This window comes from Bordetella sp. H567, from assembly GCF_001704295.1.
Taxonomy (GTDB): Bacteria; Pseudomonadota; Gammaproteobacteria; order Burkholderiales; family Burkholderiaceae_B; genus Bordetella_C.
In genome coordinates, this window is record NZ_CP012334.1 from 4,795,269 (window position 1) to 4,851,699 (window position 56,431).

Here is a 56,431-nt window from a genome sequence, read left to right on the forward strand (position 1 = left end):
CTTGCATAGCCGACGCCAAAGCCGCGCTGCTTCATGAAGTCGCGGAATTCCTGTCCGTGATTGACGCGGTCCAGGGCTTGTTCCATCCGCTTGACCACCTCGTCAGGCAAGCCCTTGGGGCCGGCGATGCCGCGCCAGACGCCGATCTTCCAGTCCAGATTGACCGCCTCCTTCAGCGTGGGAACGTCGGGGTACAAGGGTTCGCGGTGGTCCGCCATCACGGCCAGCGGCCGCGCCTTGCCGGCATCGATCATCGAGCGAGCCTCGGGCAGCGAGGTGGGCACGATGTCGATCCCACCGGCCGCCAGCTCCAGCATGGCGGGCGCAGCCCCGTTGGACGGCACGAAGGGCACGGCATTGGGGTCCAGCCCCGCGGTCTTGAGCAGACCCGCCATGGCGATGTGCCAGATGCCGCCCTGCCCCGTACCGGAAGCCTTGAGTTTGCCGGGATGCGCCTTGATCGCATCCATCAACTCGCCCATGGTCTTGTAGGGCGAGGTCGCGCTGACGGACACCGCTGCGGGGTCGACGTTCATCAGCGCGAGGGGCGTGTAGTCCGCCGGCGTGAGGTTGGTCAGGCCCTGGTGCTTCATCATCGCGATCTCGACCGTCAGCATGCCCAGCGTGTAGCCATCAGGCTTGGCCTTGGCGATCGCCGAGTGCCCGACCACGCCGTTGCCGCCCGTGCGGTTGACCACGTTGACCGGCTGGCCCAGTTCCTTCTCCAGCAGCGAGGCGATGATGCGGGCCGTGGCATCGGTGCCGCCGCCCGCCCCCCACGCGACGATGAGGGTAATGGGGCGTTCCGGCCAGGCGGCATGGGCGGTGCCCAGGACCATGCTGGTGCACAGCGCCAGCGCCGCGCCAAGCAAACGGTGTCTCTTCATTGTCTCCTCCCTTTCTTTTCTGTTTTTACTGGGGGATATCCTAAGCCAGTTGCGCAACACGGATCAATTGGAAGTTGCCGTGGCGTCTCAGGGATTTCCCGCCATCCGCGGCATCATGAAGGATGGACGCAATCGGCGTGGCGGCCATCGCGCGCAAAGGCCGCGGAGTCGGGCCGCGACCGCGCCAAGGGCGGGAGCAGGTAAGATCGGGAAACGGCGAAGCGGCATGCTCGCGCGCCTTCCTTTTCTTTTTCTATCTCCTGGGTGGCTTTTGAAATTCGAAGCGGTGTTATTCGACTGCGATGGCGTGCTGGTGGACAGCGAGCGCATTTCCGCGGGCGTCTTGCGCGACATGCTGCAGGAACTGGGGCTGCCCATGTCCCACGACGACGTGCTGCGCCGGTTCGTCGGAAAGACGATGAAGGACGAGTTGCCGTGGATCAGCCAGGCGTCGGGACGCGCCATCGGCATGGAGTGGCTGGCGGAATTCTGGCGCCGCCGCAACGATGCGCTGCGCAGCCAGGTACAGGCCATTCCAAACGTTATCGATACGGTGAAGCTCCTTCACCAGCGTTTGAATGGCCGCATCGCCTGCGCATCCGGCGCCGATCGCGAGAAGCTGGAATTACAGCTGAACAAGACGGGCCTGATGCCCTACTTCCGGGGTCGGGCCTTCAGCGGCTACGAGATGGCGCATTCGAAGCCGAGTCCCGACGTATACCTGGCGGCGGCCGCGGCGCTGGAGACGGATCCCGCCGCATGTATCGTTATCGAGGACAGCGTAACGGGCGTGACCGCGGGCGTGGCCGCCGGCGCAACCGTCCTGGGCTACAGCCCCGGCGGCCCGTCGCACAGTCCGCCCGACGCCTTGCTCGCCAGCGGCGCCATTGCGGTATTCGCGGATATGGCGCGGCTTCCCGCCTTGCTCGGCTTGGATTACTGATTCCGGCTGGGTGGCTGCCGACGTCGCGCTTCCAAGGTTTGCGCCTATCCCAGCTTTCGCGAACGAGTCGTTTTTTTTCCGGCCTTATCGATATCCACCCCCGGCATGTTTGCCCGCAGCAGCGCCATCTGCTGCGGTGAAAACAGCTGGGTGCGCAGATTGACCAAGGCCTTGCCGAATTTCCCTTCGATCTGCGAGCCGAACGCGGACATCATCTCGGCCATGTAGATGTCATGCCGGATCAGGGTTTCGGCCATGCGCACGATGGCGGAATGGGTGGTGTAGGCGCCCGTCAGGGTCTCGCCCAGGTTGGCGGTCAGGGCGACACGGTAGTCGATGGCCAAGGTGAACAGATTGTCGGAACCGCCCACCCGGAAGCCATTGCCTTCGTGCAGATAGATCTGCGTATTCGCGCCGAAGCGTAGAAACTCCACGTCGTCCCCGAACACCACGAATATCAGCTTCACGCCGCGCCTGGCGGCCTTCTTCATCCTGGGCGCGTACTGCCGCAGGATGTCCGTCGAAGCCTTGATCCAGATTTGCTCCGAGGCCCCGTCGATCAGCTCATGGATTTTTTCCTGGATACGTTCCTGGCCCTCGATACTCCAGACGACATTCGGGTCTTCCGCCGAGACCAGGTTGTCCAGGCTTTGCTTCAGGCGGCCACAGGTGTCGTTGATGTCTCCCGAAATTTCTCCCAGCAGCACGGTAGGATCCACGGGCACATAGCGGGCGGGATTCTGGCTGACCGGCTGCACGGCGCGCTTCTTTGCCAAGCCCTCCAGCGCGCCGTAGGTGTTGGCCCGCGGCAAACCGCAGCGCTTGCTGATTTCATATGCGGTGGCCGGACTGGCTTGCAGAAGGCTGATATACGCGCTGGCTTCGTATTCGGAAAAGCCGAGACGCTGCAGCTCCTGGACCGGCCCAGCGCCGTTCCTGGGTTTCGCGACAGACTTCGCCGCTACGCTCTTTGCCATGTGACCCGCCCTTTTTTCGTTGATTGCCCCCGGGTAAACCCGGGCCGAAAAGTGTAATGCCGAAGCATGGGCACTGCCAGGTCAGGGGGACGTTGTCTCTCCCTTGACTGTTAGTAGTAGCTGTAGCTACTATCATCGGCAAGCAGGCGAGGAGACAACACAACACCATGAGCCACGAAACCGACATCCAGGAACTGCGGCAGCGACGCGACAAGGCCTATGCCATGGGCGGCGCGGACCGCCTTGCCAAACGGCGCGCGCAGGGCGTGCTCAACGCCCGGGAACGCCTGGACGTCCTGCTTGATCCGGACAGCTTTTTCGAGTCGGGCCTGCTGGCCACCTCGTTTCGCCCCGACGCACGCGAGAAGACGCCAGCCGACGGCAAGATCGCCGGCTTCGGCGCCATCGGTGGTCGCCCCGTGGCCGTGGTGTCCAACGACTTCACCGTCATGGGCGCGTCCAGTAGCGTGGTCAACGGCAAGAAGATCAAGCACGTGCGGCAGGTAGCCGCCGACTCGGGCATGCCGCTGGTCATGCTGGGCGAATCCGCCGGCGCGCGCATGCCCGACCGTATGGGTGCGGCAGGCCGCGCCATCCTGGGCCAGGACCCCCGCGAATACCTGCGCGACCGCCGCACGCCCTGGGTGTCCGCCTTGCTGGGCAGTTGTTATGGATCGTCCACCTGGTATGCCTGCCTGTCCGACTTCGTGGTCATGCGCAAGGGCGCGACCATGGCGGTGGCCAGCAGCCGCGTCACCGAACTGGCCATCAAGCAGACGGTGGATGCGGAGGAGCTGGGCGGCTGGAAGCTGCACACCGGTACGACAGGCATCGTGGACGTGGCGGTGGACAGCGACGAAGAAGCCTTGGAGGTCGTGAAGCGCTTCCTAAGCTACCTGCCCAGCCATAGCGGGGAGACTCCGCCCGTGGCGCCTGTGCCCGCGGGCTCGGACGAGGCCATGGCGGATATCCTCGATATCGTGCCGCACTCGCGTACCAAGACGTACGACAGCCGCGACGTCATACGCCGCCTGCTGGACCGCGACAGCATGTTCGAACTGAAGCCGCGCTTCGGCAAGTCGATGGTTACGTGCCTGGGCCGCGTTGCCGGCCAGACCGTGGGCGTACTGGCGAACAATCCCAAGTTCAAGGGCGGCGCCATCGACGTCGACGCCTGCGCCAAGGCCACCAGTTTCCTGGTGCTGTGCGATTCGTTCAACATCCCCATCATCTTCCTGGTGGACCAGCCTGGCTTCCTGATCGGCATCGACGGCGAGAAGCGCGGCGCGCCGGGCCGCATCATGAATTGGATGAATGCGCTGTCCTTGACCACGGTGCCGCGTTTCGTGGTGACCATGCGCAAGAACTACGGCCAGGCCTACCTGAACATGGGCGGTGGCCGCAATAGCGACGAGGCGGTGGCCTGGCCATGCGCCGATTTCGGGTTCATGGATCCCGGCACGGCGGTCAATGTTCTATACGGGCTGCGCCACGAAGACGCGCCGGAGGAATTCAAGCGCCGCGTCGACGAGATCAACCAGGACAACGCGCCCTGGGCCCTGGCCGGCTTGTACGAAGCCAAGGACGTGATCGATCCGCGCGACACGCGCACCTATCTGATGCGGCTGCTGGACATCTACACGCGCAGGCCCTCCAAGGGCATAGGCGCGCATCGCCTGGCCTGCTGGCCGACCAGCTATTGACCGCGTTGACCGCCCATCGGCCCGGAGCCACGCCATGCCATCGCCATCCGAGGCCGCGAGCCTCATCGAACAGGCCCGCCGCGACGGGCTGCCGTCCCTGGATGAACCGGGGGCGAAGCGGGTACTGTCCGCGTACGGGTTGCGCGTACCGCGATCGGCCGTCCTGAAACACCGCGACGACGCCGGGCCCGCACTCGAACGGCTTCACCCGCCCTTGGCGCTGAAGCTGGTATCGCCCGACGTTCTGCACAAATCCGATATGGGTGGCGTCAAGCTGGGCCTGCGGGAACGCGGCGACATCCTGGCCGGCATGGACGACATCGCGATGCGATGCGCGAATGCCGGATACCGCCTGGAAGGATTCCTGCTGGAAGAAATGGCGCCCGCGGGGCACGAGCTGGTGATAGGCGGATTTCGCGATCCTTCGTTCGGACAGGTCATCATGCTGGGACTGGGCGGCGTATTCGTGGAAATCCTGCGCGACATCGTATTCCGCATCTGCCCGATCACCGCATGGGACGCCCAGGACATGCTCGATGAACTCCAGGGCGCCGCGCTGCTGCGTGGGGCACGCGGCGGCGCCCGCGTGCCGGATGCGGTGATTACCGATGTACTGCTGGCCATCGGCGGGGAAGCCGGCCTGTTGACGCGATGCGCCGATAGCATTGCCGAACTCGACATCAACCCCTTGATCGTATCGGCGCAAGGCGCGGTCGCCGTCGATGCGCGCCTGATCCTCCGCACGGAGGGGGAAGCATCGTGATCTCCGGACCTCATCCCTCCTTCCCGTCCCACGATCATGCCGGCCTGCCCGCGGATCGCCTGCAATATGGCGACCCGTCCGACGGGTTCGATGCGCTGTTCCGCCCCGCCACCATCGCGGTGGCCGGCGTGTCGGCCAGGAACGCCGGACAAGGCAACAAGTTCATCCAGCGCCTGCGCGCGGCCGGCTACGCGGGAAAGATCTATCCGATCCATCCCACGGAACGCGAGCTCGAGGGCCTGCCCGCCTATCCCTCGCTGGCCGACACGCCGGAACCGATCGACTATGCCTTCATTGCCATTCCGGCGGATGCCGTGCCGCCTTTGCTGGCATCCGCGGCGCACCGGGTGCGCTATGCCCAGGTCATGTCCAGCGGCTTCGGCGAGGGCGGCCGCGGTGGCGGTTTGCGCGACGCATTGCTGGCGGCGGTACGCCAGGGCGGCATGCGCCTGCTCGGCCCCAATTGCATGGGCATCTACTCGCCGGCCGGGCGCGTCACCTTCACCGATGGGCAGATGGGCGGCGTCGGCACGGTCGGCGTGCTATCGCAAAGCGGCGGCCTGTCGATCGACATCGTGCGCAACGGCGAGTACCGCGGCTTGCGCTTCAGCGGCGTCGTATCGCTGGGCAACTGCCTGGATGTGGACCCCGGCGACCTGCTCCAGCACTACCTGGATGATGCCGGCACGCGCGTGATCGGCGCCTATATCGAAGAGATCCGCGACGGCCGCCGTTTTTTCGACCTGCTGCGGCGCGCCCAGGCGCGCAAGCCCGTCGTGCTGCTGAAGGGCGGGCGCACGGAACAAGGGCAGCGGGCGGCCGCCTCGCATACAGGATCGCTGGCCAGCAACGATCAAGTGTGGCGCGCATTGGCCGCGCAAACGGGCTCGATCCTGGCCGACACGATGGAAGACTTCATCGATGCGCTGGTGGCGCTGGAACATGAAGGCGAGCGCCCCGCCCCCTTCGATGGGCGTGTGCTGCTATTCGGCAATGGCGGTGGCGCCAGTGTGCTGGCCGCCGACGCGTTGGGGCGCGCGGGCGTGCAGGTGCCGCACCTGGAAGCCGGCACGATCGCCGCGTTACAGCAGATCGGCGTGCCGCCCGGAGCAGGCCTGGAAAACCCGCTGGATGTTCCCGCGAACATTCTCGAGCGCGACCACGGCGCGCTGGCGCGCCGCATCCTGGACACGGTGATCGAGGCAGAGCGGCCGGGAGCCGTTGTCGTCCACCTGAACCTGCCCGTCATCCTGGGGTACCGGCAAGGTGAATTGATGAACGAGCTGGTACACGCCGTGATCGATCTCAAAACCGCCCTGCCCGCGGGCGTCAGGCTATTCCTGGTGCTGCGTTCGCCGGGCCAACCGGACCTGGAGGCGCGGCGCAAGGCCTATGCGCACCTGGCCATGCAGGCCGGCGTACCGGTTTTTCTGGGCTTGCCGGCGGTCGCGCGGGCGTTGGCGGCCTTGCAGACGTATTGCAGGTTTCGGCAGGCGCATCCGCCTGCGGCCTTCCTGAATAGCGAGCGGCCAGTGTAAACACCGCTGTATACGGCGCCCTTGGGCCGACGAGGAGACACTAAGATGAGAAAACACATTCTTGGATTATTGGTTTGCCTGGCCGTGTTCCCGTTGCAGCGTGCCAACGCGCAAGCCGCAATCAACAAAGAAGTGCAGTTCATCGTGCCGGCCAGCGCCGGCGCGGCGCTGGATTTGGTGGCGCGCAAGTTGCAGGAACTGCTGCTCGCCAAGAAGCTGGTCAACGACATGATCGTGCTGAACAAGCCCGGCGCGTCCAGCCAGGTGGCGCTGAACGTGCTGGACCAGCATCCCGGCGATCCGCATTACCTGATGACCCTGGCCACGTCCATCGTCAACAACAACTACCTGGGCAACATAAAGGCCTCGTACAAGGACTACACACCCATCGCGATGCTTCTGGACGGCTATGTGGGGGTCCTGGTCCGCGCGGACTCCCCGTTCAAGACGGCGCAGGAGCTGGTGGCCCACCTGAAGAAAAACCCGGGCGACCTGAACATCGCGATCGCCGCGACCCTGGGCAACGACGTGCACGTCGGCGTGGCCAAGCCCCTGATGCGCGCCGGCGTCGATATCTCGCGCCTGACCTTCGTACCGTTCAAGTCTTCGGGCGAGTCCATTACCAATCTGATCGGCGGCAACGTCGACGTCGTGGGCGCGACCACGCCCACCATCATCCCGGCACTGCAGACCGGCAAGGTGCGTTTATTGGTCATCGGCTCGCCCGAGCGCCTGCACGGTGTGCTGCGCGATACGCCCACCTGGAAAGAACTGGGCATCGATGTGGTCACGTCATCGCCGCAGGGGGTATTGGCGCCGAAGGGCCTTACGCCCGCCCAGATCAAGTTCTGGGAATCGGCCCTGAGGCAGGTGTCGGAGACCAAGGACTGGCGCGACTTCCTGGAAAGGAATCAATGGGCGCCGCACTTCCTGGATGCCCAGGAAACGGCGGCGATGCTGGGCGCCGAAACGCAAAGCGTCCAGGAAGTGCTGGGCAAGCTGAAGGTGCGTAAGCCACAGGCCGGCAACTAGCCGGCCACCGCCGCAAGACTATCCGCGCGATAGGCAGGGAAGTCGGTGTAACCCACCTCGCCGCGCCGGGTGTAGTAAGTCGATCGGTCTGCTTCGGCCAAGGGCCAGCCGTGCGCGAGGCGCTCGGCAAGGTCCGGGTTGGCGATATACGGCCGGCCAAAGGCGATCAGGTCCACCAACCCCGTGTCCAGGGCGGCCTGCGCGCCCTCACGGCTGGTGAAGCCGCCACACCAGATGATGGATCCAGGAAACGCCGCGCGAACCTTGGCAAGCACGGCATGGTCTATGTGGTGCTCCTTGAACTCCGCACTCTCCATATTGGCCGAGGGCATGAGCTGGTAGACGAGGTGCATGTACGCGACGCCGCGCCGGCCGAGTTGCTCGGCGAGGTAGAGCAGTGTCTGCTCCGCCTGGGGATCCGCCGGTAAGGAGTTGAATGTCCCGAAGGGGGACAGGCGTACGCCCACCCGCCCCGGACCCAGCTCGCGCACCGCGGCATCAACGACTTCCAGCAGGAAGCGCGTACGATCTTCCATCCGGGCGCCTCCGTAGCGATCGGTCCGCGTGTTGAGTACCGAGTTCATGAACTGTTCGAACAGATAGCCGTTGGCCGCGTGGATTTCCACGCCATCGAAGCCGGCCTGCCGGGCGTGGGCGAAAGCCAGCGAAAATGTGCCAACCAGGGCAGAGACCTCATCGGTTTCGAGGCGCCTGGGCTTGCCCGCGCGTATGTAGCCCAACTTGCCATCGGCATCATGCGCGAACACGTCGGAATGCTCCGCCCTTTGTTCGGTGACGCCCCACGGTGCCTCGCCGTTCGGCATGAGGGACGAATGCGCCATCCTGCCGACATGCCAAATCTGCAGGAATATCGTGCCCTTGTTGCGGTGGACTTCATCGGTCACCAAACGCCAGCCCTGCCGCTGGACGTCGGCATAAATCCCAGGCGTCAGCGCGTAGCCTTTGCTGGACGGGGAAACGTCGGTCGCCTCCGCCACGATCAGGCCGGCGCTCGCCCGCTGTCCATAGTAGGTGGCCATCAGCGCGTTGGGTATATCGCCTTCGGAATTCCGCGTGCGGGTCATGGGGGCCATGACGATGCGGTTTTTCAGCGGCACAGTGCCGTCCAGGATGTGGGGCTCGAAGAGGTTTAACATGTATCTTCCTTCGGTCTATGACGATCGAAAGATACTTTTCCGGAATCCTCCACATCTACACACCGTTTGGTCAGTGGTGCCAAATGAAGATCATCAACAGATTGCCGGGCTTGCCGGTCGAACGCGCGCTGGCGGTCCTTTCCGGGCGCTGGAAGGCCGTTATCCTTTATGTGCTGCTGGACGGCGCGCAGCGTACCTGCGAGCTGGAGAGTCGCATCGCCGGCGTCTCGCAGAAGGTGCTGATCGACCAGCTTCGCGCGCTGGAGGAACACGGCTTGGTGAGCCGGCAGCCGCATCCCGGCGAACGCCAAGGCGTGGAATATGTGCTCACCCCGCTGGGCGAAAGCCTGCGGCCGATCCTGCAGTCCTTGATCGAATGGGGCGCCCATCACGCGAACGAACTTGGCGAGCGCGATCGGCTTCTGCCTTGCGAGGCTGTCGTTCGGGATCGAATCACCTGACTTGCCGCGGCAAGTGCCCGGTATCGGACATGGCCGGTAAGCTTGCGCACCAAGTATGGCGGGCCTAATAACTGAACACGATGCGGGCCACGCGCTTCGCCTGATACGCCGGGAGTTGCACGGCCGCCTTGTAGAGCTCGATGCTGCCCAGGCATTTTTCCCGGGCGGTCAATCCTTCATTCCTGAGATACCTCGCCATCATGTCCAGCTTGGACATTGGCACGAGCTTCAGGACATCGTTATACGCAGCGGCGATCTCTTCGGGCGTGAAGTGCGGCACGGGCGTATTGCGCAATGTCGCCACCAGCGCAACTGAGTGGATCCGGCCCCAGGTCGCCATTCCTTCTATCCCGGCTACCTTGTAAATGACTGCGATCACGCGGCCGTCCAGGTCATCGGGATACCTGCGGCCCGAAACAATGGTCTCGCACAGGGGCGTGTCGGCCTGGAAGACACGCAGTAAGAGCTTTTCGCGTTCGAACCGGTCATCCTCGGAAATCCTGGGTATGCCTTGCCGGATAAGCGGCCCCATCGCGGACATCACATTGGCCTTGCCGACGGATTCAGACCAACGCTGGAATTCCGGCACCTTTTCCACCCAGGCCCATCCCCGGACGTAGGCATTGAAGCTTTCTTCGGAGGGCCATCCGGCCGCCAGCGCGCTGGCGGACGCCGGCGAGTGTGCCTCATCTGCGTTTACGCGCTGACTAACGCCAAGGGCGCCAGTCAGCGCGAACAGCGCTACGCCGTAGGCTTTTTTCCAGGTCGCGATATTCAGCATGTTTCCTTAGCCGGCCGCCACGGCGCCCTCTGCGATAGTCCCTTTTTTCCGTCCTTTCCCTTGGCCAATCCCGTATGCCGGCCATGTAACTAATTATAACGGAGAAGCGGCATACCGGCGGGTTCGAAATGCTATCCACGAGGTAGCCCATACGATCGAGAACGCCAGAAGCCGTTGGCCGGCTGATCGGACTTGTCGTCCCATCGCATTCGCCGCCCGGGCACGCGTAGATCGCCCTCCACTATGCGCACATCGACGCCCCGCATTTCGATGGATCGTGCTTCGCTGGAGAATTGGCTTCCCATCGCCTTTGGCGCTGGCTATAGTCCCACGCACTTATAAAACCAACGGAGGAGAAAAGCATGAAGACGATATTGCGTGTAGTGGCTGCCGCCTGGCTGATGACGGCTTGCTGGACAGCCGGCGCGGCTGAATATCCCGAACGGCCGATCCGCATGATCGCGCCCTTCGCGCCGGGAGGCGGTTCGGATGTGGTCGCGCGCCTGGTCGCGCAGAAACTTACGCCTATCCTCGGACAATCCGTCGTGGTCGAGAACCGGCCAGGTGCATCCGGCATCATCGGCGCCGACCATGTGGCCAAGGCAGCGCCCGACGGCTATACGATCCTCATGACCAATAGCGCCTTGACGAGCAATCCCTGGCTCTACAAGTCCCTGCCTTACGACACCGAGAAGGACTTCGTTCCGGTCATCGAGCTGGCGAGTGCACCGACTTTGCTGGCGGCGTATCCGGGCGTGCCTTTCAATACCGTGCCGCAACTGGTTGCCTACGCCAAGCAACATCCCAAGCATGTGACGGTGGGTACACCGGGCGCTGGACAGATGTCGCACCTTGCCGCCGAAATGCTGAGCCAGACCAGCAATACCGAGTTGACGATGGTCCACTACAAGGGCACCGCCAATTCGCTGGCCGACCTGATCAGCGGCAACATCATGATGTCGTTCGGCACGGTGCCGGGCTTCGTCAACCAGATCAAGGCAGGCAAGCTCAAGCCGATCGCGGTGGCCAGCACCAAGCGGATTTCCGCCTTGCCGCAGGTGCCGACCGTGGCCGAAACCTATCCGGGCTTTGAAATGACCGTGTGGTTCGGCGTGTTCGTTCCCGCAGGCACCCCTCAAGCCGTGGTCGACAAACTGAACGCCGGCATGTCGCAGGTGCTGGCCGATCCGGCGGTGCATGCGCGCTTCGACGATGAAGGCCTGGTGCCCGGCGGCGGCTCGCCCGCGCAGTTCGACGCCTTGTTCCACAAGGACCTGAAAGACTGGGGGGTATTCATCAAGGCACGCGACATACACGTCGGCAGCTGACCCTATTGCGCCCGGATGCCGGCGGCGCGGATCAATTCTCCCCACTTCTGCGTTTCGCTGACGGTAAACGCCTGCATCTGCGCGGGCGTGCCGCCATCCGGCTCGACGCCCAGATTGCGCAGGCGCTCCTGCACGGCAGGGTCCGCCAGGATTTTGTTGATCTCCTTGTTCAGCCTGTCGATGATGGGCGCCGGCGTGCCCTTGGGCGCGTAGACGGCGTTCCAGGGCGAGAGATCGAAGCCGGGCAGGCCCGCCTGGGCGAAGGTCGGCGTATCGGGCAGCGCGGGGTTGCGCGCCGCCGAACTGATTGCCACGGCCTGTACCTTGCCCGCCTTGATCTGCGGCAGCGCCGCGGCCAGGGTATCGATGGCCAGCTGCAGGCGGCCCCCAACCATATCCGTGATGGCCTGGCCGCTCGAGGTGTATTTGACCGGGTACAACCGGGCGCCCGAGATCCGCTTGAACTCCGCCAGGATCACTTCGGCCGAGGTACTGGGCAGACCGACGTTGATGGTGTCAGGATGCGTCTTGGCATCCTGGACCAATGCCGGTACGGCAATCGGCTTGAAGCCCGGCGCCGCCATCATGATCATCGGAAGCTTGCAAACCAGCGAGACGGCCGCGAAGTCCTGGACATGGTTGAAGGGCAGCTTCGAGTACAGCGCCGCGTTGGCGGCATTGGTAGCGTTCGTTCCCATCAGCAGCGTATAGCCATCCGGCGCCGCCTTGGCGACGACTTCGGCGCCGATATTGCCCCCCGCGCCCGGCCGGTTTTCCACCACCACCGCTTGCTTCAGAGCCGTGGTCAGCCTTTCGGCAAGAATGCGGGCCACGGTGTCCGTACCCTGGCCAGGTCCGTACGGCACGATGAGCCGCACCGGGTGGTCCGGGTAATTCTGGGCGTGCGCGCCGGTCCACGGCAGCAGTGCCGCCAGGGCCGCGCCAATCAGCCAGCGCCGCGTCACGGGCCCTGCGGTTCTCGCCAATGCATTCGTCATGTCTGTCTCCTCGCTTGCTATGGGCGTGTCGGCACGCTCTGTCAGGGTGGATGACGCATGCCCGCGCCTCAACGGCGTGTGCGGAGCCGCGCGGGCGCGATGCCCAGGTCGATGAGCGTCTGAATCTGTGTTTCTGTAAAGCCCGCTTGCGTGAGGACCGTGCGCGTGTCAGCGCCGAACGCAGGGGGCGGGCGGCGTACGCGGCCGGGCGTGCGGCCCAGCTTGACGGGAATCCCCACCCCTCGATAGCCGTCCATCTCGACACGCATCTCGCGGGCGTCCGCATGCGGATGCTGGAGTACGTCAGGAACCGCGTTCACGCGCGCCGCCGGCACACCGGCGCGCATGAGCGCCTCACATGCGACGCCCGTGTCCCAATCCTGCAGCGCGGGCTCGATGGCGGCACGCAAGGCGTCCCGGTTTTCCACGCGGCTGGCGTTGCCCATGAAGCGCGGGTCTTCCAGCAAGGCCGTGCAGCCGATAACCTTGCAGAAACGGGCGAACTGCGCGTCGTTGAGTATGCCGAGAAAAAGTTCGCCATCACGTCCCGCGAACTTGTCATACGGAGAGATATTGGGATGCGCGTTGCCGCTGAGCGCCGGCGTGCGCCCCGACACGAGCCAATTGGCTGCATGCGGATGCAGCAGGCTGAGCGCGACGTCGAATAGCGCGCATTCCACCGCCTGGCCCTTGCCCGAACGCTGGCGCTCCAGCAATGCCAGCAACACGCCGCTGACCGCGGACAAGCCGGTAGCCAGATCGACGATGGGAATACCGAGGCGCGTCGCGCCATGGTCGGCGTGGCCGTTCACGCTCATCAGGCCACAGAAGGCCTGCAGCACGGCATCGTAGCCCGGCAAGCCGGCCAGCGGGCCGGTCGAGCCGAAGCCGGTGATGCGGCAATAAACCAGCCGCGGGAAGCGGGCGGCCAAGACCGATTCATACCCCAGGCCCCACTTTTCCATGGTGCCAGGCAGGAAGTTCTCGATAACGACGTCAGCCCCCTCCATCAGGCGCAGCGCCACATCGCGGCCCTGCGGCGTGGACAGGTCCAGCGCGACGCCGAACTTATTGCGGTTCAAGCCCTGGTAATAGGCCGCCACGTCCCCGATGAAGGGGGGACCCAGGGTTCGTGTTTCATCGCCCTGGGGCGGTTCGACCTTCACCACTTCGGCGCCGTGGTCGGCCAGTATCTGTGTGCAGTACGGGCCGGCCAGCACGCGCGACAAATCCAGGATGCGCACGCCGGCCAGTGCGCCTGCCTGCGCGCCGCCGGCCACATCGTCGCCAGGGCCGAGATGGTCGTGAAACGTCTGCGTCGTCATGGATCCACCTGTATGGCTGGAGGTACGGCGGTACCGCGTGGCGGCCGTGGGCGCATGGCCCGCACTTCGCGGTACGCGCGCACGGGCCGCGGCAGCCGCCGGTCAGGCCCGCTTGGGCAACTCCACCACGCCACCGCCGAGCACTGACAGTTCGTCATCCTGGTTGCGCGCTTCCTGTTCGATCTCGACCAGGTTGCGGCCTTCCTCGGTGTATTTGCGTTTGACCTTTCCGTGGATGAACAGCATATCCCCAGCGGGATTATGCCGGCGTATTTTGCAGCTGGCGCGGCGCAAAAAGCCGGCGTCGCCCATCCAGTTGGTGAGCTGGTGAGTCAGCCAGGAGCAGCGCTCCGGCCCATAGTCATAGGCGCCGGGCGCTCCGACCTCCAGGGCGAACTCTTCCTCCCAGTGGACGCGCTCCGGGCAGTCGGGGATGCCGAACTTGTTCTTGATGCCCACGCCGGGGTGAACGTCGATCAGGCGCCACGCCAGCTTGTTGGCCCGGATATAGAGCCCGCCCCAGCCCTGGGCGTAAGCAATGAAGCCGGTCACCGTCATCGGGCCCTTGAACATCACGGGCAACGCTTCGCCCTCCTGCACGTCGTCCCAGTAGCGTGGGGTGCCGCCGCGCACTTCCTCCTGCGCGTACAGCTGGTAGGCCGCCTGGAGCTCTTCGTCGGTATAGCGGCGCGGCGCCCGATCCCGCAGCGCGGTGTACTTGGTGCCCTGTTCTCGCGCATGGTCGCGTTCGGTGCGGAAGCACCAGCTGTCCGCGTCCGCCACCAGGTCGCCCGACTGGTTATAGAACCTGACGTTATAGACCTGCTGGATGGCACGGCCCGCGAACCGGGTCTGGTGTTCGATCAGGTCCTTCAGTCGCGCTTCGCTGGAAATCTCGTCGTTGCGCCGCACGTGCTTGTGCCAGTTCCAGTCGGCGCCGGACCACATCGCGTGAACGCCCGGCAGGCCTCCCACATACCCGGAGATGATGCGGTTGGTGGCGAACAGAAACGAGGGTGGCGCGATGATGCCGCCCAGCGCGGAGCCCGCCGCATAGTCCGGATCGCACCAGAGCGGATTGTCGTCGCCGATGCCGTGCGCATAATGCCGGATATTGTCGCGCGTGGCCTCATGGCACCACGGCTCCACCGTCTGGCCCACGGTAACGCCGATGCGGCGCCGCAGATCCTCCAGGCCTTCGTCGGTGATCTTGGGAAAACGTTGCTGTGTCGTCGTATCCATGTCTAGAGCGTCTCCTCGTTCTGGATGGCCGCGATACATCAGTCGGGCCGCGGGACCTGGGCGGCGCGCTCGCGCAGCGCCTTTCTGCTTATCTTGCCGGCCGGGTTCTTGGGCAGCTCGGCAACGAACTCGATCTGGCGCGGATACTCGTGCTGGCTCAGGCGCGTGCGCACCAGGTCCTGGATCTCCCGCACAAAGCCTTCGTCGCCGCCGCGCGCGGAAACCACGAAGGCCTTGACGACTTGTCCGCGCAATGAATCCGGCACCCCGATCGCGGCGGCCTCCCGTACGTCGGGGTGCTGCAGGATGACGTCCTCGATTTCCACCGCGCTCATCGTCCAGCCGGCCGAGATGATCACGTCATCGGCGCGGCCGGCGTGATAGAAGTAGCCTCGCTCGTCGACGCGACCGAGATCCTTCGTGGGATACCAGGCACCGTGGCGCCACACCTTGATTTCGCCCGCGACGCCAGGCGGGCACGGCCGCCCCTGCGCATCCTGCACTTCGACGCGCAATCCGGGCACGGGCTTGCCCAGTGAGCCTGGCACCACCTGGAAGTCTTCGGCGCCCGGATAATTAACCAGGATCACCCCGATTTCAGTCGTGCCATACATGCTGCGGACCTCGTGTCCAAACGCGGTTTGCACGAAGGCCGCGGTGTCGCTGTCGATCGGTTCGCCGGTAAACGACACCTTGTCGAAGCAATAGCGATAGCGTTCGACCGCGCCGCTATTGCGCATCATGCGGTAATGCGTGGCGGCGGCCGATAGGTTGGTGAAACGATGGTCCTGGAAGGCGCGCAGCAGGCGCTCGGGGTCGAACTTGCCGGCGAAGCTGCCCACCGTCAGGCCCAGCGCCAGTGGCGCCAGCGTGCCATGCCACAGCCCATGCCCCCAGGCCGGCGAAGACGGACAGAAGAATCGATCGCCGGGCCGCAGTCCGGTGCCGTACAGCGCCGCGGCCATCAGCGTTACCAGGGCGCGATGGCGATGGCGCACGGCCTCGGGCAATTCGCGCGTGGTGCCGGAGGTGTACTGGAATATCGCCATATCGTCGGCGCTGGTGCGCGGCGTATAGCTGTCGGGATAGGCGCGCAGCCCTTCCATGAGGGCCTCGTCCGCCACCACGATGTCGACGCCCGCGGCGTCGCGCAGGGCCGCCGCCTTGACCGCGTCCGTCAACAGCAGCCGGGGCGTGCAATCCTGCACGCGCAGGCGCACCGCTTCGGGACCGAACAAGGTGAACATGGGCACCGCCACCACGCCTGCCTTCAGCGTGCCGAACAATGCAACGTAGAACGCGCGCGAAGGCTCCAGCATGATCGCGATGCGCTCGCCCGGCTGGATGCCACGGGCACCCAGATAATGCGCATAGCGGCTGGAGTCGCGTGCCAGTTCGTCGTAGCGGAGGATTTCTTCCGTTCCATCGGCGCGCACCACGATGACGGCGGTTTGTTCGCCACCGGCGTGGCGATCCACGCATTCATGGGCGATGTTGAAGTGTTCGCGGTCTCCGTCGAACAACTCCCATAGCTTCGGGGAAGAGAAGTGTGCGAGCGCATCCGCATAGCGGGTGTAATCCGTCAGCCGGGCCATGGCCAATGCGCTCCTCCTGTTGTCGTGACGCGTCGCCTGGCATGCAGGGCGCGTAGCAGCAACTTTCCGGCAAACTGGTAGCATTGTCAAATACGAATAGAAATTGTATATAGACAATTTATGCCGCTCCATTCCAAGACCGCCGACGCCCAGTCCCATCCTTCCAAGGCTGCGCGCGCGCCGCGCATCCGCGACGTACCGGCCGTGACGCGAGCCGTCGCGATTCTGCGGCTGCTGGGAGCGAGCCCCGCGCCACGAACATTGAAGTCGATCGCCGAGACACTGGCCATCGTGCCGAGCACGGCCTTGCACATCCTGCGCGCACTGGCCGCGGAGGGATTGGTAAAAATGGACGCCGCGACCAAACGCTACAGCCTGGGGCCCGGCATGCTGCCCCTGGCGCGCAATGCACTGAAAAACAGCGGCTTTCCCACCGTGGTCCAGCCGCACCTGGACCGTCTGGCCTCCGCGCATGGCGTGACGGCCATCGGGATCGAAGTCAGCGGCCTCGCACACATCGTGGTCAATGCGATATCGCGTTCGGACTTGCCGGTACGCCTGCATGTGGACATAGGCAGCCAGTTCCCTGCGCTCATCAGCGCCAGCGGGCGCTGCGTCGCCGCGTTCGGCGGTCACCCGTGGCGCGACATCGAACGCCATTTCGGCCAGCTGCGCTGGCAGCATGCGCCGGACATCGACACATGGCGCACCCAGGTGGATCAAGTGCGCCAAACCGGATACAGCGTGGACCGCGGCAACTACATCGCGGGCGTGACTATCGTCGCGGTACCTGTCCTCGATGCGCACCAACGCATGGCGTTCGGTATCGTCGCGGTGGGGCTGATGAACCAGTTGCAGCCATCGGCCATCACGCGCGTGGCCGCGCAGATCCGCGAGGCGGCGGAAGAGGTCCACGCGCAGCTGTACACGGACAACTCGCCGCGCTGATCGCCGTCGTTAAAAACCGTGCGCGCCCGCGTAGCCGCGGAGCGCCCGTCGCTCCGGCACGGACTCCCCCGGAGTGGCATCATGGGGATGCCGCGCGATCCGCCTCAGAACCTCACGTTAAGCTGCGCCATCACGCCGTGCTGCTGCGTGCCCTGGCCGATCTGCCCCTGGTAGGCCACGCCGACCGTGGTCGCGCGCCCTACGCGCAAGTCCAGGCCCGCTTCGATCAGCGCCGCGTCCCGCGCGATCGGCGTCCCGGCAACGGTGAAGTCAGGCCCGCCGTCAAACGCATGCGTGGCCGTGGGCGTGACATTGCCATAGGCATGGCGCCAGGCCAACGTGCCATGCACCGTGGCATCGGTGCGGTCCAGGTGGATCTGGCTTGCCATCCGGGCGCCCAGCGTCGAAAACACGATGTCCTCGTTATCGCTACCGCCATGCAGGCCGGCGACGGAACTCTCGTCATAGCCATGCATGTGCTGGTTCACATACGCCAGCCCCGCGTACGGCTCCACCGATACCGGACCGGCCTGCAATGCGTACCCGGCCTCGCCGAACACCTGAGAGGTACTGCCTGTATAGGCGGCCCTGGCCGTGTCGGGCACGAAGTCCGCGCCGCGACGCGTGTCCAAGTGATGCCACGTCTGCGCGGCGCCCAGACGCATGCCCAGCTTGCCGACCTGCGTGCCGGCGTACGCCCCAACGGTGTAGCTGTCCACTCTGGCGGAGGAATCCCGCGCATGGGCAGTGAATGAGGAATTGCCATAGCCCATCAACAGCCCCGCGCGCCAGTGGCCCGGCAATGGGGCATCGGCACCGATGAACAAGCCACCCGTGGATCGGTCCAGCTTGGCGGAGCCGTCGCTCGCTTTCCCATCCAAGGAACCCCAGGCGCCATAGGCCCGCGCCCAGCCGGCCACCGCGTCGGCATCGGGCGGCGCGGCCTGGGGCAAACCGGCCCGACCATAAGCGGCCACTAGCGTGCCGCTTGCGCCGGCCTGCCCGAAGGCCGCGCGCAGCCTATCGTTGACCGCCCCGCGCGCGAACTGGCTTTCGTCGATCAGCGCGGATTTCACCGAGGCGTGGATCTCGCCCGATAGGCTGTCGTACGCGCGCCGGATCGAGGCCGCGTCGCCGGTTTGCGTGACGATGGCATCGTAGACCGCTGTGCCCGCGCCCAGGCCTTCAGCGCCGTTTGCCGTGGCGCGCTGGTTGGCCGTGTGCGCGACGTCGGAGAAAGCCGCGCTATTGCGCTCCAATTCCAGGTAGACGTGATTCGGGTCGTAGCTCAGGCTGGGCGTGAGAAAGGCATAGGTCGAGCTGACTGCACCGAACGTCCCGTTGACCCCGCCGTCGGCCGACACGATGGTGTAGACCGAATGAGGCTTGTAGTCGCCGTTCAGGCCGATGTGCGACACCGAAGCGCCATTGAGAGCGACCTGTCCCGTGGCCTCCACCCGGTCGCTGGCGCTGCCATTCGGATCGACCTCGACTTCATAGCGCGAGGCTGGGTCGAAGGTGAAGTTGCCCGCTACGTGCAGGGTCCCGATCGAATTGCCAGGCGCGACGATGGCGCCCGGGCCTACCTGCACCGAACCCACCTGGCCCGCGCCGCCGAGCCTGCCGCCCTCCACGATCTGAACCGTGCCGCCCAGTTGCGTGTTGCCGCCGATCACGCCGACGCTTAGCGTGCCTTGCCGCACGGTGGTCACGCCCGTAAAGCGGGAGGCATCGCCGGTGAGCAGCAGCTTGCCCGTGCCGGTCTTGACCAGCGCGCCATCGCCCTCCAGCGTGCCCGCGAACATCGCCGTCGCCGCGCCGGTATCGGTCGTCAGCGTGTGCGTGTTCAGCTTGATCGCACCGTTGCCGCTGAGCGCGCCGATGGTTTCATTGGTGCCTAGCGCCAGGGTGGCGCCCTTGCTCACCTGTACGGCACCAGCATCGGCCAGGGCATTGCCGCCGCGATTGTTCAAGGCCAGGAGGCCTTCGGCAACAATGGTGCCACCGGTATAGGTGTTGGCGCCCGTCAGCGTGAGCGTACCCGCGCCGCTCTTGGTCAACGAGCCATCGCCGGAGATCGTGCCGCCCAGCATCAATGTCGTGCCGGGGTCTGTCCGCACCGTGCCTCTTCCTGCCAGCTTCATGGCGCGAGTGCTTGAAATGTCGGCGGTCGTCTCCAGCGTGCCACCGTGGAAGGTCAAAGCTGCGCTGGCGTCGCCCAGGCTGGCATCGTTCGATATCCGCAAAACGCCATTGGCCAGCGTCCAAGGCGTAACGGCCGTAGTGGTATTGGCCAGCGTCCAGGTCCCCGGGCCGATTTTCGCGTAGGTGTCGAAGCCGCGGTACTGATTGCCGATCGCCGTCACGTCGAAGGCTTGCGCGGCATCCTCGCGTCCGCCCAGCGCCAGTGTGTTGTTCGTGCCTCCGGGCGCCACGACCACCGTGCCGTCGATGTTCGAGCTCGGTTCGATCGCGAGCAGATTATGGCTGCCATACAAATCGATGGCATCGGCTCGCTGTGTGCCGCCGCCACTCAGGCCTCCACGAATGGTGCCGGCATTGACGATGATGGCGCCGCCGTCGAATGAGCCCCGGATGCCTGCTGCGCCCATGCCGGCATTGCCGGCCACTCCATCGTGGCCGTCCCTCTCGCCACCCATGCCGGCCAACCCGGCCATGCCGCCAGCCCCGCCCGTTCCGCCCGTGACGGAGGCCCCTTGCCTGACGATCACGGCCGACCCGGACTGCAGCTCGATCCCGGCGCCGCCATCGCCACCGTTGCCGCCATTACCGCCATCGCCGCCGAGGCCGCCAATGTGGGTTTGGGTGTCGTAGCCGGGGGCGGTACCTCCGTTTCCGCCGTTGCCGCCGGCGCCGCCATTGCCGCCCGTCGCGCCTGACTGTATCGAGAGCAGCGCCCCTTGCCGCACGACGATGCCCGCGCCGCCGTTGCCGCCGCTTCCGCCGTTCCCACCGTCGCCGGCCTGTCCATCGTAAAGCTGGTAGTGAGTGATGAAATCGGAGCCTCCATTGCCGCCGGCGCCGCCGGCGCCGCCCCGCACGTCACCGCCGCCAGTGAGTAGCGCACGATATTGCACGACGATCCCCGTGCCGCCGCTTCCACCCATCCCCCCGCTTCCAGCGCTGCCGATAAGGGCGGCTGTCGCCCCCGCCCCACCCGCTCCGCCTGCTCCACCCGTTCCGCCCCTGACAAAACCGCCTTGCCCGAAGATCACCCCTGACGCCGACTGCAGATCGACCCCCGCGCCGCCATCGCCGCCGTTGCCGCCATTCCCGCCGATGCCGGTGTAGCCGCCAATGGCGATGCCATCGTGTCCGCCGGTGCCGCCGGCGCCGCCTGCGCCCCCGGTTACGCCCGCCTGAATCGCTAGAAGAGGCACCTGCTGCGAGACTATCGCCGCGCCGCCGTTGCCACCGATTCCGCCGTTCCCACCGTTGCCGCCGTAGTCGGTCAAAGCGCCCTCAGTGCTCCTGTTGCCCCCATCGCCGCCCTTGCCGCCGGCGCCGCCGGCCACGTCAGCCTGAATCGCAAGAGAAGCCGCTTGCCCCGCGATGATCCCGGCCCCGCCGTTGCCGCCACTGTCGCCGTCGCCACTGTCGCCGGCGTCGCCGCCCCAGCCGCCCCCGCTGATGTTCGGGGTGCCTCCATCGCCGCCGGCGCCGCCATTGCCTCCGCTGCCGCCGGCACCTCCGGTCACGGCAGCCTGGATCGCGAGAGGACCCGCCTGCTGCACGACGATCCCCGCGCCGCCGCTGCCGCCCCTGGCGCCTGCGCCGCCGTCACCGCCGTCGCCACCATCGGTGATGGGATCGCCAACCCGGCCTGGGCCACCATCGGCGCCAACGCCGCCGTCCCCGCCGCTGCCACCGTTGCCGCCGCTGCCGCCGGTCACGCCAACCTGGATAGCGACGGGGGCAGTCTCCCGCACCACCATTCCCGTCCCGCCATCGCCGCCGCTTCCGCCATCAGTGCCGTCGCCGCCATTGATGCTGGCTCCGTCGCGAGAGCCGGGGGCACCGTTTTCGCCGGGAGTGCCCTCTTCCCCATCCGCGCCGCTGATGGATGCCGTTTGGGCCTGCGCGACGACCAAGGGCGTCAACCCGAGCGCCATGGCCAGGACGAACCGCTGCAAGGGCCGGATCGCGTTACCTGTAGTTTCGTAACGGTTTACTTTTTGGGGGGTAAAGCGCGACGTCGCCGTGGATGCCATGCCCGCAGCTCCTGGTGAGCTCGCGGGATCTTTCCCGCGATTGGGAGGGGAAGGACCGGGCGGCGCGCCTCGCGCAACCCGTTAGGGCAGAGTAGCGAGGCGCGTTACGTATTGCGTTAGAGGATCTACATCTAAACTACAGACTATTACTGTAAGGGGTAGGCTGGTATTCGGCCTCGCTCACGCACCGAGTTCCTTGCGAATGGCGCGCTTCGCTTCCGTAATGCGGGCCAGGAAGCGATCGCGCCAGCGGCGGCGCTCCGGCAGGGCTTGCGCCGGCACGGCCGAGCGCATTCTGGCGTCGATGGCGGAAACCAGCTTCGGCCCCCACTCGCGCGGATCGGCCTGCTCCTTGGCCAGTCCGTGGTACATCGGGCCCAGGTTCGCGCAATATTCCGCCAGGCCATGTGCCGCATTCAGGTCGATGGTCTCGAACGGCCCCATGAAGCACCAGCGCAAGCCAAGCCCCTCGGCCATCGCCATATCCACTTCGTCCGCCGTGCAGACGCCATCTTCCACGAGACGGAAGGCCTCGCCAAGAACCGCGCTTTGCAAGCGGTTCACGACAAAGCCATTGATTTCCCGCGTCAGCGTGATGGGGCTCTGGCCAAGCTCGCGCATCAGATCGCGGGCGAAGCGAACAGTCTCCGCGGCCGTGCTGGGAGATGGAACAAGCTCCACCAGCGGTATCAGGTGAGGCGGATTGATCGGATGGGCCACCAGGCATCGTTCGGCATACGCCAGGCCTTGCGTAAAACTTGACGCGGGAAGTCCCGACGTCGAACTGCCGACCACGGTGGTGGCGCCCAGAAGGGCCTCCATCTCCTTGTACAGCGCCTGCTTGATCGGCAGCCGCTCCGGCGCGCTTTCCTGAACATAGTCGGCTTCGGCCAGCGCATCGGCCAGATCGGCCGCTATCCGGCATCGCGCCGCGCATGAAGGATCGACCGAAGCAACGAAATCAACCGCCGCCTTGGCAGCCTCGGGCGAGCGATCATGAATCGCCACTTCATGCCCCGCGCGGGAAAACACGAGTGCCCACGACGAGCCGACGACACCACATCCTATGATCGCTAGTTTCATTTCTCTTGACCCGGGTTATTCGCAGCCCCACCCCGGGACACCTCTGACCCGGGGATGGCGGCATGCTTCTCGAACTGTGTGCCATGCGCTGGTGCGCTGGAGGCGCCGCGCGACGCGTTCAGTTCACCGTGATGTGGCTGTCCTTGATCACCTTGGCCCACTTGGCAATCTCGCTGTCCACGAACTTCGCCAGCTCCTCGGGCGTGCCACCACCCGGCTGCGCCCCCTGCTCCAGCAGAGCCTTCTTGACCTCGGCGCTCTGCAACACCACGTCGGCATCCTGCTGGATCTTCTTGACGATGGCGGCCGGCGTGCCGGCCGGGGCGAACAGTCCGCTCCAGGTGTAGGCGCTGAAGCCCGGCAGTCCGCTTTCGGACACGGTGGGCGTGTCCGGCCAGGACGGGTCCCGCTGCTCCGTGCCGATTGCCAGCAGCTTCATCTTGCCGTTCTTGACTTGCGGGCCGGACGACAGCGCGGCGTCGAACATCATGTTGCAGGTACCGGAGATGGTATCGATGATCGCGGGGCCGCTGCCCTTGTACGGTACGTGCGTGAGATGGCTCAGGTCCGACATGGACTTGAACAATTCGCCCGCCAGGTGCGAGGGCGAGCCGGGTCCGATCGAGCAGTAGTTGGCCGTTTGCTGATGCTCGTTAGCCCAGGCGATGAACGACTTGACGTCGTTGTAGGGCGCGTTGGCCGGCGCCACCATCAACAGCGGGATCGTCATGCCGCGCACGATGGGCGCGAAATCCCTGACGGGATCGTAGGGCAGCTTGTCGAACAGGCTGATGTTCACGGTGTGCGGGCCGCTGCCGTTCATCAACAGCGTATAGCCGTCGGGTTCGGAACGGGCTGCTGCCTCCGTGCCGATGATGCCCGACGCGCCTCCGCGGTTCTCCACCACCACGGCCTGACCCCAGCGCTTGGTCAGGCCGCTGCTCAGCAGCCGGGTCAGGATGTCCGTGGAGCCGCCCGCCGGATAAGGCACGATGATGCGCACGGGGCGGTTGGGGTAGTCGCCGGACCCGCCAGCCATGGCGGCTTGCGGGATTGCGGCCAGCATGCCGAGCACGCAGGCGGCAGTCATGGAGTTGACTTGCATGATGTCTCCTCTCCTGGTTTTTTTATGCGGGCCTTTCCGGCTCCGCCGCGCGCGGCCTTCAGGCTGGTGCGCCTTGCTCCCACAGCTCGGGCAGCACGTCACTCAGGCCGTACTCTTCGGTCGCCGAGATGGTCGTGCGCACGATGGAACGCAATTGGTTGGGACCCCACGGCCGGCCACGGTGCATGGTGGCGCGGTTGTCCCACATGACCACGTCGCCCGGCTTCCAGCTGTGCACATACGTATGGGCAGGCTCGGTGGCACGTGCGATCAAGTGGGCCAGCAGCTCGGCGGCGTCTTGGTCGTCCATGCCCTCGATGGCACCGGCATGCGAGGCGAGGTACAGCGAGCGGCGGCCATTGGCGGGATTGCGCCAGGTCATGCGGCGACGCACCGCCGGCAGGCTCGCGTGCTCCTCGGGCGTCATCATCGTTCGATCGATCTTGTTGCGCGAGGTGGCGTAGCTATGAATTACCACGGCGTCGCGCAGCGTGGCCTGCTCGGACGCGCTGAGCCTGTCCCAAGCGGCGCGGGTCGAGGTAAATTCGGTTTCACCGCCCTGTTCGGGGATGACACGCGCCGACAGCACCGAAGCCACCGCCGGCACCTTCTTGAACGAACTGTCCGTATGCCATAGCTGGTTGGCGCGCGCGATGACCAGCGCCTTGTCGCTCGGCGCGACGATCTTGCCGTCGGCGCCGATGTTGCTCATGCGGGAATAAAAGGTGCCGTGCCCCGCCGAACCCACCTTGACCAGTTCCAACGGCCCGAACCCGCGCGAGAAGACGGCCTGGACGTCGTCGGTCATGGGTTGGTCGCGCCAGACCAGTACGGAGTGTTCTTCGAAGGCGGCGCGGACGTGGGCGAAGACGTCGGCATCGGATGACGCGTCGGTCAGGCTGATGCCATGGATTTCGGCGCCGAAGTCTTGATGCAGACGCTCGATACGCATGATGACGCTCCTGCGCGGTGGGTGGCGAAGGCGGGTTGCGATACGCTGTGAAAGCCTGGCGAATACTCTAGCATCGGGCCCCGGAAAGGAAACCGGAAAGCCGCCCTGGCGCCGCATTTACACATATGTGAAATTTGGGCGCGCTGGTCAGAGCGCGTCGGCGATGCCGGCGCGCAAGGACGCCACCACCTCCGCTTCCTTCTCTTCCAGCCGTTCCACCGGGCCGGACACCGCAAGCGCGAAGAGTCTGCCGAAGCGGCGCTCGGGCAGTACCATGCAGATCCCGCCCGCGCCCGGCTCCAGCGTGTGCTTGTTGAACACGTACCCGTCACGCCGGCCCTTTTCGACCTGCAGCATCAGCTCGTCCAGCGATACCTTGCGGGCCGGATCCGGCTCATGGAAGTTGATGCGCCGCACCAGGTCCGCGATCTCGTCATCGGTGCGGGCGCCCAGCATGGCCCAGCCGCTGCCTGACCGCGCGATCGGGCGGATCGTGCCGATAGGAACCGCATACCAGATCGGCAGGCGCGACGGGATCAGGTAGACGTACTGCACATACAGATCGCTTTGCGCGGACAGCGTCACGGTTTCCCCGTAGGCGTCGGACAGCCGCTGCATCAGCCGCAGCACCTCTTCGTTCTGGCCGAACAGCGCGCGCTGCACCCAGGTGCCCAGCGATGCCATGCGCATGGTAGGCATATAGGTGCGCGAAAAGCGGTCGTAGTCCAAGTAGCCCAGCGTCACCAGGCTTTTCAGCAGCGCCGATGCGCTCGAGGCTGGATAGCCGAAGCAGCGCGTGAAATCCTTCAACGCCATGGGACGCTGTTCGGTTTCGAAGGCCTCGAGTATTTCGAATACCCGCTGGGAGGTCTTGATGGGCTTTCCGCGCATGGCGCAGAGCTTAGCACCGCGCGAATCCGGCGAGACGGGCGCTCGGCGACACCTTCAACGGTGCCCCATCGCGGCGGTCTTGGCTCAGCTGCCTGCCTGCAAGGCGGCTGGACCGATGGGCTGGCATCTTCCCGGCATGACGATGCCGCACAATGCTTCCGCGAAATAGTAGTCCCCGAACATCGTCGCGGCGTCGACGCCATCGTTATGCGGCTTTGAATAGCACGAATGCTTGAGCAATCCGCGATGTTCATCCTCGTATGCGAAATCCTCGGTGCAGAGCTCAGCCAGCATATCCAGGCCCCGTGCATACCAGATTTTTCCTGTCTCGGCGTCCGGGTGAATGCGGCCGAGTTCCAACAGAGCGGCCGAGACTATCGCCGCGGCCGCCGTATCCTTGATAGCGGCATCCTTGCCTGTCGCGTCGAAGTCCCAAGGAGGCACGAGCCGGCCATCGAGGCGGCGCAGATAGTACTCGGCCAGCCGCTCGGCCAGTTGGAGATACTCGACTTTCCCCGTTTCCCGCGCCGACGCCACATAGCCGTAGATGGCCCAGCCCTGGCCCCGGGACCAACAGGACTCGTCATAGGCGCCCTGGTACGTATACCCACGGACCCGCGTTCCTTCCACGGTGTCGTACTCCACCGCATGATAGGTCGAATTGTCATGCCGTATGAAAGCACGGGCGGTCATGGCGGCATGAGCATCGGCAATCAAGGCGTAGCTTCCATCGCCGCTATGCGTGGATGCCCAATAGAGCAAGGAAAGGTTTGCCATCGTATCGATGGCCGAACTGCATCTTGCGCGCGGATCGTCCAGAGGGCCCCACGACGCGAGATATGATCCCGACCGCGTATTCACCACCCTGCTTCGCAGCCGGTCGGCGGCCTGCATCGCCATGTCGGCATATTGCGGGTCGCCCGTGACGTGAAAACACGGAATGGCGCTGCTGTAGAAAATAAATCCGATGTCGTGCGTGTTCGGATCCTCTGCCCGCTGCGCGACCAGGCGCATACGCTCGCAAGCCCAGGTCAGGAAGTCCTGCCGCGCGGTGTGGAGGTGGCTTGCAAGCAAAACGCCGACCCAAAATCCGCAGAACCAGTTCCCGTGACTCCACGTATCCCCTGAGTACCCAGCCGACAGGGACGCCGGCATACGACGCCAGCTTCCATCGGCCTTGGTCAACTGCGGAAACTCGACGCCCAATGTCAGTTCGTCATCCGCCGTTTTTTCCGCGATCCGATGCAGTACGTTGCAGAACCGGTCCATATGCGGCGCCGCGAGTTCATTGAAATCGTTCATGCGCTTCCCCCTTCCTTGATTGGATGGCGCGCCAAACGCATATTCCAGCATCAGCGAGTTCGCCGTCGTGGCGCAACCCTGCACGCTTGCCGCGGTCGCCACTGGACCGGATGCGTTATGAGGCGAGCACATGACGCCCATTACATCCGCCAGCACGGCGGCCTTCTGCAGCGCCAGCAGCCCCCCTATCCATTTCACGTCTGGCATCAGGACATCAACGCACTGCGCATTCAGGAGCGGCGATAATGCCTTGTGTCAAGACTAGCGGCACCGAGGGCGAGGCGCGGACCGATGGCATCCCTGTTCATTGGGGCGCAATACGAGCCTGTTTGACCACGGCCGCCCACCTGTCCTTTTCAGCGGCAATGAAACTGGCGAATTCCCGCGGTGTCTTGGTGAGCGGCTCCGCCCCCTGCCGCACCAGCTTTTCGCGTATTTCCGGGGTCGATACGGCCTTGGTTATCGCCTTGTTCAGCAGGTTCACGACGTCTTCCGGCATATCCGCGGGCCCCAGAATGCCGAACCACGTACTGACGTCGAACCCCTTGATACCGGTCGCCTCCGCCATGGTTGGGACGTCAGGCAAGGCCGGCGACCGGCTGGGACTCGCCACAGCCAGCGGGCGCAGCGTACCTGCCTGAATTTGTCCGTAGACAAGCGGGATATTCGGAAACATGAACGCTGTGCGTCCGCCGACGAGGTCCGCTATCGCGGCCCCACCGCCCTTGTACGGGATGTGTACGACATCGATTCCGGCCTTCTGCTTCAGCATTTCTCCAGCAAGGTGCTGTGTGGTGCCGACACCGGCGGACGCATAGCTCAATCTCCCCGGCTCTTTCTTTGCGAGCGCGATCAATTCTCGCGCGGTTTTCACCTTGGCCGTCGGCCCGACGACAAGCACGGTCGGCACAGTCGCGAAGAGAGCGACGGGCGTGAAGTCTCGCACCGGATCGTATGGCATGCTGCGATACAGGCTGCTATTTATCGCCTGCGGGCCGACGGATCCCAAGACCAACGTATAGCCGTCGTTCTTGGACCTGACCACATAGTCGGACCCGATATTTCCGCCCGCTCCGGCCTTGTTCTCGACAACAACCGTCTGATGCAATTCCTGGGTAAGCGCATCGCCGAGTATTCTGGCCAGAATGTCCGACGTGCCGCCCGCGACATACGGAACGATCAGGCGTATCGGCCGATCTGGATAGGCGGCGAACGACACGTCGCCGATGGCGACGGCCAGGACAGCCGCGGCGGCCAGTTTCATAAGCTGCAGGGGTGACATGCTGCGCCTCCATCTTCCATTTCGACTTTTTTCTTTCCGACGTTCAATGCACCGGTAGCGTCACTCCGGAAGCAGTCGCCGTATCGGCGGGTGTCCGGTATACAGCCACGATGGCCAAATCCAGCTCTATCCCGAGTCCCGGCGCGCTCGGCTTCGGGATATAGCCGTGACGTATGCATTCCGTATGACGGCTAAGACTGGAACGCCAATCCGGAACTCCCCAGGGATGTTCCAGTATCAGGAAGTTCGACATGGACAGGCCGGCATGCACGCTTGCCGCGGCCGCCACGGGGCCCGAGGCGCTGTGAGGAGACACCATGGCGCCATAGACTTCCGCCATACCGGCGATCTTCTTCACCTGATTGATTCCTCCGGTCCATTTGACGTCGGGCATGATCACGTCGAAAGCCCGGGCTTCGAGTAACGACCGCCAATCGTGGCGCGCAAGCAAAGGCGCGCCCCCGGCCAGCCGGGGTCCCATCGCCTGGCGCAGCCCTGACAATTGCACAGGGTCGTCGTGCATGAACGGATCTTCTACCCAATACAGGTGGTACGGATCCACACGCCGGACAATGTCGAGCACATCCCGGTAATCCTGGAACTGATGCATCAGGTCGATCAACACGTCGACCGAATCGCCCACAGCGCCCCGGACCGCGCGCACGATATCGATTCCTTGCGAAATCCAGGCGCGCTGATCGGTGGACGAGCAATTCACCGGCCGGATACCGAACGGATAGAACTTGATGGCATCGTAGCCCTCGGCGACGGCGGCCATCGCCACTCGCGCGAGCGACTCCGCGTCCCGCCCCGCGGCGGCATAGCCGATGTTCGCGTAGGTACGCAACTGATCTCGCACGCTGCCGCCCATCAGCTGGTACACAGGCATGCGCGCTTGTTTTCCGGCAAGATCCCACAGCGCCTGCTCCAAGGCGCTGACCGCCGCGAAAAAGGTGCGCCCCGAATACGGCCAATCGAGCAACCCCTGCCTGCTCTCAATCAGATCGCAAGGGTCGTGGCCCACGTACTGAGGGGCAAGGCGATTCAGCTCCTCCACGACACCCTTGTCATTGCGGCTCTGGCTGGCCTCGCCCAGGCCCACCATACCGGTGTCGGTCTCTACCTCGACAAATAGCCACGATCTGTCCTGGCTCGTCCAGACAATGTGGGGACGGATATCGGCAATTTTCACGGCAGTGGCTCCCGCAACATCGAACCGGCATTCGGCGGCCGGCTCGCGGCGTTCACGGAAAAATCTACCGACTGCCGATTAATACGTCCAATATAATTATCGACTTGATTAGGTCGTGATCCGTATATGTAGGCAGGATCAAGAATATGGAGTTGAGACACCTGCGCTACTTCGTGGCAGTCGCCGAGGAACTGCACTTCGGTCGAGCCGCGAGGCGCTTGAACATCTCCCAGCCTCCCCTAAGCCAGCAGATCCGTGCGCTGGAGCAAGATGCGGGAGTCGAACTGTTCCGGCGCGATACACGACGGGTCCAATTGACCCCTGCCGGCGCCGAGCTATTGAAATATGCTCGCTCGGCGTTGTCGCATGTAGACCAGGGCGTGCGTTCGGCCCGGCGCGTTCATCAAGGAGAGGTCGGCCGCTTGAATGTCGGCTTCATCACATCCCTTTCCTATACCTACCTGCCCTGGCTCGTCAGGGCGTTTCGCAAGCGCTATCCCGCGGTGGAACTCGTGCTGACCGAAAAGGAAACTTGGGATCAGAAAGAGGCCTTGCTCGATGGCCGTCTCGACGTCGGCCTGATGCGCGGGCCGTTCGAAGCGAGCGGGCTGCGCACCAGTTCATTGCTGCAAGAGCCGTTCGTCGCGGCGTTGCCCGATACGCACCCATTGGCCCGGCTCCCCCGCATCAACCTCGGTTCGCTTTCCAACGACCCGTTCATCCTCTTCCCTCGCGCGATCGGCGGCGCTTACAACGCCACGATGTCGGCGCTATTCGACGAGGCCGATTTCAGGCCGATAGTGGCACAGGAGGCCGTGCAGATGCATGTCGTCGTGGGACTGGTGGGAGCCGGACTTGGCGTCGCGGTGGTGCCGGCATCGATCCGGCTGCTACCCACCCCCGGCGTCGTATTCAAACCGTTGGTGCAATGCACGTACAACGCCGAGTTGGTCATCGCGTGCCGCGAAGATGCCACGTCGCCCGTCATTGCGCCGTTCTCCCAGCTAGCGAAAGAGATAATTGGCAAGGGGCTGACTCCGATCCTCAGGAGGCGTCAGTCGCGACGCGCCAAACGTTCGGAGGACAATCCCACCGCTTCCAGCGCCGTGTAGCGGTGGAATTGCCATCCCTCGGGAGTGGGATGCGGGTGCCAGCCGAACGGTCGCGAGCCGCTGACTGTTGATCATTGCCGTAGCACCCCGTCCGACCGCTGAAACGCCTCGACCGCGGCCGTCTCGTGCGCATGCTCCGATGCAGCGCCGTCCAACGCGCGGATCGCCTTGGCGTACCGTCCGATGCCGGGAAGCGCCGTAAGCCCGTGCGCAACGATGCTCAGCAGAACCGTCGCCATGACCGCCAGCTTGATCGTTTGCTCTCCTGGCAGATGGGTTTCGCCATCCAGGTAGACCAATCCGAGGACGATCGACGCCAATCCCCGGGGACCGAACCAGCCCATGAAAAGCACCGTGGGTACGCTCAGGCGCGTGCCTCGCAGCGCGAGCGCCACCGGAACCATGCGGATCACGGTCAGGCTGAGCACCGCATACGCCAGGATGGCAAGGTCGAATTGGGCCCAGACGCCGACGACAACCAGGCCGAAAATGAAGAAAACAAAGTAATTCAGGAACTGCCCCCAGTCCTCGGCGAATTCGACGCTGTGCAGTCCAACCTTGCTGAACCCCCACTGCGTCGCGAGGCCCGCCACGAACGCGGCAATGAACATGCTCGCGCCGCTGAACTCGGATGCCACCACGCAAGCCAGCGGCAAGGACATGACACCCAGCTGCGCGACGTTTTCCGCCATCCACGCATTGCGCTCGGCCGGCCCCAGCAACCAGCCGCCCACCAGCCCGATACCGAGTCCCACCAGGGTTCCGTAGCCAAGCTGCTCGAGCAGGAAGCGCGTCAGCACACCGGCCCCCTGGCCCGTCCCGGTGGCCTCGGCCAGCGCGATGAAAAACATCAGAAAAGGAACCGAAAGCCCGTCGTTCAGGCCCGCCTCGACGTTCAAGGCCTGTCGGACGCGTTTTGGCACCAGCGTGCTATTCACGATGACCTGGCCCAGGCCAGCGTCGGTCGGCGCCAGGATTGCTGCCAGGATGCCCGCTTCCCACCAGGTCAGCGTCCGCAACACCACCATCGCCACCAATACGCCCAACCCGATGGTAAGCAGCATGCCAGCACTCAGCAATCGCACTGGCAGGTTGGTCTCGCCCCTCAACATGTGCGGGCTGACCCGCGAAGCGTCGCTGAACAGCGTCATCACCAGGCCAAGCTCGGCAATCAGCAGCAAAGCCTTGCGATCCAGTGCGAGCTCCACCAAGGCCTCGTGCGAGAAAGACATGAGCGCCCCAACGGCCGTGAACACGATGGGGCCGGTCAGGATCGTTCGTTCCAGCTGCCGGGATATCAGGCTGTAGAAAAAGACCGTCGAGATGAAAACAGCGATGATCAGCATCTGCCGTCCCCGGGCAGCGAAGGCCGCCACCACGCTATCAAACCGCCAACCTATTCCTATGGGTTTGACCTAGGTCAACGCCGTATGATGAAGCGTCAATCAATGAGCCTGATGCTCTTCGATAGCATCTTGACCGTGGTCGGAAAGCTGGGCATCAAACCACTTATGCAGCGCAGCTACCAAGGTGGGCTCTTTCGTTTTGTAAACCAGCTGCGCTCCACCCTCGACGTCCTGGTAGGCAATTTCGAGTTGCCCGGGTTCGGCTTTCGTTAGCTCAAGCAGCCCTGGCATGTCCTGGCCATGAATGTGGCTCGGGGCCGAGAAATCTCCCTTCAAGAACTGCTGCCGGATTTCCTGCAAATGCTGCCGGATCAGCTTCACCACGCCGTCGTCTGACGCATCCTTGGCCACCACGCGCTGAACTCCCCCTTCAGCATTCTTGGTGAAGATATGGGTCGTGGCCGGCAAACTGAAGGGCATGACCTCTTTGCCCCGTCGGGAAACCTCCGCCTGATGTTGCGCATCAGCCGCCGCTTCCATGTGGGCTGCGTGGTCCATTCTGGAGGACTCCATCATCGACGGATCGGGGCTCTGGGCGTGCGCGACGCCGATCAAGGCAGAAAGGGTGAGAGGAACTGCAACCGACTTCCGCATACGGATTCTCCATTTACGTTGCTGCCTGAATGCTAGGTGTATTGTCAATTCGAGCGATATGATTCAAATCATATGAGCAAAGATAAGCGTCCTCCTGACTGGAGCGCCCTCGTTGGCATGCAGCCGTCGGTGGGCCTTATGCCCACAAGCCTGCGCGAAGCAGCAACTCGGATCCGCACGGATTCACACGCAACGCTCTTTCGGTCTGGCGACCCGGTTTGCCATGTTTATCTGGTCATTGACGGGGAGGCACGTCTCATCCGATTGGCGCGTCATGGTGGCGAAGTCATATTGCAGCGCTCGCGCGGGGGATTCATCGCCGAAGCCAGCCTTGACAGCAAGGCTTACCACTGCGACGCGGTCACGCCAGAACCTTCGACCTTGCTGCTGTTTCCGGTCGTGGCTTTCCGTACAGCACTGGAGGACGACCGCGCATTCTGCAAAGCGTGGCAGTCGCAACTGGCCAAAGAGGTCCGCAAGCTCAGGGCACAGTGTGAAAGGTTGAGCTTGCATAGCGCAGCCGACCGTATCACTCACTACATAGAGTCAGAGGGAGACGACGGAGTCGTGACACTCCGGCAGTCACGCAAATCATGGGCCGCGGAACTCGGGCTTACCCATGAGGCGCTCTACCGGGCACTCAGGCGCATGCAGGATGATGGGACGCTATCGATAGAAGGAACCCGGTTCACTCGTAAAGCTTGAACTCTCAAGGCGAAGTAGCTGCGGTCGTCAAGCCTGCACGTTTGCGCACCCACGCCCGGGATTCGAGCATAGGGCAATTGACCCCTCGTCTTCCCTTGCTTACATTCTCTATAGGTCGTTAGATGCCGCGCTGACTCTCGATAGGAGGAGTGCCGTGAAACACATCCACATCGTCACTACCGTTGTGCGATCGGGGCTTTTTGGCCTTGCTCTGCTATCGGGCGTCGCGCTGGCTCAAGCGTCACTGGATCAGCAACTGGCCGGCGCATGGACGTATGTGTCGGTCGACACTGTCCGCCCGGATGGCAGCCGCACGCCAATGTACGGGGCTAATCCCCGCGGTCTTGTGATCTTTGACGGTCACGGTCACTACGCGCTCGTGAATACGCGCGGCGACTTGCCCAAGTATGAATCCAACGATCGAATGAAGGGCAGTGTGGAGGAATATCGCGCCGTGGTGCAAGGGTCGATCGCGCACTTTGGCACCTACGTCGTGAACGAAGCAGATAAAACCCTCACCTTTCGCATAGATACGAGCACATTCCCGAACTGGAATGGGGTAGAGCAGCGCAGGCCGTTCGTCCTGACGGGAGATGAGCTCAGGTGGACCACTCCCGCTGCCTCTGGAGGCGGCTCAGGAGAGGTCGTGTTAAAGCGAGCCAAGTGATCTCGACCGGCGCCGCTATCGCACGCATTCGGTCTCCGTACGCTCGTGTGTCAGTGCCGAGGGCAAGCGTACGGGGGGTTGAACTGCGACGTAATCATGGGCCGAGCCTATACCGCCAAGCGGGTCGCGACGTTGGCGAGGGCAGCGCCGACGCTTTGCGCCGCGCCCGCTACCGACGGCTTCAGGCCGCCCTGCGCTTCATCGAATTGCAGATGTGCCTGTCCCAGTGCGAGGGACTGCGGGATCACGATCATGCCCACCTTCTCAAGCACGATACGCAAGGCAGTCTGAGAACGCACGCCACCGAGGATACCCGGCGATGCGGAGATCACAGCGGCTGCCTTCCCCGTCACTAGGTCCAGGCCGGAACGGCCGCCAGGCATGGGGCGGCTTAGCCAGTCCAAGGCGTTCTTCAGAAGCGCCGTATATCCACCGTTATGCTCGGGCGACGCAATAAGCAGCGCGTCGTGATGCGCAACGGCATCCTGGAAGGCCCGGGCGCCGGCAGGCAGGCCATCTCGCTCTTCCAGGTCGCCGTCGTAGATCGGGAGCTCGTAATCCGCCAGCCGGACTACCGTGACCGACGCGCCGGCTTCCCGCGCGCCTGCCACGGCATATTGCAGCAGCTTCCCGTTGAGGGAGGCCGACCTGGAACTGCCGGAAAACGCCAAGATTGTTGCTGACATAGCCTTTTGCTCCATAGCATCTAAACGTGCGCGGCACGTCATCGACGGCCTGCGCAACTGGGTACGTAATGGGTCTCGCAGGGGATTTGCTGTTGCGTCCGAAGCGTAGCATTTGTCTCATGAATGCGGGAGGCGAATTCCACCACGGCGACGCTCCTAACATCGCCGTACCCAAATCGATCTCACGATACCTGTTCGACACGCTTCACTGCGGGCGGCCCTCACATCGCTCGGCGCGTAAGGACGCCACCACCTCCGCTTCCTTCTCTTCCAGCCGTTCTACCGGGCCGGAAACCGCCCAGCGCGAACAGCCTGCCGAAGCGGCGCTCGGGCAGCACCGTGCAAATCCCGGCCGCGCCCGGCTCCAGCGTGTGCTTGGTGCAGCGCGCGTTGTTCAGTCGCCATGGAATGGCTCGTTGTCGATGTCTTCGTTGCCGGTCGAGCCGGCAGCGCGCGCGTGTAGAGGTTCGCCCCGGCCTTTCCCGCTAATGATCAAATGACCGCCCCGGCCATAGATGCCGTCGAACGGAACGTTGTCCATGTCGCCATTGCTCAAGAGGCCGGCAGCGCGGGCTTGTTGCAACTCTGCTTGCACCTGCGCACGGCTCGGCGACGATTCTATCCGGCCGTACACGCCCGGAAACGGCGCGGTGCTCGACATGTTCCACGTACCGGCGGCATGCGCGCCACCGATCGCGGTGAACGAGGAAACGATGCAAGCAATGGTCTTGATTTTCATGGCAGAACTCCCAGCCCTGTTGACTAACCGCTGCGGCGCACACACCGCACTAGAAGAGCGCGGCGTGGATTCGCCGACGCCCGCCGAATGCCCGGCCTGACCGCTCCATGATCTTCCGGCCCCGTCCTGCGGGCAGCATCGCGACCCCGCGATCCAGGCCCGAACGACCATAGCGCGGCATTCACCGACGGGATTTTCGCCAAGAGCCTCCGGCCGCTATTGGACAGACTTGCCGCCGAAAGGAAGTTCTTGTTGTCCGCGCGCACAGGGCCAGGCCGCCAGCCGACGCTGCTGTTGCGTGCTTGGCGGACGGGTGAGGTGGCGTGTCCGCGATGGCCGATACCCGACGATGTCGGCCCTTGCCGGTGTGTGGTGTGGTGCCCTACTATTCGCCTGCCCACGGATGTCGATCGATACATTCGCGACGACTGCGCCGCATCATGACGAGACCCGCTCCCGTTCATAAGCGTCTTGGCGAAGCAGTCTTCACATGCGCCGATCGCGATCGGTCCATATCGAGCGTGGAAGCCAACCGGCTCGGTGGGAACAAGTGGGATGCATACCCGCATGTGGCAACAACTTCCAAGTTGGCCCGGCCCGAGCATACTTGGAAGGGGATCATGAGCGACGATGTTCTACTTAACTCCGCGGGCCAGGGAGTTAGTCATGCAGACTATATCTACTCGGTCGTGGAGCGGGCCTGCCCATCCGACATTGACGAGGAGTTCTCCAGTTCCTGGCGGCGATCCATATGCCAATTCGGTCTGGATCCCGCGGCAGCCTCCATCCCGCGCGTTCTCAGCGCCCGGGAGCTCAAAGAGATAATCGATCCCATCGACGAATTCCTGCGCATCGCCCGCGTCGAACTCGACCTGCTTTACACCGCTGTCCGGGCGCCCGGCTATGTGGTGCTTCTCAGCGATGCCACAGGGGTGGCCGTCGAGCTCCGGGGCGAGGAAAGCCCCTCACGTCACCTGCGGAATCTCGGCAGCTGTGTGGGCGGCGTATGGTCGGAAGAAGTCCATGGCACGAACGGCATCGGCACGTGCATCATCGAGGAACGGCCCGTAACGGTCCATCGGGCGCAGCATTTTCGGTCGCGCCATACCCACCTGAGCTGTTCGGGCGCACCGGTATTCGGCATCGACGGCAAGCTTGTCGCAGCGCTGGATGTGTCCTCCGTCGATCCCACCCTATCGGAGCGCGCCCATGCCCTGACGGGCCATCTCACGACCGCGGCCGCACATGCTATCGAAGAGCGATTCTTCCGGACACGCTTTCGCGATTACTGGGTGATTGCCATCCCCACGCGGGCAGACACCTCCGGTGTCCTCCTGGCGGTGGATAGAGAGCACGTGATCGTCGGCGCCAACCGGACGGCGCGCGATCTGTTTTCCCTGGACGATTGCAAGCTACGCGGCGAGGCCAGCCTGTGGACGCTTTTCAAACACAGCACCGGAGCGCTGCGGAGCAAGCACAACGGCGATTTTTTCGCGCCCCTGGTCGTATCCAGGACGGGTGAAGAAAAATCCGCCCTCGTGACGCCACCGGCCACAGCGCGCGCAAGCCTCCCATTCCATACCCGTCCGCGCCTGGATCTCCTGAAAGTCGTCCCCGTGTCCGCGCCGAGCCGGCCCGCGCACGGCGGCCTCTCCCCCCATACGCTGGGACGCGTGTGCGCGTACATCGCCGAACACCTGACCGAGCGGCTGGAGCTATTGGAACTGTCCGCGCTGGCTGGCTTGTCGGCCTCCCATTTCGCGCGCGAGTTCAAGCGCAGCGTCGGTATCACGCCGCATTCGTATGTCACCCAGAAGCGGGTCGAAATGGCCGAGCGGATGCTCGTCCGCACCGACATGCCGCTATCCGAGGTGGCGCTGTTGTCCGGATTCTTCGACCAAAGCCATCTTGCCCGGCACTTCCGCGAAAGGGTCGGCGTGACCCCTGCCAAATACCGCTGGTCGCATCGCTGAGAAGTGAAGGGGAAGCTCTCCGAGCCGCACGAGCGGCCCTAACATCGCTATTGGATTTTTATGTCCGCGCGCTGTATCAAGTCTCCCCACTTCTTGATCTCGGTGAATACCTGTTTGGCGAACTGCTCAGGCGTGCCGCCCACGGGTTGCACGCCCTGCTTGGCGAAGCGCTCCCGGACCGCCGGATCCTGCAGCATGCGTCCGAGCTCCCGATTCAATTTCTCGACGATCGGCCTGGGGGTTGCCGCCGGGGCCTGTATGCCGAACCATACCGTGACTTCGTATCCCCGCACGCCCGATTCGTCGACCGTAGGAATGTCCGGCAACATCGGCGAGCGCTTCAGGCCGGTCGTCGCCAGGGCGCGTAGCTTGCCCGCCTGGATCTGCGGATAAACGTTCGGCACATTGTCGAACAACATGTCCGTATCACCGCCAAGCAACGCCGTCACCGCGGGCGCGCTTCCCTTGTAGGGGATATGCGTCATCTTGATGTCGGTCATCGAATCGAAGAGCGCCATCGACAAATGGTTGGACGAACCCGAGCCCGTGGAGGCGTAGTTGATCTTGCCCGGATTCTTCCTGGCGTCATCGATCACGTCCCGCACCGTCTTGTATTTTGAATCGGCGCGCACCACCAATGCATTCTGAGTGCTGCCCGCCCAGATCACGGGCGCGAAATCCTTGACGGCGTCATAGGGCATCTTGTCCTGGTAAAGACCCGGTAGCGCGGAAAACGGCAGCGGCGTCACGAGCAGGGTATAGCCGTCCGGTGCGGCGCGCGCGACGATGGTGTTGCCGATCAACGTATTGCCGCCCGGCCGGTTGTCCACGACCACCGTCGTTTTCCAATGCGTGCCGAGGTACTCCGCCGCCGTGCGGCCCAGCGTATCGTTGAAGCCCCCCGGAGGATACGGCACCACGATGCGTATCGGCTTGTCGGGATAGGACCCGGCGGGGTCGGCTGCATGCGCCGACAGCGACAATAGAAGGCAGACAGCGCCGGCAATACCGCGCAGCAATTTCATCTTTGTCTCCTCGGCCCTTGGCGGCCTGTATTTTGTTGTTCAGAACTTCACGACATATCCCGGGCCATCAATGATTGGGTAGCGCTTGAAAATATCCTCGTCCACTTCCACGCCAAGTCCGGGGCCCGAGGGCGGTTCGACGCACCCGTCGGAGCCAACCTCGAAGATGGTGCCGAACATGTCGCGGAAGGGATTGAACGCGGACACGCATGCTTCGAAGTAGCCTGCGTTCTCGGTCGCGGCCAGAAAATGCAGGCAGGCGGCGTGATTGAGACCGGTCGCCGAACAATGTACGTGGACCGGAATGCGGAAGGCCGACGCCATCGCGGCGATGCGCATACCTTCGGTCACGCCGCCCGTCTTGGACAGGTCGGGCTGCCAGACCTGGACCGCGCCGGCCTCCAGCATCTGGGCGAACTCGAAGCGCGTGTAGTGATTCTCGCCGGCGGCGATGGGCACCAGGGGCGTGATGGCGGCGGCCTGCCGGTACGAGGCGAAATCGTTGCAGGCGAACGGCTCTTCCAGCCAACCCGCCTGAATGTCGGCCAGCACCGGCAGGACACGCCGCACCTGCGCGATGGTATAGGCCGTGTTCGCATCCGTCAGGATATCGATCCCGTCGCCTAGCGTCTCGCGCACGCGGCGCACTCGGGCGATGTCGTTCTCCACGCTATCGCCAATGCGCAGCTTGACCGCGCGATAGCCGCGCGCCACATAGCCCTGCGCTTCCTCGGCCAGGGACTCCGGTGGCTGGTAGCCCAGCGCGATACCGCCGGCATAGGCCGGAATGCGTTTTCGCGCGCCGCCCATGAGCTCGTACAAGGGCATCCCGGCCGCCTTGCCGCGTATGTCCCAAAGCGCCATGTCGATACCCGAATGCGCCAGCGCCGCCCCCGCGCCCAGCCCATGGCTGGACAACTGCATGCGATGCACACGCTGCCACAAGCCCACGACATCCGTGGCATCCATGCCTACCAGCAAGGGAGCGAGCGTGTTATGGATTAGGCTGACAATCGCGCCGGGACTACGGCCCGGATGGGATTCGCCATAGCCGGTTATGCCTTCCGACGTTTCGACCCGCACCACGATAGCGTCGCGCTTGAGCGTGCTGCCTATGCCCATCATGACTGTCTTGCCCTCCGGCAATCGGTACGACAGTGGAACGGCAGTAATGCGCGTGATCTTCATGTCTCCTCCGGTGGTATGTATCGACGCGTGCCGGAACACGGACGCATCGTTTGGACGATCTGGCCATGCATGGTCGAGCATCCGAATTTGTCTGACGAATGTATCACGCAAGTTCAAAAAAACGATGGCGGCAACGGCTGGAAACGTCGTGACCGCTCGGCGACATGCCTATCCCTGGCGCGGGGCGACGCCGGAAAATGCCCTATGGTGACCTCCGATGCAAGCGGGTTGGCCATTCAGGGCGGCAGTCTGTTCGAGATGCTCAAGGCCAAGGCGGCCGCGCTCAATGGTGCCGCCGTCGCTTGCAAGGTCGCGGGACCTGTAGATTACGCGCTTATCGCACCGCGCTTCTTTTCAATAGCGTGGTGAGCTCCGCCTTCGCGCGGAGCAGCTCGCGCAGCAGCATTGCGCGCTTGCCTTCGAATCTTGACGACAGGCATGCGAAGTTCAGGGCCGCCAAGGGCTCCCCGTCGACGTCGTTGATGGCCACACAGATGGCGGTGCCGCCATCGTCATATTCGTCCTTCACCACGCAGTAGCCTTGCTGCGCGGCAAGCTTGATCTTCTTGCGTATCTCCGCGAGGCTGGTGACCGTGGAGCTGGTGAAAGAACCCAGCGGGTGCTTCGACAGCAGCATGGCTTGTCGCTCCGGCGAACATTGCGACAGCAGCATCCGGCCCATTCCGGTGCAATGCACGGGAATGGTGTGTCCCAGCGCCACTTGATAACGGAACGGCGTTGTCGGAAGGCTCTGCGCGACGAACCTGACGAAACCGTCGTTGGTCAAGACACCCACCAGGATCGTCTCCCCGGCGTTTTCGGCCAGCTGCGCCAGCAAGGGAGCGGCCTGGCTCAACAGGTGAGTCAGACGTCCGCTGGACCATCCGAAGCCTTGGCCCCGGAATGCCTCGCTAAGGGAATACAGGCCTCTATCGTCCTTCAACAGATAGCCGCGGCTGCACAAGGTGCGAAGCAGAGCGAGTACGCTGGTCTTGGGCATATCGAAGGCAGCGGTCACCGTCGCCAGCGAAACCGCCTCGTCGATGCGGGCGAAATACTCCAGAAGGTCCAGCGTTCGGGCGGCGGTGCGGACTTCTGTCATCGGAGATTCCCCTCTGGTTCGATTGCGCGAGGAACCGGATTTTCTCATGTCGGCGGCCACGCCCCTGCCGGGAAAACGCCATTGCGTTTTTTCGGTACATGATCTAATTTTGCACGACGTTCATATATAAGAACAGCGTTCGGATCCTACGATCGGCCCGGACGCGCCCAGCAAGAGGCCAGGTCGATACCTTCGCGCGGACTGAGTCCGCGCATCGACCGGTACAGCGTATGCGCGATGGGATTCATGGGAGCCCGGATGAGCCTAGGCCTGCAAGGGAAGGTGGTCGCACTTAGCGGTTGCGCCTCCGATATCGGGAAGCAGATCGCTTCCACATTCGCGATGGCCGGAGCGAGCGTATACGGGTGCGACCGGAACACAACCGGGATAGGCACCGCTGGATTCACGGACATCGAATCGGTGGATCTCACCGATCGGGCCGCCGCCACGCTATGGATCGACCGCATATTGGCCGAAAGAGGCAGCCTGGACATCCTGGTCCACAATGCCGGCGGCGTGGCGGGACAACTGGCCCAGCCTATCGAGCGGGTCACGGACCAGCAGTGGGACGATGTGATCGACGTGAATCTCAACACGGCCTTCGCGTTGTGCCGCGCCGTGGCGCCCCGCATGAAGCGGCAAAAGCACGGATCCATTGTCGTTCTCGGCTCGATGGCCTCGTATCGCGCGTCCTTGACGGGAATCCAGGCCTATTGCGCCGCGAAACATGCGGTGCTGGGACTGACACGCCAGCTCGCCCAGGAACTGGGACCGTTCGGCATTCGGGTGAACGCCATCGCGCCGGGTTTTGTCCTGACGAGCGCGACTCGGGCGCAGTGGGAAGCGATGGGTGCGGAGGGGCAGCGCCGTGTCGTGGAGGGGGCCGCCCTGCGGGATGTCGTGACCACGCAGGATATCGCCGATGCCGCCACATTTCTCGCGAGCGCGCAGGCGCGCATGATTACCGGCCAGATCATCTCCGTCGACGGCGGACGCTGACTTCAAAATACAAGGGAGTGGGAAATATGTCGCAAGCGAATACCTCTATTCCTCGGGACAAATCCCGGAAAGCCATCTACGCGGCTTGCATCGGGAACCTGATGGAGTGGTACGACTTCGGCGTCTATGCCTATCTTGCGGCGATCATTGCCAAGAAGTTCTTCCCGTCCACCGATCCCACTGTCGGACTTCTTGCCGCGTTCGCGGCCTACGGTGTGGGCTTTCTTGCACGCCCTCTCGGCGGGATCCTGATCGGCCGCATGGGCGACACCCATGGGCGAAAGGTCGCCTTGGTGCTGACCATCTTCATGATGTCCGTGGGCACGATAGGCATAGGTTTGCTGCCGACGTATGAATCCATCGGCGTCTGGGCCGCCGTGCTGCTCACCCTGCTGCGGATCATCCAGGGGATCGCGGCGGGAGGCGAATGGGGCACCTCCACCGCGTTTGTCATCGAATGGGCGTCGCCAGGCCGGCGCGGATTCGCGGGAAGCTTCCAGCAGGTCAGTACCGCCGGCGGGTCGCTTCTGGGGTCCGCGACGGCGGCGGTGTTGACATCGATACTGACTGCCGAGCAGATGCTCCAGTGGGGCTGGCGCGTTCCATTCATCCTGGGCGCCCTCCTGCTCGCGGTAGGCCTGTACATCCGGCGCAACGTAGAGGAATCTCCCTCGTACGAAGCGGCGAAGCATAAGGTGGCCGAGGACTCGGCGGTCGCGGGCTGGCGCCTTGGCGCCCGGGCATTCGGCTTTACGATTTTCTGGACTGTTGCCTACTACATGCTGCTCGCCTGGATGCCGACGTTCACTCAGCGGTTTGCCGGCCTCTCGCCCTCGCAGGCGCTATGGGCGAACACGGTCGGCCTGATATCCATCGTGGTCGCCATTCCTTTCTGGGGCGCTTTGTCCGATCGTGTCGGAAGACGGCCGGTGCTGTTGGTCGGTACGCTGCTGATCGCCGCTTCGATCTATCCGATGTTGAGCCTGATGATGGCCAAGGGCGGCATGAGCGTCGTTGTCCCGTGCCAGATCGCGCTGGGCGCAATGCTTGCCATGTATTCCGGCGCGGGACCCGCGGCAATCTCGGAAATCTTTCCGACCCACCAGCGCTCGACCTGGATGTCCGCGGGATACACGCTGGCGGCGGCGGTTTTCGGGGGCTTCGCGCCGTTCATGGCCACCTGGCTCATCAGTACGACCGGCTCGCCGCTGTCGCCGACTTACCTCTACCTTATCCCCGCCGCCGTCATCTCGGCCCTGGTCATTCTCCGTCTGAAGGAAACCGCGGGAGCCGAACTGCGGTGACATCCGCGCCTATCGAAGGAGTGAATCATGGAAAAGCAGATGGAACCTTGGGAATGGCCAGACGCGCATTGGCAAAAGCTCGTCGACCGGGTACGGGCCGGGCGATCCCTGAGGCCTACCCATTGGCCGGACGGCAAACGTTGCGCGGTCGCGCTGTCCTTCGACTCGGACCATGAATCGAACGAGCTACGTGACGGCGGTAAATCCATAGGACGGCTCTCCTGGGGCCAATATGGCAACCGCGTCGCGGTGCCGCGCATCCGCAAACTGCTGCACCGCCATGGCGTGCGCGCCAGCTTCTATGTGCCCGCCGTGATCGCGAAGATGTACCCCGATGAACAGCGGCAGCTCGTGGCCGATGGCCATGAGATCGGTATACATGGCTGGATTCATGAACTGAATTCGGTCTTGCCTGCCGCCAACGAACGCGACCTGATGATGCGGGCCGCCGACGTCCTGGAGCAGGTGACCGGCATCCGGCCAGTCGGCTTGCGCACGCCGTCGTGGGATTTCAGCGACGCGACGTTGGCGATCGAGAAGGAGATGGGGCTCCTGTATGACTCGTCCCTGATGGCCGACGAGGATTGCTACGAGCTGCTGCTCGAGGGTCGTCCATCGGGCGTGATCGAAGTGCCGGTCGAATGGATTCGTGACGACGCGGTCTATTTCATGATGAACCGGTTCCAGTCGCTGCGGCCCTATACCGCGCCGGCGGATGTCATGAATATCTTCGCCAGGGAGTTCGACGGCGCCTATGAGGACGGCGGGCTGTTCCAGCTGACGATGCATCCTCACATCATCGCCTATCGGTCGCGCATCTGGATTCTCGAGGAGATCATCCGGATGGCACAGGCCAAGGGAGATGTCTGGTTCGCCACGCACGCCGAAGTTGCCCAATGGGTGAAATCCCACGGCGCGGAAGCGTAATGACAGTGCGCGCGCGCCGGATCATCGTAACGGGAGCGGCCTCCGGGATCGGCAGGGCTATCGCGCTGCACCTGGCGCGGGACCATGCATCGGTGGCGCTCCTGGATCGCGATGCGGCGCGCATGGCGGAGGTCGCGCGTGAGGTCGGCCCCGATGTTCCCTATGCCGTGGCTGATGTCTCCGCCGAGGCGCGGACTACCGCCGCCGTGGAGCAGCTGGTGGCCTCGCTGGGCGGCCTGGATGGACTCGTCAATTGCGCGGGCGTGGACCTTGTCCGCGATTTCGACGATACCGATACGGCTCAATGGCAAAGACTGATAGGCGTGAACCTGATGGGAGCGGTCCATACCTGTCGCGCGGCGGTTCCTGCCCTGCGTAACGGTGTCGCGCCGAGCATCGTCAACGTCGCCTCTGCGGCCGCGTTGCGGCCACTGGCCCAGCGCACGGCCTACTGCAGCAGCAAGGCGGCACTCGTCATGTTCGGCAAAGCGCTGTCGATGGATCTGGCCAAGGACGGCATCCGCGTGAACTCGGTCTGTCCGGGCATCGTCGACACGCCGATGCTGCGCAATTCCTTCGATACCTTCGCGGACCCCTCCGAGGCCTTGTCCATCATTGCCGATCGGTATCTCATCAAGAGACCTGGAACCGTGGACGAGATCGCGCAGGTGGTGGCGTTTCTGTTGGGCGATGGCGCTGGGTACATTACAGGCAGCGCGCTGGCCGTGGACGGCGGGCGCAGCTTTCATTAGCGAATCCGTGTCGCGCGATGGCGCGCACCCATTGGTCTTGATCCATGATGAATATCGACGAGCAGATCCTGGCGCTTCCTTTTGACAACGAATCCATGCTCGCTCGCCTGCGAGAATGGGTCGAGTGCGAAAGCCCGAGTTACGACGGCGCGGCGGTGGAGCGCATGATGTCGCTGGCGGCGCGCGACATGGCCGCATTGGGCGCCCGGATCGAGCACATTCCGGGCCGGCAGGGCTTCGGCGGTTGCGTTCGCGCTCGAATGCCGCATGCCGGCGACGATGACACGCCGGGTATCCTCATCGCGGGCCACCTGGATACCGTTCATGCGGCCGGCGTCCTCGAGCGCCTGCCTTGGCGCCGCGAGGGCGGCAAGTGCTACGGGCCTGGCATCCTGGACATGAAGGGCGGGATGTTCATCGCGCTGGAGGCGTTGCGGCAGTTGCGCGATGCCGGCATCGCGCCGCGCTTGCCCGTCACCGTCCTGTTCACCAGTGACGAGGAAATCGGCAGTCCCAGCACGCGCACGCTGATCGAGCGGGAGGCGGCGCGCCACCGCTATGTGCTGATTCCCGAACCGGCGCGGGCCGACGGCGGACTGGTGGTGGGCCGGTATGCGATAGCGCGATTCAATTTGCGCGCCACCGGTACCCCGAGCCACGCGGGCAGCCAGCTGGGCCAGGGCCGCTCCGCCATCCGGGTGATGGCCGAGAAGATCATCGAGCTCGAGGGGCTGACCTGCGCGGACTTCACCTTCAGCGTCGGCGTGATCAACGGAGGAAAGTGGGTCAACTGCGTACCCATGGACTGCGTCGCGGAGGCCTTGACCATGGCCAAGACCCATGCGGATCTGGAGCGCGCGATTGCGGCGGCGCGGGCACTGAACTTCGAGGACGCGAATGCGAGCTTCAAAGTGGAACTCAGTGCCACCCGTCCGGTCTGGGAAACCCGGCAGGGCACACTGGACATGTACGAGCTTGCCAGTGAGCAGGCGCAACAGCTGGGATTCTCGCTGAGTCCCCATGTGTCCGGCGGGGGATCCGACGGCAACTTCATCGGGGCGCTGGGTATACCGGTCCTTGACGGCCTGGGACTGCGTGGCAGCGGCATGCACACCTTGCACGAGCATATCGAGGAAAGCAGTCTTGTCGAGCGCGGGCGCTTGATGGCGGGCCTTATTGCCCGACTGGGCTGACGGTTCCGGATGATTATGGGTTGCGGCATCTGAAGCGGGATAAGGACATGAGATTCCAAGGCAAGACAGCACTGGTGACCGGCGCCGCGCGCGGCATAGGCGCGGCGATCGCCAGGCGCCTGGCGGACGAAGGGGCTGACGTCTATGCGGTGGACCGGCTGTCTTTAGACGCGCCGCCTGCCGGGCCCGGGCGCGGGAAGATCACCGCGGTACATCTCGATCTTGCCGAATCGTCCGCTCCTGGCGCCTTGTCGCGGGAGCTCGCTGGCCGCACATTGGACATCCTGGTCAACAACGCTGGAATTGGCGGTTCCAAGCCGCTATGGGACACCACGGACGAGGACTGGGATCGCTACATGAACGTGAACCTGCGGTCTGTCTTTCGCCTGACTCGCGAACTGCTTCCCGCGATGGTGGCCGGCGCCTGCATCGTCAACATGAGTTCGATCTATGGCCTGGTCGGGCGCCCGGCCGCCTTGGCTTATTCCGTAACCAAGGCCGCGGTGGCCCAGATGACGGCGCAACTGGCGGCGGACCTGGGGCCGAAAGGGATACGCGTGAACGCGATCGCGCCCGGCGTCATCGAAACCGACCTGACGCGCCAGCGCATCCACGAGGACAAGTGGTACCAGCAGTTCATGTGCGAGGCGATCGCGCTGCGGCGCAATGGCACGCCGGAAGATATCTCGGGTGTCGCCGCCTTTCTCTGTTCGGACGATGCGCGTTATATGACCGGGCAGGTTCTGGTGGTCGATGGCGGCTGGCTTACCTCCCGATACCTGGCACCGATCGGGGATGAAGCCAGCTGAACATCCCGCGGTCGCCATCGAATGGCGCCCGCCGGCGGGCGCAGGCCGACGCAAGCAGTACCGGCAAGACACGCCGCACTGCGCGATGGTCTATGCCGTGTTCGCATCCGTCAGGATATCGATCCCGTCGCCCAGTGGCTCGCCATGGTCGAACATCTGAATTTGTACGACGACCGTATCACGCAGGCCCGGCTCCGATGCATTTGCCGGCCCAGAGCTCAAGCAGCCTTGGCGGGTCCTGGCGCGCTTTCCACCGCCGGCGTGGCAAGCAGCCTCCCCTGCATCAACCGCCAGACTGTACCGATCGCCGCCGCACCAACGACCGTATTGGCGAACAGGAACAGGATGGGCGCCAGCATGACCACCGCGCCGTCGTCTCCCAATCCCAACAGGCGGATCGACGCCGTTGCTATCGCGGTCGCACCGAAAGTGAAGGCCCAGTAGGAAGCGGTGAACGGTTCTTTCAGGATCCATGGCAGCAGGCGCAGCAGCACCAGGCACTGCAGGACGCCATAGCCGATCATCATGTGTATGAAAATGGCGGGCACGTTGGGCATCACGCTTATAAGCGTGACGGCACCGACGACCGGCGGTGCCAGGTGGATCCCCAGCGTCGGGCGGAGCTTGCTGGTCATGCTGGGCGAGTTGTACATGCGATTAAGCAGTATCGATTCCACCGCAAGCCAGGAAAAAAGGCCCATGCCAAATAGATACTGGCCCCAGTCCCGAAAGCCCAGGCCACCCGCGACGATACCTGCCACGAAGCTGCCGGCCACCGTCGGCAGATACAGTACTGGCGTCGTGGTGGCCAATTCGCGATCGCCACGCCACAGACCACCGGTGCGCCAAATTGCGAAGATCAGAGTGAACGCGCCGCCGCTGAAAAATAGCGTGAGTGCGAGGGACCGCGAATACGGCGTGGCGGCACCCGCGATCAACATTGTTGCCACGCCGACCAAGCCGATGAAACAGCACTGTACGGGGTGCTCGATTTCTTCCAGCACCGCTTCCGGCGCAAGGAACCCCTTCATCACGTAGAGCACCAGCAGCACGGCCCAGACAACGGCGGCCAGCATCATGAAGGCTTCGCCAATCTCGGCCGGCAACTGCCAGGCCTGATGCGCCGCACGCCAAGTGCTGCCCAGCCCGGCCAGGCCGAGCACCATGCCGAAAAACCCCGCAGGAACCATTGGCATACCCTTGCGCATTCCCATTTTCTATCCGTCCTCTTCGGTGTAGGCGCCCGCAACAGGAGAGTCTTCCATTGCGCGGGCATGTCACTGACTTGTCCGCCGATCAGCCGCGAATAAACGACAGGATGTCGGCATTCAACTCGTCAGCATGACGTTGTCAACACGCCGTGCATATCCTGCATAGACCTTAAGTTTTCCCCGTCCTGAACGCTTGGCGCTCGTGCGGCTAACACTTTCATACTTACTTAAAGCCGCGGCTGATTGCTTCGGCGATCATGATCGTCGTCAAATTTGTCGCCACCGAAGGAATCTCGGGCATGATCGACGCGTCGATGACATGCAGGCATTCGACGCCCCGTACCTTTCCGTTCGCATCGACGACGGCATCCGGGTCGCGGTCGCCCCCCATCGGCACCGTCGAAGTCGGATGCGCATAGCCGTCCACTGCGGCAATTACCGCCTTCTCACGTGCCGCATCGTCCTCGACATTCTTGCCGGGCGTCATCTCGAATTCGACCATCTCGCTGAACGGCGCGGTCCGGCCGATCCGCCGCGATAGACGAACCGCTTCCATCATCCGGCGCAGATCGCCTGGGTCCTGGAAAAAGTTGTAGCGAATCAGCGGCATGGCGCGTGGATCTCGGCTGGCCAGACGGACCGAGCCGGCCGAATTGGGCAGTGTCACCGCGCAGGCCAACACGATCGCTCCGCCGGTAGGGCTCTGCGCAGGATCGAAGATATGCGTGCCGGACACGTGCAGGTCGAGTTCGCCAGGACGCGCTTCGGTCGATCTGGTCCACAGGACGGCACCCGCAACCGGCGTCATGGCGTTGACTTCCCGCTTCAGCGCATAGATGTTGTAGTAGAACGGATGCTCCTTCAGCCGGTTGCCGACCGGCGCATCCAGCACGACAGGAATGCCGAGATCCCGCAGATGCTCGGCCGGCCCGATCCCCGATCGCATCAGGATCGCAGGGCTGCCGAACGTCCCGGCGGACAGAACTACCTGGCCGGCGGAGATCGTGTCGCGATTCAGCAAGCGAATGGCGGTGGCCCGCTTTCCGTCAAACATGACGGTATCAACTTCCGCGCCGCCGAGGATGCTCAGGTTCGCGCGCCTGCGTACTTCGTCGTTCAGGTAGGCCATGCCGGTGTTGATGCGCCGGCCGGCGACCACGTTCAACGGATAAGGTGAGACGCCATGCTGCTCCGCTCCGTTGAAATCGTCGACACGCGACAGTCCCACCGCCTCGGCAGCGCGGACGAAGGCCTGCATCGATGGCGTGTTTTCTTCCAGCGTCGTTTGGCGGATGGGAAAGGGGCCGGTCCGTCCGTGCCAGGCATTGTCTCCGGTCGGCGTATTTTCCAAAGCCTTGAAGACCGGTAGCACCTCTTCGAAAGACCAGCCTTCTATCCCGCGGGCGGTCCAGCGTGCAAAGTCGGCAGCGCGGGCGCGCATGGCAACCGCCGCGTTCACGCCGGAACTACCTCCAAGCACCTTGCCGCGGATAGCATTCACGTCATGGCCGAGACCGACATGATCCTGCGTGTGGTAACCCCAGTCATGGGTCGAATCTCCACCGACGCGGTTCGCGTTGGCGATCACGTCCGGATAATCGTTCGGCGCATACGCCGGTCCCGCTTCCACTAGAAGCACGCGCCTGGCCGGATCCTCGCTTAGCCGGTTTGCGAGCACCGCTCCGGCAGACCCGCCGCCGACGATGATGACGTCGTATGAGGTTGCTGCTGGTCTCTCTGATGGCATGACCCTCTCCTTTGTTTATCTTCGTCGGGCAGGCGAGTCAGGCAGCACGGCGACACCGCCGTGCCCCAAGGCAAAGGCCGCTGTCCGCGCGGTCTCAGTTGCTTCGCTGTGCGCGAGACCGACGAATAAAATTGCTAGCGGGGAATATCGCCAAACTTTCCGGCCTGATAGCTGAGAAGGGTGCGACGGACATCTTCCGCTGTGGACATCACCAAAGGCCCGTGCTTGACGAACGTTTCTTTAATTGGCTTGCCGGCCAGCAGCACGAAGTGCGAAGGCTCGCCGGACAGCAGCACGATATCCGTCTGCGGTCCGGCTTTGACGGTGGTGGCAGTGCCCGCATCCAGCACGCGTTCTTCATTCTGGACGCGGATCGTCAACCTGCCGGAGACCGCATAGATCCACGCCTGCCGATCGCGGGCCAGCGTATGCGCAAAGCGGCCGTTTTTCTCTAGAAATCCATCGAGCATCGTCACTTCCACAGGCGCGCCTTCCGCGCCCGTCGCGTCGCCGCTGCGCCCTAGCACGACCCGCACGCGATACCCATCTTCCTTCAGGATCGGCACGTCTTGCGCCGGTACGTGAAACGCGCGTGCCGGCTTGGCCTTGAGCAAGGCTGGCAGGTTGACGAAGATCTGCAGCGCATGTGTCCGCCCGCCCTTTTCCGGGAATTCTTCATGCGCCGCGCCGCTGGCCGCAGCCAGCCAGTACAGGTCTCCCGCCTTTATCGCGAGCTTGTGGCCCAGCGTATCCCGGTTCAGGAACGCACCTTCGGAGTCCTCGAACAGCGCCGTGACGGCCGAGATGCCGGCATGAAGATGCGGCTCGAACGTCGGCTCCGTCATCACGAAGTGATCCACCATCAGGAGCGGATCCATGCTGCCGCCGAACATCTCTTCCGAGAAATGGCGCGCGAGGAATCCCGTGCCGATTTTGTGGGGGACGCCGGTCACGATCATTCCGAGTCTGTCGGAAAGATGGCCGGCGTCGCTTATTTTTTCCAACGTCGCGGTATCGTCCATTTCGATTGCCCCAAAAAAGTTTTTGTTGGAGCAAATCTAAGGGATGGTTCAGCGAGCGTGAAGTCTCCCAAATTGGGACTTAGCGTCCAAGCGCTTGGACGACGACCGGCGATCTATAGCAGGACGGTTTTTGGAAACTCCGCCGCCAGGTGATCCAGGAATACGCGCACCGAGGGGAGTAGCCCCTTCCTGTAGGGAAGCAGCGCCGTGATGGTCGCATCGCCGGCAATCCAGTCCGGCAGTACGCGTTGCAGCACGCCGGAACGTACGGCTTGGTGGCAAATGTAGCTTGGCAATGCTACCAAGCCGAGGCCCTGGATTGCCGCCTGCTGCAAGCTGACCATATCGTCGCATAGCAGACGCGGCGACAGCGGAACGACGATCTCATCCCGCACCTGGCTCGCGTGGCGCAGCCGCCACGCCGCAGGCACGCCGGTCCGCATCATGAACAGCGACGGATGACCTTGCAGATCCTCCGGCGTCTTCGGTGCGCCGTGCGCCTCGATATAGCCGGATCCCGCGAACAGGAGCCACGGCGTTGGAGCGAGGGTTCTTTGGACGAGATTGGAGTCGGGCAAGGGATCGGAGTGCGCGCGGATGGCGATGTCGTAGTTCTCTCCCACGATATCGACGGCCCGGTCCGCTGAGTGCGCGACCACATTGACCTTCGGATACTGCGTCAGGAAATCCGCAATGATGTGGGACATTGCAAACTGCATTGTGGCCGCGCCGGCAGTGCAGCGCACCGTGCCGACAGGTTCCGCCAGCCGGTTCCGCACCGACGTCTCCGCCAGCTCGGCCGTGCGCAGCATGGACGCCGCATGACGGTAGAACTCCTCGCCGGCGTCCGTCATGCCGAAGCGACGCGATGTCCGATTCAACAGCCGCACGCCGAGCTCGGCTTCGAGCTGCTGCATGCGGTGACTGAGCGTCGATTTTGGAATCTGCAGCGTGCGGCTGGCTGCGGTGAACCCACCGCGCTCCACCACATGCACGAAAACAAAGAAATCATTGAGATCGAGCATCGTCGCCTTGCACTCAGCCACAGAAGGTGCCCATGCGTGTCGCTTAGGCAAGAGTCCCATTCTATCGTCCAATCGATTGGAAGCTTAGTCTCGGTTTTGACGGCTTCTGGGCCAAGGATCTAGTGGATAGGATTCTGTTCAACACGACAAATCACGTGTTCGGACGCGCGATCTGGTGCGTTTGTGATGATGGAAGGAACGCATGGAGGCGGTGAACGATGAGGTATGCCGCTCTTCCTTGACCAGCCCTAGGAGCAAGCAATGAATCATCTCACTTACGAACAGCTGAACGCAGACAACACCGCAGTTATCCTCGTCGACCACCAGGTCGGCCTGTTGACAGGCGTTCGAGACATTTCGACCGGTGAGCTCAAGCACAACGTCGTTGCCCTGGCCAAAGCGGCCAAGGCCTTGGGACTGCCGATCGTTGTGGCGTCCACGGCGGCAAAGAGCATGTGGGGCCCGACGTTTCCCGAGCTGCTCGAGGCGCTGCCGGGCGTCGAGGTCCTCGACCGCTCGTCGGTGAACGCCTACGACGACAAGCGCGTCGCCGCGGCCATCGAGGGTACGAAGCGCAAGAACTTGATCTTCGCTGGTGTGTCACTTGAAGTCTGCGCGGGATTCCCGGCGGTTACCGCCGTATCGCGCGGCTACAACGCCTATGTCGCGGTCGATGCGTCAGGCACCTTCAGCGATACCAAGCGTGAAGTAGCGTTGTATCGCTTGACACAGGCTGGGGTGGTCGTTTCGGATTATGCGACCTTGATGGTTGAAATCCTCGGCGACAACAGCAGCCCGAAGGCCGGCGCCGTCTACCAGGCGCTCGACATGCCGTGGGCCGTTCTGGTCGGCCAAGTCGCTGCCGCGTATGGCAAATAATGTTCGAGGAGAAACCATGAAAACGCTACATAAGTACACGATCTCGGCGTTAGGCATGCTACTGGCAGGGCTGACCACACTGCCGGCAGCGGCACAACAGGAAACGCCGTACGCCAAGATCAACGCCGCAGCGGAGAGAGATCCCATCACCGTCAAGCAACTAAGGGGTGGCGTGAGCGCCCTGTATGGTTCGGGCGGCAATATCGGAGCCTTGGTCGGGAAAGACGGCATCTTCATGGTGGATGCGGGGATAGCGGTTTCTGAGCAGAAGTTGCTGGGTGCCATCCATGGCCTGAAGTCCGGCAAAATCAATTACGTGGTCAATACACACTGGCACTGGGATCACACGGACGGGAACGAGTGGCTTCACAAGAACGGCGCCACAATCATCGCTAGCCCGGAAACTGCCAATCACCTTGGCCAGACCATACGCGTAGAGGAATGGGGACATACGTTCACACCCGTCCCCAAGGGCGCGAGGCCTACCATGCTCGTTTCCGCTGAAAAGAACATAAAGTTCGACGGGGATACGGCCCAGATCCGGCCCTACATGCATTCGCATACCGACGGCGATCTTTCGGTCTATTTCAAAAAGGCGGACGTGCTCTTTACCGGGGATACCTGGTGGAATGGCTTGTATCCCTTTATCGACTATGCCGAGGGCGGAGACATCGACGGGATGATCAATGCCGCGAATGAAAACATCGAAATGACAACGGAGAAAACGATCGTCGTTGCGGGGCACGGACCGGACGGTACACGCGCCGACCTTGTCGCCTATCGCGACATGCTCGTAGCGATTCGAGACCGAGTCGCATCGCTAAAAAAGCAGGGAATGACGGTGGACCAAGTGATCGCCGCGAAGCCTTCCGAGCAGTTCGATGCCAAGTGGGGCAACAACGTCATCAATCCGGCCTTGTTTGTACGGCTGGTGTATCGAGGCGTCTAGGGATTGGGAAAAAAGGCCCGCTCCTGGTTGAAGCGGGCCATTCATTCCGAGACGCCGCCAAGACGTGAATCCGAAGAATAGGATCATGACACGACGCGATTTCCGCGCATATCAACATAGGAACCTTCCCAAATGAATAATGCCTTCCTTGAAGCCCTGAAGCGCCGCCGCACGCAATACGCGTTGGGGAGAAATCTTCCGACGCCCCCCGAAACCGTTACGGCCCTTGTCCGGGAAGCGATCAAGCACGCGCCTTCGTCCTTCAACTCGCAGAGCTCGCGCGCCGTCATCCTGTTCGGCGAACAGAGCGTAAAGTTGTGGGACATCGCCAAGGATGCCTTGCGCAAGTTGGTCCCGGCCGACGTCTTCGTGAACACGGAAAAGAAACTCAACAGCTTCGCTGCGGGTGCCGGCACCGTGCTGTTCTTCGAAGACCAGGCCGTTGTCAAGGCGATGCAAGAGCGGTTCGCCCTGTACGCCGACAATTTCCCCGTGTGGTCGGAACAGTCCGGCGGAATGGCCCAGCTATCGGTCTGGTCGACCCTGGCCAACGCCGGCATCGGTGCCAGCCTGCAGCACTACAACCCGATCATCGATGAAGCTGTCGCCGCACAATGGGGCCTGCCCGCTAGTTGGAAGTTGCGCGCACAAATGCCTTTCGGGTCCAACGAAGGCGCCTTCCCCGATAAGGCCTTCATGGACGACGAGGAACGCGTCCGCGTCTTTCGCTGATAGCTCGCATGGCCCCCGGTGCCCAGCAACGTACGCCGGGCACGGTGAGGAAAGTCGACGCCCAATGGGCGACGACGTGTGGGAGAAGCGCACTCAGTTTGGAAATTCGCGAGACGTATGCGCCGCGTCAATGTGTTCCTTCACGGATGACCTTTGGATGGCTTGTGGTGGCTGACCAAACGAACGGATGAAGGACAGGCGCATCCGCTCGCGATCGCCGAACCCCGCTTCTCTCGCAACCACTTCAACTGGATGATTGGTGGTTTCCAGCATGACGCGAGCGGCCTCCACGCGAAGACGCTCGATCGCCTTCGCCGGCGATTGACCTGTCTCGTCGCGAAATACTCGGCTGAACTGACGCGCGCTCATATTCGCGACATTCGCCAATGCCTCAACGGTTAAATCGGCCCGCAAGTTCTCCCGCGCATAGGTCAGAGCCTTTTGGATGCGGTCGGACTTGGCATTCATTTCAACGAGAGCGGAAAACTGCGACTGCCCACCGCCTCGGCGGTGATAGAGCACCAGCTTCCTTGCGATCAGCTTTGTAATCTCCGGCCCGAGGTCTTTTTCGACAAGGGCTAGAGCAAGGTCGATCCCGGCGCTCATTCCGGCAGAGGTCCAGATATGGCCGTCGTTGGTGAAAATTCGATCTTCCTCAACCTCTGTCGTGGGGTAGGCCCGCTTCATTCTGTCGGCGTAATGCCAGTGGGTCGTCGCGGCCCTGCCATCCAGCAATCCCGCCTCTGCCAGGACGAAAGCGCCCGTACATGTGGATGCGATGCGCCTGACCCTGCCGGACGCCTCGCGTAGATAACTTAGCAAGGTCTGTGTCGGCGGCGCTATATCGTTGTCCCCGATAACGACAAGGGTGTCGAAGGGCCGCGTTCCGAGCGCGCAAGTGTCGACGATGAAACCCAACGACGATCGCACAAGGCCACCTGTTTCCGAGGTCAAGACAACCTCGTAAGTCGGGCCGTCGCCATGGAGGTTGGCGTACTCAAACACCGAACCTATCGCCAGGCCGAGCGCCTGAAAGCCGGGATAGACCACGAGCCCGATGGTCAGCATTTGCCCTCCCCGCGACGTGGAAAAACGCCATGATCCCCGTTCCGGGCATTTTCATCAATGGCGTAATTATTGGCATATCCGACATTGCAGCCATGCCATCGAGGTCGGTACGCGTTGCTCCTTACAGAAATTTCAATGGAAAGAATGTGGCGACGGAAATCAAAGCTGGTCTGGCTGTTGTAACGGGAGCGTCTTCGGGTATCGGCGCGCTCTATGCCGAGGGCCTTGCCGCGCGAGGACATGATTTGCTGCTGGTCGCGCGCCGCGTCGACCGTCTGGAGCAACAGGCCGAGCGCATCCGCAAGGCTTCCGGCCGCAATGTCGAGACCTTGGCGCTCGACCTTGCACAACCGGCCGACCTCATGGTGCTGGAAGATCGCATCAGCAGCGATGAGGGGGTCGCCGTCCTGGTGAACAACGCCGGTGTCGGCGGGCTTGGTTTGCTGGCGCAGTCAGCGCCGAAGGACATAGGAAGCCTGCTCGCGCTCAACATCGTCGCGCTGACCCGCCTGACCCGGGCTGTACTGCCGGGGATGCTCAGCCGGGCAAATGGGGCGATCGTGAACGTCGCTTCCATTCAGGCTTGGTTGCCCAGGCCCAACAACGCGGCCTATGGCGGCAGCAAGGTCTACGTCCTGCAATTCACGGAAAGCCTGCAACAGGAAGTCGAAGGCCGCGGCGTCTTCGTCCAAGCGCTCGTGCCAGGAGCGACGGCCACGGATTTCCGGTCGGCCACGGGGATCGACATCAAGACTCTACCGGTACACGTCGTCATGAGCGGCGAGGATTTCGTCAGGGCAGCGCTGACGGGCCTCGACAAGCGGGAACCCATCTGCATTCCGAGCCTGCCGGACGTAACCTCTTGGGAGACGTTCACGGCCGCCCGGCGCAACCTCGGGC

General features: G+C 63.6%; 51 protein-coding genes (2 of these 51 only partly in view). 23 read left to right on the forward strand and 28 right to left on the reverse strand.

What is annotated here, in order from left to right:
- Positions 1–887, reverse strand: partial view of a tripartite tricarboxylate transporter substrate binding protein gene (locus AKI39_RS21505; RefSeq protein ID WP_066640798.1) — the 5' portion only. The gene continues 94 nt to the left of window position 1, outside the view; the window shows 887 of its 981 coding nt (coding positions 1–887); its start codon is at positions 885–887; the stop codon falls past the left edge of the window.
- Here AKI39_RS21505 and AKI39_RS21510 point away from each other — a divergent pair.
- A complete protein-coding gene (locus tag AKI39_RS21510) occupies positions 838–1,830 on the forward strand; it encodes an HAD family hydrolase (RefSeq protein ID WP_338012408.1) in 993 nt (330 codons plus the stop codon). The two genes, AKI39_RS21505 and AKI39_RS21510, sit on opposite strands and share 50 nt — an antisense overlap.
- A gap of 44 nt (positions 1,831–1,874) precedes the next feature.
- Here AKI39_RS21510 and AKI39_RS21515 read toward each other — a convergent pair whose 3' ends face one another.
- Positions 1,875–2,807: a TrmB family transcriptional regulator gene (locus AKI39_RS21515; protein ID WP_066640802.1), complete on the reverse strand. Its 933-nt coding sequence runs from the start codon at positions 2,805–2,807 to the stop codon at positions 1,875–1,877.
- A 167-nt stretch (positions 2,808–2,974) separates the two neighbouring features.
- On the opposite strand from AKI39_RS21515, the gene AKI39_RS21520 reads away from it, so the two are divergent.
- From AKI39_RS21520 to AKI39_RS21535, 4 genes are read left to right on the forward strand one after another with little or no spacing between them, the layout of a single operon-like run.
- Positions 2,975–4,510: an acyl-CoA carboxylase subunit beta gene (locus AKI39_RS21520; RefSeq protein ID WP_066640804.1), complete on the forward strand. Its 1,536-nt coding sequence runs from the start codon at positions 2,975–2,977 to the stop codon at positions 4,508–4,510.
- A gap of 34 nt (positions 4,511–4,544) precedes the next feature.
- Positions 4,545–5,273, forward strand: coding sequence for an acetate--CoA ligase family protein (locus AKI39_RS21525; RefSeq protein ID WP_066640807.1), 729 nt, complete (start codon positions 4,545–4,547; stop codon positions 5,271–5,273).
- Positions 5,270–6,811 carry a CoA-binding protein gene (locus AKI39_RS21530; RefSeq protein ID WP_083228977.1) on the forward strand — a complete coding sequence of 514 codons (1,542 nt, stop codon included), beginning with the start codon at positions 5,270–5,272 and terminating at the stop codon, positions 6,809–6,811. Before AKI39_RS21525 ends, AKI39_RS21530 begins: the two co-directional genes overlap by 4 nt.
- A 45-nt stretch (positions 6,812–6,856) precedes the next feature.
- The gene (locus AKI39_RS21535; protein ID WP_083228978.1) at positions 6,857–7,843 is read left to right on the forward strand and encodes a Bug family tripartite tricarboxylate transporter substrate binding protein; all 987 of its coding nucleotides are present in this window, start codon (positions 6,857–6,859) and stop codon (positions 7,841–7,843) included.
- On the opposite strand, the gene AKI39_RS21540 is transcribed toward AKI39_RS21535, so the two are convergent.
- The gene (locus AKI39_RS21540) at positions 7,840–8,961 is read right to left on the reverse strand and encodes an alkene reductase (RefSeq protein WP_235610696.1); all 1,122 of its coding nucleotides are present in this window, start codon (positions 8,959–8,961) and stop codon (positions 7,840–7,842) included. The two genes, AKI39_RS21535 and AKI39_RS21540, sit on opposite strands and share 4 nt — an antisense overlap.
- A 56-nt stretch (positions 8,962–9,017) precedes the next feature.
- Here AKI39_RS21540 and AKI39_RS21545 point away from each other — a divergent pair, with 56 nt between their 5' ends.
- Positions 9,018–9,461 carry a winged helix-turn-helix transcriptional regulator gene (locus tag AKI39_RS21545; RefSeq protein ID WP_235610697.1) on the forward strand — a complete coding sequence of 148 codons (444 nt, stop codon included), beginning with the start codon at positions 9,018–9,020 and terminating at the stop codon, positions 9,459–9,461.
- A 64-nt stretch (positions 9,462–9,525) separates the two neighbouring features.
- On the opposite strand, the gene AKI39_RS21550 is transcribed toward AKI39_RS21545, so the two are convergent.
- Positions 9,526–10,242, reverse strand: coding sequence for a hypothetical protein (locus AKI39_RS21550; RefSeq protein ID WP_066640814.1), 717 nt, complete (start codon positions 10,240–10,242; stop codon positions 9,526–9,528).
- Between the two features lie 362 nt (positions 10,243–10,604).
- On the opposite strand from AKI39_RS21550, the gene AKI39_RS21555 reads away from it, so the two are divergent.
- Positions 10,605–11,570 carry a Bug family tripartite tricarboxylate transporter substrate binding protein gene (locus AKI39_RS21555; RefSeq protein WP_066640816.1) on the forward strand — a complete coding sequence of 322 codons (966 nt, stop codon included), beginning with the start codon at positions 10,605–10,607 and terminating at the stop codon, positions 11,568–11,570.
- A gap of 2 nt (positions 11,571–11,572) precedes the next feature.
- Here the strand turns inward: AKI39_RS21555 and AKI39_RS21560 are convergent, their stop codons facing one another.
- The 4 genes from AKI39_RS21560 to AKI39_RS21575 all read right to left on the reverse strand — a co-directional run bounded on the left by AKI39_RS21560 (position 11,573) and on the right by AKI39_RS21575 (position 16,730).
- Positions 11,573–12,568, reverse strand: coding sequence for a Bug family tripartite tricarboxylate transporter substrate binding protein (locus AKI39_RS21560; protein WP_083228979.1), 996 nt, complete (start codon positions 12,566–12,568; stop codon positions 11,573–11,575).
- A gap of 68 nt (positions 12,569–12,636) precedes the next feature.
- Complete coding sequence (locus tag AKI39_RS21565; RefSeq protein ID WP_066640818.1) at positions 12,637–13,893, reverse strand: CaiB/BaiF CoA transferase family protein; 1,257 nt, start codon at positions 13,891–13,893, stop codon at positions 12,637–12,639.
- Between the two features lie 102 nt (positions 13,894–13,995).
- Entirely contained in the window at positions 13,996–15,135 is a 1,140-nt protein-coding gene (locus AKI39_RS21570; protein ID WP_066640820.1) for an FAS1-like dehydratase domain-containing protein, read from the reverse strand.
- A 38-nt stretch (positions 15,136–15,173) separates the two neighbouring features.
- Positions 15,174–16,730 carry an acyl-CoA synthetase gene (locus tag AKI39_RS21575; protein WP_066640821.1) on the reverse strand — a complete coding sequence of 519 codons (1,557 nt, stop codon included), beginning with the start codon at positions 16,728–16,730 and terminating at the stop codon, positions 15,174–15,176.
- Between the two features lie 120 nt (positions 16,731–16,850).
- Between AKI39_RS21575 and AKI39_RS21580 the strand changes: the two genes are divergently transcribed.
- The gene (locus AKI39_RS21580) at positions 16,851–17,678 is read left to right on the forward strand and encodes an IclR family transcriptional regulator (protein ID WP_066640822.1); all 828 of its coding nucleotides are present in this window, start codon (positions 16,851–16,853) and stop codon (positions 17,676–17,678) included.
- Positions 17,679–17,782: 104 nt separating this feature from the next.
- Here AKI39_RS21580 and AKI39_RS26200 read toward each other — a convergent pair whose 3' ends face one another.
- The 8 genes from AKI39_RS26200 to AKI39_RS21620 form a co-directional block, all read right to left on the reverse strand.
- On the reverse strand, positions 17,783–21,910 hold the full coding sequence (locus AKI39_RS26200) for an autotransporter family protein (protein ID WP_274532989.1): 4,128 nt from the start codon (positions 21,908–21,910) through the stop codon (positions 17,783–17,785).
- Positions 21,911–22,090: 180 nt separating this feature from the next.
- Positions 22,091–22,993 (reverse strand): 3-hydroxyacyl-CoA dehydrogenase, encoded by a 903-nt coding sequence (locus AKI39_RS21590; RefSeq protein ID WP_066640826.1) that lies wholly within the window; start codon positions 22,991–22,993, stop codon positions 22,091–22,093.
- A 118-nt stretch (positions 22,994–23,111) separates the two neighbouring features.
- Entirely contained in the window at positions 23,112–24,098 is a 987-nt protein-coding gene (locus tag AKI39_RS21595) for a Bug family tripartite tricarboxylate transporter substrate binding protein (RefSeq protein ID WP_066640827.1), read from the reverse strand.
- Positions 24,099–24,156: 58 nt separating this feature from the next.
- Positions 24,157–25,050 carry a TauD/TfdA dioxygenase family protein gene (locus tag AKI39_RS21600; RefSeq protein WP_066640832.1) on the reverse strand — a complete coding sequence of 298 codons (894 nt, stop codon included), beginning with the start codon at positions 25,048–25,050 and terminating at the stop codon, positions 24,157–24,159.
- 147 nt (positions 25,051–25,197) lie between these two features.
- A complete protein-coding gene (locus AKI39_RS21605; protein ID WP_066640834.1) occupies positions 25,198–25,941 on the reverse strand; it encodes an IclR family transcriptional regulator in 744 nt (247 codons plus the stop codon).
- A gap of 84 nt (positions 25,942–26,025) precedes the next feature.
- On the reverse strand, positions 26,026–27,450 hold the full coding sequence (locus tag AKI39_RS21610; protein WP_083228981.1) for an enolase C-terminal domain-like protein: 1,425 nt from the start codon (positions 27,448–27,450) through the stop codon (positions 26,026–26,028).
- Between the two features lie 97 nt (positions 27,451–27,547).
- Positions 27,548–28,525, reverse strand: coding sequence for a Bug family tripartite tricarboxylate transporter substrate binding protein (locus tag AKI39_RS21615; RefSeq protein WP_145925342.1), 978 nt, complete (start codon positions 28,523–28,525; stop codon positions 27,548–27,550).
- A 43-nt stretch (positions 28,526–28,568) separates the two neighbouring features.
- A complete protein-coding gene (locus AKI39_RS21620; protein ID WP_066640836.1) occupies positions 28,569–29,717 on the reverse strand; it encodes a mandelate racemase/muconate lactonizing enzyme family protein in 1,149 nt (382 codons plus the stop codon).
- A 146-nt stretch (positions 29,718–29,863) separates the two neighbouring features.
- Between AKI39_RS21620 and AKI39_RS21625 the strand changes: the two genes are divergently transcribed.
- Positions 29,864–30,829 carry a LysR family transcriptional regulator gene (locus AKI39_RS21625; protein WP_066640838.1) on the forward strand — a complete coding sequence of 322 codons (966 nt, stop codon included), beginning with the start codon at positions 29,864–29,866 and terminating at the stop codon, positions 30,827–30,829.
- Between the two features lie 71 nt (positions 30,830–30,900).
- Here the strand turns inward: AKI39_RS21625 and AKI39_RS21630 are convergent, their stop codons facing one another.
- Positions 30,901–32,175 carry a cation:proton antiporter gene (locus AKI39_RS21630; RefSeq protein ID WP_066643569.1) on the reverse strand — a complete coding sequence of 425 codons (1,275 nt, stop codon included), beginning with the start codon at positions 32,173–32,175 and terminating at the stop codon, positions 30,901–30,903.
- Positions 32,176–32,274: 99 nt separating this feature from the next.
- Positions 32,275–32,829, reverse strand: a complete 555-nt coding sequence (locus tag AKI39_RS21635; RefSeq protein WP_066640839.1) for an aspartate carbamoyltransferase — start codon at positions 32,827–32,829, stop codon at positions 32,275–32,277.
- Between the two features lie 72 nt (positions 32,830–32,901).
- Here AKI39_RS21635 and AKI39_RS21640 point away from each other — a divergent pair, with 72 nt between their 5' ends.
- Positions 32,902–33,534 (forward strand): Crp/Fnr family transcriptional regulator, encoded by a 633-nt coding sequence (locus AKI39_RS21640; RefSeq protein ID WP_066640841.1) that lies wholly within the window; start codon positions 32,902–32,904, stop codon positions 33,532–33,534.
- Positions 33,535–33,688: 154 nt separating this feature from the next.
- Positions 33,689–34,201, forward strand: coding sequence for a lipocalin-like domain-containing protein (locus tag AKI39_RS21645; RefSeq protein WP_145925343.1), 513 nt, complete (start codon positions 33,689–33,691; stop codon positions 34,199–34,201).
- Positions 34,202–34,308: 107 nt separating this feature from the next.
- Here the strand turns inward: AKI39_RS21645 and AKI39_RS21650 are convergent, their stop codons facing one another.
- Together AKI39_RS21650 and AKI39_RS21655 are read right to left on the reverse strand one after the other, a co-directional pair.
- Complete coding sequence (locus AKI39_RS21650; protein WP_066640842.1) at positions 34,309–34,887, reverse strand: NADPH-dependent FMN reductase; 579 nt, start codon at positions 34,885–34,887, stop codon at positions 34,309–34,311.
- A gap of 394 nt (positions 34,888–35,281) precedes the next feature.
- Positions 35,282–35,626: a DUF4148 domain-containing protein gene (locus AKI39_RS21655; RefSeq protein ID WP_066640843.1), complete on the reverse strand. Its 345-nt coding sequence runs from the start codon at positions 35,624–35,626 to the stop codon at positions 35,282–35,284.
- Between the two features lie 620 nt (positions 35,627–36,246).
- Between AKI39_RS21655 and AKI39_RS21660 the strand changes: the two genes are divergently transcribed.
- Complete coding sequence (locus tag AKI39_RS21660; protein WP_158515202.1) at positions 36,247–37,599, forward strand: helix-turn-helix domain-containing protein; 1,353 nt, start codon at positions 36,247–36,249, stop codon at positions 37,597–37,599.
- A gap of 47 nt (positions 37,600–37,646) precedes the next feature.
- Here the strand turns inward: AKI39_RS21660 and AKI39_RS21665 are convergent, their stop codons facing one another.
- Together AKI39_RS21665 and AKI39_RS21670 are read right to left on the reverse strand one after the other, a co-directional pair.
- Positions 37,647–38,624 (reverse strand): Bug family tripartite tricarboxylate transporter substrate binding protein, encoded by a 978-nt coding sequence (locus AKI39_RS21665; RefSeq protein ID WP_066640846.1) that lies wholly within the window; start codon positions 38,622–38,624, stop codon positions 37,647–37,649.
- Between the two features lie 39 nt (positions 38,625–38,663).
- A complete protein-coding gene (locus AKI39_RS21670) occupies positions 38,664–39,812 on the reverse strand; it encodes a mandelate racemase/muconate lactonizing enzyme family protein (RefSeq protein ID WP_066640847.1) in 1,149 nt (382 codons plus the stop codon).
- Positions 39,813–39,881: 69 nt separating this feature from the next.
- Between AKI39_RS21670 and AKI39_RS25625 the strand changes: the two genes are divergently transcribed.
- Complete coding sequence (locus AKI39_RS25625; RefSeq protein ID WP_145925344.1) at positions 39,882–40,181, forward strand: hypothetical protein; 300 nt, start codon at positions 39,882–39,884, stop codon at positions 40,179–40,181.
- Here the strand turns inward: AKI39_RS25625 and AKI39_RS21675 are convergent.
- Positions 40,147–40,914: an IclR family transcriptional regulator gene (locus AKI39_RS21675; RefSeq protein WP_066640849.1), complete on the reverse strand. Its 768-nt coding sequence runs from the start codon at positions 40,912–40,914 to the stop codon at positions 40,147–40,149. The genes AKI39_RS25625 and AKI39_RS21675 overlap by 35 nt on opposite strands.
- 258 nt (positions 40,915–41,172) lie before the next feature.
- Here AKI39_RS21675 and AKI39_RS21680 point away from each other — a divergent pair, with 258 nt between their 5' ends.
- Genes AKI39_RS21680 through AKI39_RS21705 form a run of 6 tightly spaced genes read left to right on the forward strand, consistent with a single transcriptional unit; the run spans position 41,173 to position 46,898 of the window.
- A complete protein-coding gene (locus AKI39_RS21680) occupies positions 41,173–41,913 on the forward strand; it encodes an SDR family NAD(P)-dependent oxidoreductase (protein ID WP_066640851.1) in 741 nt (246 codons plus the stop codon).
- Between the two features lie 26 nt (positions 41,914–41,939).
- Complete coding sequence (locus tag AKI39_RS21685) at positions 41,940–43,217, forward strand: MFS transporter (RefSeq protein WP_066640852.1); 1,278 nt, start codon at positions 41,940–41,942, stop codon at positions 43,215–43,217.
- A gap of 27 nt (positions 43,218–43,244) precedes the next feature.
- Positions 43,245–44,144 (forward strand): polysaccharide deacetylase family protein, encoded by a 900-nt coding sequence (locus AKI39_RS21690; protein ID WP_066640854.1) that lies wholly within the window; start codon positions 43,245–43,247, stop codon positions 44,142–44,144.
- Entirely contained in the window at positions 44,144–44,896 is a 753-nt protein-coding gene (locus AKI39_RS21695) for an SDR family NAD(P)-dependent oxidoreductase (protein WP_066640856.1), read from the forward strand. The genes AKI39_RS21690 and AKI39_RS21695 overlap by 1 nt, the downstream gene beginning before the upstream one ends.
- 44 nt (positions 44,897–44,940) lie before the next feature.
- Entirely contained in the window at positions 44,941–46,089 is a 1,149-nt protein-coding gene (locus tag AKI39_RS21700; protein WP_201258525.1) for a M20/M25/M40 family metallo-hydrolase, read from the forward strand.
- 47 nt (positions 46,090–46,136) lie between these two features.
- Positions 46,137–46,898, forward strand: a complete 762-nt coding sequence (locus AKI39_RS21705; RefSeq protein ID WP_066640859.1) for an SDR family NAD(P)-dependent oxidoreductase — start codon at positions 46,137–46,139, stop codon at positions 46,896–46,898.
- A 218-nt stretch (positions 46,899–47,116) separates the two neighbouring features.
- Here AKI39_RS21705 and tehA read toward each other — a convergent pair whose 3' ends face one another.
- From tehA to AKI39_RS21725, 4 genes are all read right to left on the reverse strand, one after another.
- Complete coding sequence (gene tehA / locus AKI39_RS21710) at positions 47,117–48,112, reverse strand: dicarboxylate transporter/tellurite-resistance protein TehA (RefSeq protein WP_201258526.1); 996 nt, start codon at positions 48,110–48,112, stop codon at positions 47,117–47,119.
- A 220-nt stretch (positions 48,113–48,332) separates the two neighbouring features.
- On the reverse strand, positions 48,333–49,856 hold the full coding sequence (locus AKI39_RS21715) for a GMC family oxidoreductase (RefSeq protein WP_066640861.1): 1,524 nt from the start codon (positions 49,854–49,856) through the stop codon (positions 48,333–48,335).
- A 134-nt stretch (positions 49,857–49,990) separates the two neighbouring features.
- The gene (locus tag AKI39_RS21720; protein WP_083228985.1) at positions 49,991–50,878 is read right to left on the reverse strand and encodes a pirin family protein; all 888 of its coding nucleotides are present in this window, start codon (positions 50,876–50,878) and stop codon (positions 49,991–49,993) included.
- A 113-nt stretch (positions 50,879–50,991) separates the two neighbouring features.
- Positions 50,992–51,903: a LysR substrate-binding domain-containing protein gene (locus AKI39_RS21725; RefSeq protein ID WP_066640863.1), complete on the reverse strand. Its 912-nt coding sequence runs from the start codon at positions 51,901–51,903 to the stop codon at positions 50,992–50,994.
- Positions 51,904–52,164: 261 nt separating this feature from the next.
- Between AKI39_RS21725 and AKI39_RS21730 the strand changes: the two genes are divergently transcribed.
- From AKI39_RS21730 to AKI39_RS21740, 3 genes are all read left to right on the forward strand, one after another.
- Complete coding sequence (locus AKI39_RS21730) at positions 52,165–52,782, forward strand: isochorismatase family protein (RefSeq protein ID WP_066640865.1); 618 nt, start codon at positions 52,165–52,167, stop codon at positions 52,780–52,782.
- A 16-nt stretch (positions 52,783–52,798) separates the two neighbouring features.
- Entirely contained in the window at positions 52,799–53,731 is a 933-nt protein-coding gene (locus AKI39_RS21735) for an MBL fold metallo-hydrolase (protein WP_066640867.1), read from the forward strand.
- Between the two features lie 132 nt (positions 53,732–53,863).
- The gene (locus tag AKI39_RS21740) at positions 53,864–54,463 is read left to right on the forward strand and encodes a nitroreductase family protein (protein ID WP_066640869.1); all 600 of its coding nucleotides are present in this window, start codon (positions 53,864–53,866) and stop codon (positions 54,461–54,463) included.
- Between the two features lie 93 nt (positions 54,464–54,556).
- Here the strand turns inward: AKI39_RS21740 and AKI39_RS21745 are convergent, their stop codons facing one another.
- Positions 54,557–55,531 (reverse strand): GlxA family transcriptional regulator, encoded by a 975-nt coding sequence (locus tag AKI39_RS21745; protein ID WP_066640870.1) that lies wholly within the window; start codon positions 55,529–55,531, stop codon positions 54,557–54,559.
- Between the two features lie 29 nt (positions 55,532–55,560).
- Between AKI39_RS21745 and AKI39_RS21750 the strand changes: the two genes are divergently transcribed.
- Positions 55,561–56,431, forward strand: partial view of an SDR family NAD(P)-dependent oxidoreductase gene (locus AKI39_RS21750; RefSeq protein WP_235610698.1) — the 5' portion only. It continues 44 nt past the right edge of the window; the window shows 871 of its 915 coding nt (coding positions 1–871); its start codon is at positions 55,561–55,563; the stop codon falls past the right edge of the window.

What these genes read in the sequence shown, in the direction of transcription:
- AKI39_RS21510 (WP_338012408.1), top strand. Translation starts at nt 838, where the DNA reads ATGCTGGTGCACAGCGCCAGCGCCGCGCCAAGCAAACGGTGTCTCTTC.
- AKI39_RS21515 (WP_066640802.1), bottom strand. Translation starts at nt 2,807, where the DNA reads ATGGCAAAGAGCGTAGCGGCGAAGTCTGTCGCGAAACCCAGGAACGGC.
- AKI39_RS21520 (WP_066640804.1), top strand. Translation starts at nt 2,975, where the DNA reads ATGAGCCACGAAACCGACATCCAGGAACTGCGGCAGCGACGCGACAAG.
- AKI39_RS21525 (WP_066640807.1), top strand. Translation starts at nt 4,545, where the DNA reads ATGCCATCGCCATCCGAGGCCGCGAGCCTCATCGAACAGGCCCGCCGC.
- AKI39_RS21535 (WP_083228978.1), top strand. Translation starts at nt 6,857, where the DNA reads ATGAGAAAACACATTCTTGGATTATTGGTTTGCCTGGCCGTGTTCCCG.
- AKI39_RS21545 (WP_235610697.1), top strand. Translation starts at nt 9,018, where the DNA reads ATGACGATCGAAAGATACTTTTCCGGAATCCTCCACATCTACACACCG.
- AKI39_RS21550 (WP_066640814.1), bottom strand. Translation starts at nt 10,242, where the DNA reads ATGCTGAATATCGCGACCTGGAAAAAAGCCTACGGCGTAGCGCTGTTC.
- AKI39_RS21555 (WP_066640816.1), top strand. Translation starts at nt 10,605, where the DNA reads ATGAAGACGATATTGCGTGTAGTGGCTGCCGCCTGGCTGATGACGGCT.
- AKI39_RS21560 (WP_083228979.1), bottom strand. Translation starts at nt 12,568, where the DNA reads ATGACGAATGCATTGGCGAGAACCGCAGGGCCCGTGACGCGGCGCTGG.
- AKI39_RS21565 (WP_066640818.1), bottom strand. Translation starts at nt 13,893, where the DNA reads ATGACGACGCAGACGTTTCACGACCATCTCGGCCCTGGCGACGATGTG.
- AKI39_RS21570 (WP_066640820.1), bottom strand. Translation starts at nt 15,135, where the DNA reads ATGGATACGACGACACAGCAACGTTTTCCCAAGATCACCGACGAAGGC.
- AKI39_RS21575 (WP_066640821.1), bottom strand. Translation starts at nt 16,730, where the DNA reads ATGGCCCGGCTGACGGATTACACCCGCTATGCGGATGCGCTCGCACAC.
- AKI39_RS21580 (WP_066640822.1), top strand. Translation starts at nt 16,851, where the DNA reads ATGCCGCTCCATTCCAAGACCGCCGACGCCCAGTCCCATCCTTCCAAG.
- AKI39_RS26200 (WP_274532989.1), bottom strand. Translation starts at nt 21,910, where the DNA reads ATGGCATCCACGGCGACGTCGCGCTTTACCCCCCAAAAAGTAAACCGT.
- AKI39_RS21590 (WP_066640826.1), bottom strand. Translation starts at nt 22,993, where the DNA reads ATGAAACTAGCGATCATAGGATGTGGTGTCGTCGGCTCGTCGTGGGCA.
- AKI39_RS21595 (WP_066640827.1), bottom strand. Translation starts at nt 24,098, where the DNA reads ATGCAAGTCAACTCCATGACTGCCGCCTGCGTGCTCGGCATGCTGGCC.
- AKI39_RS21600 (WP_066640832.1), bottom strand. Translation starts at nt 25,050, where the DNA reads ATGCGTATCGAGCGTCTGCATCAAGACTTCGGCGCCGAAATCCATGGC.
- AKI39_RS21605 (WP_066640834.1), bottom strand. Translation starts at nt 25,941, where the DNA reads ATGCGCGGAAAGCCCATCAAGACCTCCCAGCGGGTATTCGAAATACTC.
- AKI39_RS21610 (WP_083228981.1), bottom strand. Translation starts at nt 27,450, where the DNA reads ATGCCAGACGTGAAATGGATAGGGGGGCTGCTGGCGCTGCAGAAGGCC.
- AKI39_RS21615 (WP_145925342.1), bottom strand. Translation starts at nt 28,525, where the DNA reads ATGTCACCCCTGCAGCTTATGAAACTGGCCGCCGCGGCTGTCCTGGCC.
- AKI39_RS21625 (WP_066640838.1), top strand. Translation starts at nt 29,864, where the DNA reads ATGGAGTTGAGACACCTGCGCTACTTCGTGGCAGTCGCCGAGGAACTG.
- AKI39_RS21630 (WP_066643569.1), bottom strand. Translation starts at nt 32,175, where the DNA reads ATGCTGATCATCGCTGTTTTCATCTCGACGGTCTTTTTCTACAGCCTG.
- AKI39_RS21635 (WP_066640839.1), bottom strand. Translation starts at nt 32,829, where the DNA reads ATGCGGAAGTCGGTTGCAGTTCCTCTCACCCTTTCTGCCTTGATCGGC.
- AKI39_RS21640 (WP_066640841.1), top strand. Translation starts at nt 32,902, where the DNA reads ATGAGCAAAGATAAGCGTCCTCCTGACTGGAGCGCCCTCGTTGGCATG.
- AKI39_RS21650 (WP_066640842.1), bottom strand. Translation starts at nt 34,887, where the DNA reads ATGTCAGCAACAATCTTGGCGTTTTCCGGCAGTTCCAGGTCGGCCTCC.
- AKI39_RS21655 (WP_066640843.1), bottom strand. Translation starts at nt 35,626, where the DNA reads ATGAAAATCAAGACCATTGCTTGCATCGTTTCCTCGTTCACCGCGATC.
- AKI39_RS21660 (WP_158515202.1), top strand. Translation starts at nt 36,247, where the DNA reads ATGAGCGACGATGTTCTACTTAACTCCGCGGGCCAGGGAGTTAGTCAT.
- AKI39_RS21665 (WP_066640846.1), bottom strand. Translation starts at nt 38,624, where the DNA reads ATGAAATTGCTGCGCGGTATTGCCGGCGCTGTCTGCCTTCTATTGTCG.
- AKI39_RS21670 (WP_066640847.1), bottom strand. Translation starts at nt 39,812, where the DNA reads ATGAAGATCACGCGCATTACTGCCGTTCCACTGTCGTACCGATTGCCG.
- AKI39_RS25625 (WP_145925344.1), top strand. Translation starts at nt 39,882, where the DNA reads ATGGTCGAGCATCCGAATTTGTCTGACGAATGTATCACGCAAGTTCAA.
- AKI39_RS21675 (WP_066640849.1), bottom strand. Translation starts at nt 40,914, where the DNA reads ATGACAGAAGTCCGCACCGCCGCCCGAACGCTGGACCTTCTGGAGTAT.
- AKI39_RS21680 (WP_066640851.1), top strand. Translation starts at nt 41,173, where the DNA reads ATGAGCCTAGGCCTGCAAGGGAAGGTGGTCGCACTTAGCGGTTGCGCC.
- AKI39_RS21685 (WP_066640852.1), top strand. Translation starts at nt 41,940, where the DNA reads ATGTCGCAAGCGAATACCTCTATTCCTCGGGACAAATCCCGGAAAGCC.
- AKI39_RS21690 (WP_066640854.1), top strand. Translation starts at nt 43,245, where the DNA reads ATGGAAAAGCAGATGGAACCTTGGGAATGGCCAGACGCGCATTGGCAA.
- AKI39_RS21695 (WP_066640856.1), top strand. Translation starts at nt 44,144, where the DNA reads ATGACAGTGCGCGCGCGCCGGATCATCGTAACGGGAGCGGCCTCCGGG.
- AKI39_RS21700 (WP_201258525.1), top strand. Translation starts at nt 44,941, where the DNA reads ATGATGAATATCGACGAGCAGATCCTGGCGCTTCCTTTTGACAACGAA.
- AKI39_RS21705 (WP_066640859.1), top strand. Translation starts at nt 46,137, where the DNA reads ATGAGATTCCAAGGCAAGACAGCACTGGTGACCGGCGCCGCGCGCGGC.
- tehA (WP_201258526.1), bottom strand. Translation starts at nt 48,112, where the DNA reads ATGGGAATGCGCAAGGGTATGCCAATGGTTCCTGCGGGGTTTTTCGGC.
- AKI39_RS21715 (WP_066640861.1), bottom strand. Translation starts at nt 49,856, where the DNA reads ATGCCATCAGAGAGACCAGCAGCAACCTCATACGACGTCATCATCGTC.
- AKI39_RS21720 (WP_083228985.1), bottom strand. Translation starts at nt 50,878, where the DNA reads ATGGACGATACCGCGACGTTGGAAAAAATAAGCGACGCCGGCCATCTT.
- AKI39_RS21725 (WP_066640863.1), bottom strand. Translation starts at nt 51,903, where the DNA reads ATGCTCGATCTCAATGATTTCTTTGTTTTCGTGCATGTGGTGGAGCGC.
- AKI39_RS21730 (WP_066640865.1), top strand. Translation starts at nt 52,165, where the DNA reads ATGAATCATCTCACTTACGAACAGCTGAACGCAGACAACACCGCAGTT.
- AKI39_RS21735 (WP_066640867.1), top strand. Translation starts at nt 52,799, where the DNA reads ATGAAAACGCTACATAAGTACACGATCTCGGCGTTAGGCATGCTACTG.
- AKI39_RS21740 (WP_066640869.1), top strand. Translation starts at nt 53,864, where the DNA reads ATGAATAATGCCTTCCTTGAAGCCCTGAAGCGCCGCCGCACGCAATAC.
- AKI39_RS21745 (WP_066640870.1), bottom strand. Translation starts at nt 55,531, where the DNA reads ATGCTGACCATCGGGCTCGTGGTCTATCCCGGCTTTCAGGCGCTCGGC.